This window comes from Kosakonia sp. WA-90 (assembly GCF_039871955.1).
Lineage (GTDB): Bacteria > Pseudomonadota > Gammaproteobacteria > Enterobacterales > Enterobacteriaceae > Kosakonia > Kosakonia oryzendophytica.
In genome coordinates, this window is the sequence record NZ_JBDPLJ010000005.1 from 1 (window position 1) to 57,671 (window position 57,671).

Genomic DNA, 57,671 nt, shown 5'->3' on the forward strand with positions numbered 1-57,671 from the left:
GAATACTGATGATCTGTTCGTCAGAAAAACGCTTCTTCATGGGGATGTCCTCACGTTGCTGATGAAGACATTACTAACATCGTCGTGTGTTAATCAATGGGGAGCAGGTCATGGATACGAACTGGCATAAAGCAGACGTCGTCGCGGCCCTGCATAAGAAGGGAACATCTTTAGCCGCACTTTCCCGAGCGATGGGTTTAAGCTCTTCTACATTGGCTAACGCACTGGAAAGACCGTGGCCGAAAGGAGAAGCCATTATCGCGGAAGCGATCGGCGTTACGCCGGACGTGATCTGGCCTGAACGGTACTACAAAGACGGAGTATTGGTGGATCGGGGAAGGCTCATGCGGAAGCGGGATGGGAGGCAACAACCCTGAATTTTTTGATGCAGAAAACACTGACCACCATCAATTATCGCTATCCGTATCTGCCAAATAGTAGAGCGTTTTTTCATAGATACAGCCACCCGGGAAACAAGGCGATGATTGCTGGTGCTTTATTTCAGAGAACAAAGGTGGAAAGTGATAGAAGAGTCAGTATCTCGCATAGCCGGACTATTCACTTTCAGAGATCTTCCGAAATACTTATTATGTCTCAGTGAAGAGATCGCGATGTGTAAAGCCCGATTCTCTTAGCACCATATGATCGCTGTATTGAAGTCCCTAGATACCGGGTGTACAGCCATGGACGTCTGCCGTTAGGCCGGGATCTCCGAAGTTTTTCACTACAACTGGAAAGAGAAATCTAGGTTTTTATTCATGTCATTATAACAGTCAAATTATAATAACTCTATTAAAACTAAGAAAAGCGATATTTAACATCAGAAAGACAACATCATTTCAATGCTAACTATTTGTTAAAGTCGCACATTACTAAACAAACTAATTGCATATGCGAATTTTATTAAGAATAATAATGCTAAGCTCAACCCTGAATTAACATCAAAAAAAAACATTAACCCAAAATAAGATCAAGAGCGAAATGGGATTAGATTACAACCCATAAATTTATTTGGGATATTTACATTATGATTACAAAAAAGAAATTCAGTCCCTAACCTTTTTTTCGCTAAACTATAATTTAGAAAGAATTCATAGCCATTATATTTGCTATAAAGCTTTTTTATTTCTTCTGAATTATCGTACGTTAAAATCCATCGATTCTTTAAAGAAGAAATAGTATCTGCAATTTTCGCATGATCATTTTTATCGTAAAAGTTAGTATATAAGCTAGCTCCTTTCTCGTAATATGGTGGATCTATAAAGAAACAAACATCATTCATATCACGGCAATCTATTTCCTTAAGGAAATCAACAGCATCATTATTAAAGATATGAATGCGCTCCCTTTGCTCATTGATTCTTAATATTTTACCGATAAGGGCCTCTTTATTAAATCGACAATCCAGCTTATATTTTTCATTACTTTGCGAAAGTCCGCCGATAACTCCAGCTTTCAGAATAATACCGGACCGGTTTGTTCTATTAAGAAAAAAAGTTGAAAATCCGACATCGAGAATTGAGTAGTTACTCGTATTATTTTGTATATGTCGTTGCTTATGCCACTCATCCATAGAGACTTCTGTACTCTTTATTTTCTCAATAAATGAATCCACATCATTTAATATCGAGTACCAAAGAGACCAGATAGCTTTATCAAGATCATTTAAATATATATCTTTAGCTTTATTTGAGAATAATAAAGCTAAAGCTAACCCACCACCACCAGCATATGGCTCAACGTAGCTGCACGGTTGAGAAAAATTACTATCGATAATAGCCGCAATCATGGGGTAAATAGACGACTTTCCGCCAGGATAACGCAATGGTGAATATGTTTTACCCATTTTAACCTTAATGAATGAGCCGTGGACTTTTATAATCATTATACACTATCCACAGCATATTTTAAAGTCAGTGTTTTGAATTCCTCATAGCCATCTGATGAGCAGTACAAATATTCAACAAAGGCTTAATTATCATTCGAACTTGCACTAACATATCACGGTCAGGAAGTGTATATTCGCCATGTGCATAGCGGTTCAAAGAGTCCAGCGAATTCCAACTTGCGCTATCCTTAGATGTAAACCGGATTAAATCTTCAAGATATGCCTTATCGTCAAACCATACATCACGTTTTAATAAGGCGCCTAAGTTGTCCGATAAATTCTTAACCCTACCATTCCCATTCATACATTGGTCTCTCTTTCCGTGGATCTCAAAAATTCGAATAACCGACATTTCCAATATATTTCGAAGCAATAAAGCCGCAGCATTTTTATAGGTATCAACTAACATACCCTGAGCTTCCTGAATTAAAAGATCTAGCTTTTCGCTTCCTGTATGATAATTTTTATCTTTTAGGATTAGAGTATCACGTCGTTTTTTTTCTTTACCTTTAGGTTCATCAACAGGCTCATAAATATCACGATCACCCTGTCCAGGGTAGTAACAGACAGGCGTACCGGCATCATTATCTGGAATACCTTGGATTACACCATCAAGATACTTATCAATTTGATCAGTTGTGTTTAAGTTCCTGGAGTTAATCTTTTGCCTCACAATATCAATGACAAACTGCCTTAACAAGTGATTGAAGAATTGCTGTGAGCATGTTGTGACTAACTTATTTTCATTGATAAAATAACCCGTTAGTGTTCTGAATTTTTTGGCATTAACCAATCTAGATATCGTAGATATATTGAACTTTGACTTTAATGCCTTATCCTCAATATCTGTTGGTAAATCAATTTCAGTAAAATATTTTTCCAAAATGTATTCTTGAACCGAATCCAGAATTTCAGCAGGTTTAACATTAAATCGTTCAGCGATATCAGCTATGGACTCACCGCCATCAATTCCTATGCTAGCAATAAATTTGTTTTTTTGTTGACGATTCCATTGAAGTTTACCCTCAGCATGCAATTCGAATAGAACATTTTCAACCGCCTTCCTTGAGGGAGCCACATATACTTCTATTTTCTCTATTACATCTTCCCCAATTTTATTCCTGAGAATATTCATCTTCCTTCTTATAGAAACTGTGGGCGCTAAATCTGGCTCTAAAAGACATTTCAATGCTGATACACGTCTATTGCCCTCGACAACCACATAAGCGTCACCTTCTTTTATAACATATATTGGGTCATGCGATATAAATCCTTTATCAACAATTTTTCCTGCAAGTCTGTCAACCTTTTCGTTTTCGAATAGAAAACGCAAAATATCTCTTGTAGTCCGTGTTATCACGTAGCTAGGAATTCGCGGGTTATTTTTATCGAGTTTTAAATTAGTTACTGACAGAGACATTCTTGGCCAAGAGCTATAGTTTATTCTATCCATGATTTCATTTCTTAAATTATCACCAGATGCATCTTATTTACCATCATAGATTAACTAAGTCAAGCCAAGTTAATAACACAAATCAAAATATTGTTTAACTTACATCACATATAATTAAAGCCATACACTAAAAAAGACATTTCACAAAAAAATTTAACTTAAAAAACATCATTTTACTCATAACACCATATGACGCAGTTAATTATAAGTACATGTTTTATATACCATTTCAAAAAATATTTAGCTTGCATTTATTTCTAAAAACGAGCAGAATACATACCATAATATTGATATATCCATCTGTGCCACTAATCAAATGAATCATAAATTTCCGTAAAACGACATATAGCTCACATTTCAAAAGGCAGCCAACTATCGAAATAGGTAAGACGCTATTGCTTGTTGAATCGCCATGGATTAATTGATACCTGAGAGTCATTCAAAATGACCTAAAAGAGAGGTGTACATGAGCTGTAAACGTTATCCTGAAAAGCTCAAAATCGAATCGGTCAAACAGGCTGTTGATCGCATCCATCCCATTGTAAATGTTGCCAATCGTCTCAATATCACCACACACTCTCTATAATGCATGGGCAAAAAATACAAACCTGATTCATTGGTCAAAAAAACTTAGGCCGATGTCCAGTCAGAGACCCGCCGGTTTAAGAAAGAACTGAAGCGAGTTACCGACGAGATAGACATACTAATGTACTTCGCAAAGCTGTCCGACTGAGGTACGCCTTTATCCGCGACAACAGCCGCATTCACCACGACACTTAGGAGGCCAGATGTTGATTTGGCAGATCAAACAGTTATGGCTTGATTCAGGCTGCGTCTATGACTATCACAAGATCCACTTAGGCTTGCGTGAAATAGGGTAATCGTGCGACATGAACCATGTCTGGAGGCTGAAGAAGCGTGCTGGAATAAAGACTACGATCGGGTACCGACGAAATCCGCGGGCACGCAAAGGTGAAGCCAGTATCGTGACGCTCAACATGCTCCAGCTACAGTTTAATACGGACGTACCATATGATCATTAGGTAACGGACATAACCTAATTATCAACGGCTCGGAAGTATTTGGATTCTCCGAGGCAATTCAACAAGCCTTCTGCCCTATTCTCTTTTATGACGAACACCGGCTAAAGAGGTTTCAGAATAAATACCAAATGCCATCAGTTGCAGCTTGCCACCAAAGCGATAACGCACTCGACAGTATTTTGAGCAGTCAGGGTGAACCAAGAAAACCATGCCATCACCGTCAGTCAGTTTGTAGACTTTTGCTTCAGGCTTTGCCGAACGAACCTTCACATCACTCAGAGCCATGATGAGTATCCTTTCAAGGGTTCTGTGTGGGTACAAACATTATCGAACCGGGATATACCCGCAGTTGTACCCACATCAGTAAGTTGATGTAGATTGAATCAGGTTGACTTAGGTTGAGTGAAAAAGCGAGGAAAGCCTTGCGTATACTGGATTTCAGGCACAAAAAAAGACGTCCGTTGACGTCTATTGATGTTCCGATGGTGCCGAAGGCCGGACTCGAACCGGCACGTATTTCTACGGTTGATTTTGAATCAACTGCGTCTACCGATTTCGCCACTTCGGCACTGAAGGGGATGCGGAAACGTGTTGGATTATACCTGCCGCGGGCGGCTATGCAAGTCACGATCTTGTCATAAGCCGCTAAGTGCTGAAAAAAACAGCGCCATCTCAGGCTGTTGGCAACCGGCCGGGAAATCAATCGGCCTCATAAGGTGTATGAGGCCGCATAATGAACAATGCATATATGAGACGTCGTTCGCGTTCACGCTTTCAAAAACAGCGCCCGTTCTGCTTCGCGTCGCCGGGTCAGTCCGGCCAGCACTTTGCCGCCCGCTTTGTTCCAGCGCGGGAACTGATTGGCGGCCTGGGCATACTCTCCCTGGTTCAGCAGTTTGAGCAGCGTGGACGTCTGCAAATTCCCGGCGCCAAGGTTAAAGGTAAAGGCCACCAGCGCATCAAACTGGTTCTGATTTAAATCCACTGTCACCAGCCGGTGAATACTGCGTTCAGTGATCCCCAGATCGTCACGCAGCAACTCATCAGCCTCCGCCTCAGTTAGCGCCCTGGGGAAACTCTCGTTCGGCAGGATCAAATGACCATATCCGATGGTCCATTTACCCACAGCATCCCGGTATTTCTCAAGCCTGAGCCCTTCAAAAGACTTGATTAAAGCCACCCCGGCATCGCCGGTGCTTTGCGGTTGTTCAGCCATTTTTCGTTGCTCCTGTAGGGTGTGTACGGCATCTCTTTGAGGATGGTACGGACACATTCTGTTGCACAGCCGACAGGCCGAAATAGGCCTATGGAAAATCCGAAAAAGCGGGCGCTGGCGGTGCATCAGCGGGCATCGTTTTGGCGAAACGGGCTATCTGCGCGCGCACAGGCTGCCACGGGATCGCCAGATGCCCTACACTTCATGCGTCCCCCTCTAACTCGAAGGAATCCATGATGAGCATCATTAAAAGTTATGCCGCGCCACACGCCGGCGCTGCGCTGGAGTTACAGGAATACGACGCTGGCCCGCTGGCGGCGGAAGATGTGGAAGTGCAGGTGGATTATTGCGGGATCTGCCATTCCGATTTGTCGATGATCGACAACGAATGGGGCTTCTCCCAATACCCGCTGGTTGCCGGGCATGAAGTGATCGGCCGGGTCGTGGAACTGGGTAGCGCTGCGCAAAACAAAGGCTTAAAAGTCGGTCAGCGTGTAGGTATCGGCTGGACAGCCAGAAGCTGCGGGCACTGCGATGCCTGTATCAACGGCGATCACATCAACTGTAAAGAAGGCGCTGTGCCGACGATCCTCAATCGCGGCGGCTTTGCCGATAAGATCCGCGCCGACTGGCAATGGGTGATCCCTCTGCCGGACAGCATCGATATCGAAACCGCCGGGCCGCTGCTGTGCGGAGGTATCACCGTGTTTAAACCACTGCTGATGCATCACATCACCGCCACCAGCCGCGTCGGGGTGATCGGTATTGGCGGTCTGGGGCATATCGCCATCAAACTGCTGCACGCCATGGGCTGCGAGGTGACCGCGTTCAGCTCTAACCCGTCGAAAGAGGCGGAAGTGCGCATTATGGGTGCGGACAATGTGGTCAACAGCCGCGATCCGGACGCGCTGAAAGCGCTGGCGGGCCAGTTTGATTTGATCATCAACACCGTCAATGTGGATCTGAATTGGCAACCTTACTTTGAAGCGCTGACCCACGGCGGGCATTTTCACACCGTCGGTGCGGTGCTGAAGCCGCTGGAAGTCCCGGCGTTTACCCTGATCGCAGGCGATCGCAGCGTCTCCGGTTCTGCCACCGGCACACCCTTTGAGTTGCGTAAGCTGATGAAGTTTGCCGGGCGCGCCAAAGTGGCACCGACCACCGAACTGTTCCCGATGTCGCAAATTAATGACGCCTTGCAGCACGTGCGTGACGGCAAAGCCCGTTATCGCGTGGTATTAAAAGCGGATTTTTAACAGCGTAACAGGCCGAATGCACTCGCGTTATTCGGTGCATGGCCCGGTGGCGTTCACGCTTACCGGGCCTGCAACGCCATCTGGATGGGTTACTTCGCGATGGCGGCAAACACCTCGGCAATCGCAACCGCACCCGGATCGCTCACGCCGTCGAGATTTTCACGGTTGACGTACGACGAGCGTCCGGCACCCGCTTTTTGCATGGTGGCGGTGCTGGCAGCGCCGTTTTTCGCAGCCGTGACGGCGGCATCCAGCCCGCTGTCACGCAGCGCTTCTAATGCCGGTTGCAGCGCATCGATCAGCGTCCGATCGCCGAGATCCGCCCCGCCATAATGTTTCATCTGCTTCAGACCGAGCAATAATGCATCCGACAACGCTGTCCCGTTGTGCACCGCCTGGCCTGCGGCCGTGAAGAAAATCGACATCAGCACGCCGCTGGAGCCGCCCATCACCGTCGCCAGTCGTTCGCCAACCAGTTGCAGCAACTGCGCCGTATTGTTCAGCGGCAACGCATTGCTCTCCAGCAGGCGCACGATCTCCCGCGCCCCTTCGGCGAAGGTTGAGCCGGTATCGCCGTCTCCGACTTTCGCGTCCAGCGCGTTGAGGCGGTTCTCAAGGCCAATCAGCGTCTGCGCCGCGCTGCTGACCAGCGCTCTTACCTGCGGGTTCTCTGACGGTTCACTCTCCAGCCCGGTATAGACGGCGCTATGCGGCTGCGTTTTCATCGGTGCGAACGGTACCGGCTTCTGCCAGCCGACCGTCTGCACCTCGGCGCAAATCGCCTGTTCAAACTCGTCGTTCAGGCGCAGCAGCGACAGTGAAAAACCTTTCATATCCAGCGAGCTGACCAGCGGCGCGGGGCCGATCAGATAGGCAATCTGATCTTTCAGCGCAGAATGCGCCAGCTCTTTGGTCAGCAACGCCATCTCCAGCGGCGACACGCCGCCAAGGTTGTTGATCAACACCGCCACGCGATCGTCGCCCACCGCCGCTTTGAGCGGTTGCACCAGCGTCTCAATCAGCGCCTTGCTGTTATGCGTATCGACGACGCTGGCACCCGGTTCACCGTGAATGCCCAGCCCCAGTTCGACTTTACCGCGCTGAATGCGTCCCGCTTCTTCGCTGTCGCTTCCCGGCAGGTTGCAGGTCTCCATTGCCAGGCCAAGACTGTAGACACTGTCGCAAGCCTGGCGGGCGATATCGCGCACTTCGCTGAGCGACTTACCGTGCTCGGCGGCGTAACCCGCAATCTTATGCACCAGCGCTGTCCCGGCGATGCCGCGCGGCTGTTTATTGTCCGGCAGAGCGATGTCGTCCGCGACAATCACCATCTCCACTTTCAGGCCGTAGCGTTTGGCTTTTTCCGCCGCCAGACCGAAGTTCAGCCGATCGCCAGTGTAGTTCTTCACAATCAGCAGACAGCCGCGATCGCCGGTGACGGCGACAATCGCATTCAGTACAGCGTCGACGCTGGGCGAGGCAAACACATCGCCGCAAACGGCGGCCGTCAGCATCCCTTTGCCGACAAATCCGGCATGCGCCGGTTCATGTCCGGAACCGCCGCCGGAAATCACCGCCACGCGGCTTTTATCCCAGTCGGCGCGGGCGACAATGCGAATGGCAGGATCGATATCAAGTCGGACGAGGTTGCCGTGCGGAGCTGAGATGACTAAACCTTCAATGGCGTCATTGACCAATTGTTTGCGGTCATTGAAAAAGAATCTGGACATAGTCTTCCACTAATGGGTAAACGGTATGCAAAAGCATAGCCTCTGGTGCGAAGAAGCGCGTTAAGAACAGATTTTACTGAGAAGCACTTACGGTACGGTACGCCCAAAGCCGGTGGTATAACCGCGTAATTGGCGTAGGTGCTCAAGACGGTGGCTCTGCCATAAGGCCCCGGCGATGGCCAGAATCAGCAGGCCGCCGTGCACATAGAGCGAAAGGCGTTCATCCAGCAGAATAAAACCGGCGATAGCGGGCGGGAGAAATATAAGACACTGGAATTCCTGCGCTTTTTCAGCGGTATCAAAGCGGGATAATACCCGGTCTGCCTGCACCTCTTCCGGCGAACCCGGCCGGACAGTCCCCACGGCACGCGCCAGCGCATCCGCGCGACGGGTCAGCCAACTGACCAGCCCCAATGCCAGCAGCGTGACCAGCACTTCCACTGCCAGCACCACACTGTCGCCAACCAGCGAAGCAAACCACTGCGCGCCAATCACCGCCACCGTAAGAACCGAACTCAGCATCCCGCAGAGGAAAATAGAAGAGAAACGAACAACCGTACGTGTAACCCACTGCAACATGCGCGACTCCTTGCACCCAAAAAAAGAGAGGCCGCAGCCTCTCTTGATGTACTGATTAACTTTTTCTCATCATCAGCCACAAGCTGATCAAGAAGAATGTGGCGCTGGGCAACAACGCACCCACCACAGGGGGAATGCCGTAAACCAGCGTCAGCGGGCCGAAAATCTTGTCCAGCACGTAGAAGACAAAGCCGAAACTGATGCCCGTCACCACACGCACGCCCATCGCCACGCTGCGCAGCGGGCCGAAGATGAACGACAGCGCCATCAACATCATCACCGCCACGGAAAGCGGCTGGAAGATTTTGCTCCACATATTAAGCTGGTAGCGCCCGGAGTCCTGACCACTCGACTTCAGGTACTTCACATAATTGTGCAGACCGCTTATAGACAGTGCATCCGGATCCAGCGCCACGACGCCCAGTTTGTCCGGCGTGAGGTTGGTTTTCCAGGTGCTGCTCACGGTCTGTGTACCGGTCACCTGCTTCGGATTGGTGAGGTTGGACTCATCCACCTGCGACAAACGCCAGATTTTCTGTTCTGTATCGAACTTCGCCGATGCCGCATAACGCACAGACTGTAAACGGCGCTGATTATTGAACACATAAATGCTCACGCCGCCCAGTTCATCGTCGCCTTTTACGCGCTCAATATACACAAAGTCATTACCGTCTTTTGCCCACAAGCCTTGCTGGGTAGAAAGCAGTGAGCCGCCATACATCGACTGTGCACGCTGGTTACGCGCCATTTGCTCACCCTGCGGCGCGACCCACTCGCCAATCGCCATTGTCAGCAACACCAGTGGGATGGCGGTTTTCATCACCGACAAGGCAACCTGCATACGGGTGAAGCCGGAGGCCTGCATCACCACCAGTTCACTGCGCTGGGCCAGCATGCCAAGCCCCAGCAGTGCGCCAAGCAACGCCGCCATCGGGAAGAAGACCTGAATATCTTTCGGTACGCTGAGGAGGGTATACAGCCCAGCGCCCAGCGCATCGTAACTGCCCTGCCCGGCTTTTTTGAGCTGGTCGACAAATTTGATGATGCCGGAGAGCGACACCAACATGAATAACGTCATCATGATGGTGGTAAAAATGGTTTTACCGATATAGCGGTCAAGTACGCCAAAAGCCTGCATTATACCGCTCCTCTACGGGCAAAACGGGCGCGAACCCGGCGCATCGGCACCGTATCCCACATGTTTAACGCCACCGCCAGCGCCAGATAAGCAAGGTTAACGCCCCACATCCAGATCATTGGATCCAGTTTGCCTTTCGCGCCATTCGAACGCAGCGAAGTTTGCAGCAGGAAGAAAACCAGGTACAGCAACATGGCGGGCAGCATGGAGAGCACGCGCCCCTGACGCGGGTTGACCACGCTAAGCGGGACCACCATCAGCGCCATCATAAAGACCGTAAACACCAGCGTTAAACGCCAGTGCAGCTCCGCGCTGGCGCGGGGGTTATCCGTGCTCAACAGCGTGCGCATATCCATCTGTTCGGTATCGGAAGGATCCAGCGTAACGGTCTGGTGGCCGATAATCGCCTGATAGTTCTGGAAATCGGTAATGCGGAAGTCGCGCAGCATCGCCGTGCCTTCAAAGCGCGTCCCCGTATTCAGCGTGACGACCTGCGAACCGTCTTTATGCTGTGTAATGTGGCCGGAGTCCGCCACCACAACCGACGGGCGAGCGTTGCCTTTCGGGCGGATTTGCGCAAGGAACACGTTATGGAACGTACTGCCTTCCACGCCTTCAATAAACAGCACCGAGTTGCCGTCCGTCGCTTGCTGGAACTGCCCCTGCGCCAGCGCGGCCATACCGGGGTTGGCTTTGGCATCCGCCAGCACCTGATCCTGATGGCGGGATGACCACGGGCCAGCCCACATCACGTTCACCGCAGCCATAGCGCCGGTAAACAGCGCCAGAATCATCGCCGCTTTTATCAGCACGCCACGGCTCAGGCCACAGGCGTGCATGACCGTGATTTCACTTTCAGTATAAAGTTTGCCCAGCGTCATGAGCAGGCCGAGGAACAGGCTCAATGGCAGGATAAGCTGCGCCATCTCAGGCACGCCCAAACCCAGCAGCGAGAGCACGAGGTTGGTGGGGATCTCACCGTCTGCCGCTGCGCCTAATATCTTGACCAGTTTTTGACAAAAGAAAATCAAAAGCAGGATGAATAGGATCGCAAGCTGGCTTTTTAGCGTCTCCCGCGCCAGATATCTTATGATTATCACTTTAATTACGCCCGTAAAAACCAGTCTTTTTCCTGGAAAATCGCTTGTTTCATGGCTTAAACGTCATTTATTCTCTTGAGTCGTCGAAATGATCGCTAAGATTAATATACTCAGCGGATACGTGCGTAAGACCCGATTCTGACGTGCCGAAACCGAAGTAACATTAAGATTAACACGAAGTCACCGCAACAGCGGACATGAGTTACGAAAGCTTGCAATTCTATCCGTAGCCGCCGCTGTTGTCTTTAAGATTCAGGAGCGTAGTGCATGGAGTTCAGTGTAAAAAGCGGTAGCCCGGAGAAACAGCGGAGTGCCTGCATCGTTGTTGGTGTCTTTGAACCGCGCCGACTCTCTCCGATTGCCGAACAACTCGATAAGATCAGCGACGGCTATATCAGCGCGCTGCTGCGTCGCGGCGAGCTGGAAGGCAAGCCGGGCCAAACGTTGTTGCTTCATCACGTGCCGAATGTCCTCTCTGAGCGGATTTTGCTGATTGGCTGCGGTAAAGAGCGTGAACTGGATGAGCGTCAGTACAAGCAGGTGATCCAGAAAACCATCAACACCCTGAATGATACAGGTTCCATGGAGGCGGTCTGTTTTCTGACCGAACTGCATGTTAAAGGCCGCAATACCTACTGGAAAGTCCGCCAGGCGGTAGAGACAGCAAAAGAAACGCTGTACAGCTTCGACCAACTGAAAACCAACAAAAGCGAACCGCGTCGCCCGCTGCGTAAAATGGTGTTCAACGTGCCAACCCGCCGTGAGCTGACCAGCGGCGAGCGCGCTATCCAGCACGGTCTGGCGATTGCTGCTGGCATTAAAGCCGCGAAAGATCTGGGCAATATGCCGCCCAATATCTGTAATGCCGGTTATCTGGCTTCTCAGGCACGCCAACTGGCGGACACCTACAGTAAAAATGTGGTCACCCGCGTGATTGGCGAGCAGCAGATGCGCGAGCTGGGCATGCACTCTTACCTGGCGGTGGGCCAGGGCTCACAGAATGAATCGCTGATGTCGGTGATCGAATACAAAGGCAACCCGTCTGAAGAGGCACGCCCGATTGTGCTGGTCGGCAAGGGCCTGACCTTCGACTCCGGCGGTATTTCGATCAAGCCTGCCGAAGGCATGGACGAAATGAAATACGACATGTGCGGCGCGGCGGCAGTCTATGGCGTGATGCGCATGGTGGCCGAATTGCAACTGCCGATCAACGTGATTGGCGTACTGGCGGGCTGTGAAAATATGCCTGGCGGGCGCGCGTACCGTCCTGGCGATGTGCTGACCACCATGTCCGGCCAGACCGTAGAAGTATTGAACACTGACGCGGAAGGCCGCCTGGTGCTGTGCGACGTGCTGACCTACGTGGAACGCTTCGAACCGGAAGCGGTGATTGACGTCGCTACGCTGACCGGCGCATGCGTGATTGCGCTGGGTCACCACATCACGGGTCTGTTGTCGAACCACAACCCGCTGGCTCATGAGCTGATCGGCGCCTCTGAACAAGCTGGCGACCGTGCATGGCGTTTACCGCTGGGTGATGAATACCAGGAGCAACTGGAGTCTAACTTTGCGGATATGGCGAACATTGGCGGCCGTCCTGGCGGTGCAATCACTGCCGGGTGCTTCCTGTCGCGCTTTACCCGCAAGTATAACTGGGCGCATCTGGACATCGCCGGTACCGCATGGCGCTCCGGTAAAGCCAAAGGTGCGACCGGTCGCCCGGTGGCAATGCTGTCGCAGTTCCTGCTGAACCGCGCCGGGTTTAACGGCGAAGAGTAATGTAAAGTCCCCCTCACCCTAACCCTCTCCCCAAAGGGGCGAGGGAATCACCGCTCCCTCTCTCTTAAGGAGAGGGCCGGGGTGAGGGTATGAGATTTAAATCCACCACAAGAAACCCCATATATTATGAAGACTGCAACGTTCTATCTTCTGGACAACGACAACACCGTTGATGGCTTAAACGCCGTGGAACAACTGGTGTGTGAGATTGCCGCAGAACGTTGGCGCAATGGCAAACGCGTGTTGATCGCCTGTGCCGATGAGCAACAGGCTATCCGGCTGGATGAAGCCCTGTGGGCGCGCCCGCCGGAAAGCTTCGTGCCGCACAACCTGTCGGGCGAAGGTCCGCGCGGTGGTGCACCGGTTGAGCTGGCCTGGCCGCAAAAGCGCAGCAGCAGCCCACGCGATGTACTGATCAGCCTGAGGGTGGAATTTGCAGATTTTGCCACCGCTTTCACAGAAGTGATAGACTTCGTCCCTTACGAAGACTCTCTGAAACAACTGGCGCGCGAACGCTATAAAGCTTACCGCGTGGCCGGTTTCAACCTGAACACGGCAACCTGGAAATAATGGAAAAGACATACAACCCCAAAGATATCGAACAGCCGCTGTACGAGCAGTGGGAAAAGCAGGGCTATTTCAAACCCAACGGTGATGAAAGCCAGGAAAGCTTCTGCATCATGATCCCGCCGCCGAACGTCACCGGCAGTTTGCATATGGGCCACGCCTTCCAGCAAACCATTATGGATACCATGATCCGTTACCAGCGCATGCAGGGCAAAAACACCCTGTGGCAGGCGGGGACTGACCATGCCGGTATCGCCACCCAGATGGTGGTTGAACGTAAAATTGCCGCGGAAGAAGGGAAAACCCGCCACGACTACGGCCGCGACGCCTTTATCGACAAGATCTGGCAGTGGAAAGCCGAATCTGGCGGTACCATTACTCGCCAGATGCGCCGTCTCGGTAACTCTGTGGACTGGGATCGCGAACGTTTCACCATGGATGAAGGCCTCTCCAATGCAGTGAAAGAGGTGTTCGTCCGCCTGTATAAAGAAGATCTGATCTACCGTGGCAAACGCCTGGTGAACTGGGATCCGAAACTGCGCACGGCGATCTCCGATCTGGAAGTGGAAAACCGCGAGTCGAAAGGCTCCATGTGGCATATCCGTTACCCGCTGGCCGATGGCGCGAAAACCGCCGACGGTAAAGATTACCTGGTGGTCGCCACCACCCGTCCGGAAACGCTGCTCGGCGATACCGGCGTAGCGGTAAACCCGGAAGATCCGCGTTATAAAGATCTGATCGGCAAATTTGTGGTGCTCCCGCTGGTGAACCGCCGTATTCCGATCGTTGGCGATGAACACGCCGACATGGAAAAAGGCACCGGCTGCGTGAAAATCACCCCGGCGCACGACTTTAACGACTACGAAGTTGGTCGTCGTCACAAGCTGCCGATGATCAATATCCTGACCTTTGACGGCGATATCCGTGAAAGCGCGCAGGTGTACGACACCAACGGCAACGAATCCGACGTTTACCCGGCAGACATCCCGGCGGAGTTCCAGAAACTGGAGCGTTTTGCCGCGCGTAAAGCGGTGGTCGCCGCGGTAGACGCGCTCGGTCTGCTGGAAGAGATTAAACCGCACGATCTGACCGTACCGTACGGCGATCGCGGCGGCGTGGTTATTGAACCGATGCTGACCGATCAGTGGTACGTGCGTGCCGACGTACTGGCGAAACCGGCGGTAGAAGCGGTGGAAAACGGCGATATCCAGTTTGTGCCGAAGCAGTACGAGAATATGTACTTCTCCTGGATGCGCGACATTCAGGACTGGTGTATCTCCCGCCAGTTGTGGTGGGGCCACCGTATTCCGGCCTGGTACGACAACGAGGGCAACGTCTTCGTCGGCCGCAGCGAAGAGGAAGTGCGTCAGGAAAACAACCTGTCCGCCGATGTCGCCCTGCGCCAGGACGAAGACGTGCTGGACACCTGGTTCTCCTCCGCGCTGTGGACTTTCTCCACCCTCGGCTGGCCGGAAAACACCGACGCACTGCGTCAGTTCCACCCGACCAGCGTGATGGTCAGCGGCTTCGACATTATCTTCTTCTGGATCGCGCGCATGATCATGATGACCATGCACTTTATCAAAGACGAAGATGGCAAACCGCAGGTCCCGTTTAAGACCGTCTATATGACCGGTCTGATTCGTGATGACGAAGGCCAGAAGATGTCCAAATCCAAGGGTAACGTGATTGACCCGCTGGATATGGTAGACGGGATTTCGCTGGCGGATCTGCTGGAAAAACGCACCGGCAACATGATGCAGCCGCAGCTGGCGGAAAAAATCCGTAAACGCACCGAGAAACAGTTCCCGGACGGCATTGAGCCGCACGGTACCGACGCCCTGCGCTTTACCCTGGCGGCGTTGGCCTCTACCGGCCGCGACATCAACTGGGATATGAAGCGCCTGGAGGGTTATCGTAACTTCTGTAACAAGCTGTGGAATGCCAGCCGCTTTGTGCTGATGAACACCGAAGATCAGGATTGCGGCTTCAACGGCGGCGAAAAAGTACTCTCGCTGGCGGATCGCTGGATCCTCGCCGAGTTCAACCAGACCATCAAGGCTTATCGCGACGCGCTGGATAACTTCCGCTTTGATATTGCGGCAGGCATCCTGTACGAGTTCACCTGGAACCAGTTCTGCGACTGGTATCTGGAGCTGACCAAGCCGGTCATGAACGGTGGCTCTGAAGCGGAATTGCGCGGCACCCGTAATACGCTGGTCACCGTGCTGGAAGGTCTTCTGCGTCTTGCGCACCCGATCATTCCGTTTATCACCGAGACCATCTGGCAGCGTGTGAAAGTGCTGAAAGGCATCACCGCCGAGACCATCATGCTGCAACCGTTCCCGGCATATGACGCCTCTCAGGTAGATGAGAACGCGCTGGCGGACACCGAATGGCTGAAGCAGGCGATCATTGCCGTGCGTAACATCCGTGCGGAAATGAACATCTCTCCGGGTAAACCGCTGGAGCTGTTGCTGCGTAGCGCAAGCGAAGATGCAAAACGTCGTGTAAACGATAACCAGAGCTTCCTGCAAACGCTGGCGCGCCTGGATAGCATTACGATCCTGTCTGCTGACGAGAAAGGCCCGGTTTCGGTCACCAAGATTGTTGACGGCGCAGAGTTGCTGATCCCGATGGCGGGGCTTATCGACAAAGACGCCGAACTGGCGCGTCTGGCGAAAGAAGTCGCTAAAGTGGATCAGGAAATTGGGCGTATCGAAAGCAAACTCGGTAACGAAGGCTTTGTCGCGCGCGCACCGGAAGCGGTGATTGCGAAAGAGCGTGAGAAGCTGAAAGGTTATGCGGAAGCGAAAGCGAAGCTGATTGAACAGCAGGCCGTTATCGCCGCGCTGTAATCACGTTGCATAAAAAAAGCCGGGCTCTGATGCCCGGCTTTTTTATTGGCTGGCCGGATAAAACATTGAGCGTCATCCGGCAAAAGCGGTCAGATTAAAAGACTACCGGATAGAAAGACAAACCACGCGCCAGCAGATTCGCTGGATCTTTTGCCGGTTGCACGTCGTGTTTTTCCAACGGCAGCGCTTCCAGATCACCGTGTACGTGCGTATTTTCCAGTAAATAGCGGGTAAAGCGCACTTTCGCCCACGGCCACGCCAGGAACAGCGTCACGCAGCACACCAGCAGGTTGGTCACGGAAATCACGAACACGCGCCCGATGGTCACCGTAGAAGAAAAACGAATATCCCCTTCCAGCGACAGTTGGCTGTAGAGGTAATTACGCAGCTTCACAAAGGCGAAAATATAGCAAACCACCGCACCGACAATATACAGCAGATAGCTGAACAGTAATTTTCCGTAGAACGGTCCCATCAGCAGTGCTAACTGTTCCGGGTCATCGCCAGCCGCATAGGCATACTGCGTCATCATAAAGAACGCCGGAATAATGATATACAATACAACGGCGATAAACGGCACAAACAACAGCATCGACAATACAATAATCGTGATGCATTTTTTCGCGGAAAATTCACCGGCGAATTTCAGTTTGCCGTATTGCAGATTATTAACCAGCATGCCAAACCATTGTGCAGTATATACACCCTGCATAATGGCGATCCCCAGCATTAATACCAGCGTACCGATACCAATCATAGTGAAAATAGCGCCGTACGAACCGCTACTGACAGCAGAAGAGGCAAAAAGGGAGAAGATCACCACTGAAGCGATAATAATCAGCAATGGGCATCCCATCATCACCCACCAGGCGCGCAGTGGGCTGGCGTAGAAATTGAAGCGTACACCGTTAATTTCCGTCATCAGCAGTTGATAGCGCAGCCCCTGAGTAATCAGCCACGGGAAGAAAATCAGGAATAAGCCAATCATGCACAGTTGCAGGCCAACATTCTGGTGCACCACGTTTATCAGGAAAATCACATACAGCACCAACAGACAGAGCCAGCCAACAAAAATCGAACGCCCGGTGGCATGATAAGAAAAACGCGCACCGCCAAGTTCAGTATTCTCGTAGAAATAACGGCGTGCACGCACTAATGCCCAGGGTAAATATAACCCTGCGGTTATCAGGGTAAGAAGAATATTCACCAGCCATACCGCAAAATAGCCTTTGCCACTGCCCTGAAAGAGAAAATGGCGAACGGGAGCCGTTACGGAACCATGAGTTTCGGAAGTCATAACAATCCTTATCGTAAAAAAACAAGACAAACAGAGTCAACCATAACAATATTGCGGTTGAGTTAAGTCCATTCTTAAGTCTAAATAGTTTAAAGTCGAAATAATAGCGACCAATATTCCTGGTCTTGCCAGAACGCCGTTGTGGTGGTATTAAGCAGGATCACGTCATAACCCCAAAACAGAGTGCAGAAATGAATGTGACCGCTCCGGTAGAGGTGAAAATGCGCCGGATTGCTGCTACAGATAACGCAGCAATCGCATCGGTGATCCGCCAGGTTTCGGCGGAGTATGGCCTCACCGCCGATAAAGGCTACACCGTCGCCGACCCCGAACTGGACGAGCTTTATCAGCTCTACAGTCGCCCGGGTTGTGCATATTGGGTAGTGGAACAAAACGGCGACGTCGTCGGCGGTGGCGGCGTTGCGCCGCTAAAATGCAGTGAACCGGATATCTGCGAACTGCAAAAAATGTATTTCCTGCCCAGGGCTCGCGGCCAGGGTCTGGCGAAAAAGCTGGCGCAAATGGCGCTCGACCACGCCCGCGCGCAGGGTTTTACCCGCTGTTATCTGGAAACCACCGCTTTCCTTACCGATGCCATTGGTCTGTATGAGCACCTGGGCTTTGAGCACATTGACGGGCCGCTGGGCTGCACCGGCCATGTAGACTGTGAAGTGCGCATGCTAAAAGCGCTGTAATATTACAGCGCGTTTTTACGCCGGCACGCCGCTGTGAAAACGAAACTCCGTATCCGGCGTTGAGATCAGCGCCGCTTCCACCTCGCCAAAATGGCGAACGCGCGGCGTGATATCCACGGGTGATACCTGCTGTGCCAGTGTCAGATAATCCTGGTAGTGGCGCGCCTCGGAGCGCAGCAGCGACAGATAGAACTTCTGTAAATCTTCTTCCAGCCATGGCGCCAGCGCAGCAAACCGCTCGCAGGAACGTGCTTCGATATAGGCACCGCAGATTAACTTATCAATCAGCGTCAGCGGCTCATGTGTGCGGACCTCTTTCAGCATCCCTTTGGCATAACGGCTGGCGGTGATTTTGACATAGGGGATGTTGCGCGCCAGCATCGCTTCCCTCACCTGCCAGAAATGGTGCAGTTCCTCTTTAATCAACAACACCATGCTATTAATCAGCGCCTGCCCCCAGCTATCGTCCGTTTGCGGCATTGCGCTTTTGCCAATCTGCTTATGCAGCGCAACAAAATCCGGCTCCGGTCCTTCACGAAAGGTGAATTCTTCATAGGGTTTGAGCCACGCCAGCAGCGCATCAGAACCGCGTTTATCCGCTACGTATTTGCGCACCAGCAGCATTGCGGTTTGCGCCGCTTTCAGCTCACAGACCATATGATCGGTCAGCAGGAGCGGCAACATCACCGGGTCGCGGGCTTTCTCTATCCAGGATGGTGGGGTCGGGCAGTGGAGAAAATCGCGAACCGGGGAGAGTATTTGCGGGTAATCCATAGCTGTTCCTTGCTTGCGGCAGCTGGCGCTGCCGCAACGGTCACTCAGTGACGTACACCGTCATCGTCTTCGTCGATGTAGTCTTCATCTTCATCATCGTCACCCTCTTCGCCGTTCGGATCTTCGTAGTAGGTGCCCCAGCCGTCGTATTCAACCTCAAATTTTTCCGCCAGGTTCAGCAGTTGCTCAACCTGCGCGTCAATCAGATCGGCATTCAGCGCGCTTTCACTCAGCACGTCGCAGCAGATCACTACATCGCCTTCTTCCAGCTCCAGCTCTTCCGGCTCGGTCACTTCGTAACCCAGTTTGAAGGCTTCCACAGCGACCTTTTCCAGCGTTTCGAAATCATCTGCCGACAGGTGATGCTCAATGGTGTACAGCGCGTCAGGATCGCTACCATCTTCCAGCAATTCTTCAATAATCAAACGCGTCTCTTCGCGCTGTTCTTCCAGGTGTTCCGGGTTCGCCATGGCTCGTTCCTCATAATGTGGCAGATACACTTATTGTCACACACCGCCGCCAATGCCTCCACTCTCTGCCGAAAAGATTTCTCCTTCGGGGTTGCAAATGAATATTCATCCATATAAATTGAATTTTAATTCAATAAGTGGCCTTAGCCATGTGAGGAAATTATGTCTACGTTTTATCAGAAACATTTCTTGAAGTTGCTCGACTTTACATCCGCTGAAATCCATTCCCTGCTGCAGCTCGCCTCGCAACTGAAGGCCGACAAGAAAAAAGGCCACGAAGTCCAGAAGCTTACCGGCAAAAACATCGCGCTCATCTTCGAAAAAGACTCTACCCGCACACGATGCTCTTTCGAAGTTGCCGCATTTGACCAGGGCGCTCGCGTCACTTACCTCGGCTCCAGCGGCAGCCAAATCGGGCATAAAGAATCAATTAAAGACACCGCGCGCGTGCTCGGCCGGATGTACGACGGGATCCAGTATCGCGGCTACGGTCAGGAGATTGTAGAAACGCTGGCGCAATACGCAGGTGTACCGGTGTGGAACGGTTTAACCGACGAATTCCACCCCACACAATTGCTGGCGGACCTGCTGACCATGCATGAGCATCTGCCGGGCAAAGCTTTTAGCCAGATGACGCTGGTGTATGCAGGTGATGCGCGCAACAACATGGGCAACTCGATGCTGGAAGCTGCCGCGTTGATGGGCCTCGATCTGCGTCTGGTTGCGCCGAAAGCCTGCTGGCCAAACGCCAGCCTGGTGACGGAATGCCGTGCGCTGGCGGTGAAAAACGGCGGAAACATTACGCTGACGGAAGATATTGCCGCAGGCGTAAAAGATGCTGATTTCATCTATACCGATGTCTGGTTGTCGATGGGTGAAGCCAAAGAGAAGTGGGCCGAACGTATCGCTCTGTTGCGCCCGTATCAGGTTAACAGCAAAATGCTGTCGCTGACCGGCAACCCACAGGTGAAATTCCTGCACTGCCTGCCTGCATTCCATGACGATCAGACCACGCTTGGCAAAAAAATGGCGGAAGAGTTTGGTTTACACGGCGGAATGGAAGTGACTGACGAGGTGTTTGAATCTCCGGCGAGCATTGTGTTTGATCAGGCGGAAAACCGCATGCACACCATCAAAGCGGTGATGGTAGCGACACTGAGTCAATAACGCGATACAGCCCGGTCAGCACTGTGCGACCGGGCGCCTTTTCTTATTCCACCCGCAGTTTAACCACCACTTTACGCACCGGTGCCGGGGCATTTACCGCGCACAGCGGCTTATGCACTTCGCCAGGGTAGAACACCACAAAATCCCCTTCGTTCAGCACTACCGTCTTCTCCTGCACGCCTTCCGGTAAAAAGGCGATGTCTTTATCCGCCAGCCAGTCGGTATCCGGCGCGCCCGCAGGTTGCGTACTGAAGGTCATGCCTTCCTGGCCTTTGAGAACGATCTGAATATCCAGATAACGTGCGTGATACTCCGCACGACGCTCGGCAAAAGGCTGAGTCATATCTTCCGATACCAGGTAAAACAGGCGACTGCCGTCGATCTCATGTTTGCCGATCGGCGTGGCATCGGTGACATGCTGCTTAATCAGTTCAATAGCCTGGCGCAACGTTTCCGGCAGCCAGGCTTGTACATTGTGAATATTGCCAACGATCATGATTACATCCTCGATATAAAACAGCGTTTCATTTCACATGGTTATACGAGAATTCCCACTGCCATACCACCCTTTTTTGCAGGAGATTTGCGACAGCGCATAGTTATCGGAACGGGTGTTAAACGGCTGTTAAGGCGCTGACGGCATTTATGCAGAGATCATGCATAAAGCCAGCGAGAGACGTTATCCGGCAGGCGCTGTGTGACTGATTAAGCATGGTTTATTAAAAAAAAGGGGGGAGCTTCACACTTTATTCCTCCCACTCTGCGCGCCTGAATTCACGCATTATTTTTAAATTGAATCGCCTCAGGAAATATTTCCCTCTTTTTTATGCATACCCATTCGGAATTGAAAAGTAAAAGCATTGAATTCAATGCGTTACAAAAAAGAGAAAATCAATCATTCCACACAAATCTATAACAACCATGAATAATTACAGCCATTAACGCGTAGACATTCACCCTGATAATAAGGCTGATTAACAGTTCTCTGATGCGAATCATGCATTTGAACACTCTCCAGACAATATCAATTTCGACGTGAACCAGCTCACATTTTTAATTCCACCGACACCTACTATGAGCCATGAAAATTAATTGAGCTTATCGCACCATGAAATTAAATCGCGTTCATGGCACGCCCCTTTTTATTCTTAAAAAACCGTTAAAGGAATAATTATGGAAAAGCATTACGTCGGTTCTGAAATTGGTCAATTGCGTAGCGTTATGCTGCACCGCCCAAATTTAAGTCTGAAACGCTTAACCCCTTCAAATTGTCAGGAGTTGTTATTTGATGATGTGTTATCGGTTGAACGTGCGGGCGCGGAGCATGATGTGTTCGCAAACACGCTGCGTGAACAGGGTGTGGAAGTCCTGCTGTTGACCGACCTTTTGACTCAAACACTTGATATTGCAGAAGCAAAAGCCTGGTTGCTGGAGATGCAAATCTCCGATTACCGCCTCGGGCCCACCTTTGCCAGCGATGTGCGAGGCTGGCTGGCGGATATGCCGCACCGCGAACTGGCGCGCCGGTTGAGCGGTGGACTCACCTACGGTGAAATCCCGGCATTTATTAAAAATATGGTTGTGGATACCCATACAGCCAATGATTTTATTATGAAGCCGTTACCCAACCACTTATTTACCCGCGACACATCGTGCTGGATTTATAACGGTGTTTCGATTAATCCGATGGCTAAACCAGCCCGCCAGCGTGAGACCAATAATCTGCGAGCAATATATCGCTGGCACCCGGCCTTTGCCGACGGGGAATTTATTAAATACTTCGGCGACGAGAATATTAATTATGATCACGCCACCCTCGAAGGCGGCGACGTATTAGTGATTGGCCGCGGTGCGGTATTAATTGGTATGTCAGAACGCACCACTCCGCAGGGTGTCGAGTTCCTTGCCAACAGCCTGTTTAAACACCGCCAGGCAGAGCGCGTGATCGCCGTGGAATTGCCGAAACACCGCTCCTGCATGCACCTCGATACCGTGATGACGCACATTGATGTCGACACCTTCTCTGTCTATCCCGAAGTCGTCCGCAAAGACGCCCAGTGTTGGACGCTGACGCCGGACGGGCGCGGCGGGCTGCAACGAACCCAGGAAGAGGATCTGTTGCATGCCATTGAAAAAGCGCTCGGCATTGATCAGGTGCGCCTCATCACCACCGGTGGCGACGCCTTTGAAGCCGAACGCGAGCAATGGAACGACGCCAATAACGTGCTGACCCTGCGTCCCGGCGTCGTGGTGGGTTACGAACGCAACACCTGGACCAACGAAAAATATGACAAGGCCGGTATCACTGTGCTGCCGATCCCCGGTGATGAACTGGGACGCGGACGCGGCGGTGCACGCTGCATGAGCTGTCCGCTGGAACGAGATGGCATTTAAAGGAGCCAACATGAAAAGGAAACCCACACTGGTTGTCGCTCTTGGCGGCAATGCCCTGCTCAAACGCGGCGAACCGCTGGAAGCCGATATCCAGCGCCAGAATATCGATCTGGCTGCGCGTACCATTGCCGCGCTCACGGAACAGTGGAACGTGGTGCTGGTCCACGGCAACGGGCCGCAGGTCGGCCTGCTGGCGTTGCAGAACAGCGCCTACGACAAAGTGACTCCCTACCCACTCGACATCCTCGGCGCGGAAAGTCAGGGGATGATCGGTTACATGCTGCAACAGGCGCTGAAAAACCGCTTACCCCAGCGCGAAGTCAGCGTCCTGCTCACGCAGGTAGAAGTGGACGCAGCCGATCCCGCGTTCCGCCATCCGACCAAGTATATCGGTCCGGTCTACAACAACGAGCAGGCTGCCGCCCTGCAACAGGAAAAAGGCTGGACCTTTAAGGCTGACGGCCATTACGTCCGCCGCGTTGTCCCGTCCCCGCAGCCCAAACGCATTGTTGAAAGCGACGCGATTGCCGCATTGATCCAGCGCGAACATCTGGTGATTTGCAATGGCGGCGGCGGTGTACCGGTAGTGGAAAACGCCAACGGCTATCACGGCGTTGAAGCCGTCATCGATAAAGATCTCTCTGCCGCCCTGCTGGCCCGCCAGATAGAAGCCGATGCCCTGCTGATCCTCACCGATGCAGACGCCGTTTACCTCGACTGGGGTAAACCGACCCAGCGGCCATTGGCACAGATATCGCCGGAAGTCCTGCAAGGGCTGTCGTTTGACGCGGGTTCTATGGGGCCGAAAGTCGCCGCCTGCAGCCAGTTTGTTGAAGCCTGTAACGGCATTGCCGGGATCGGCGCGCTGGCAGATGGGTTGTCCATCCTCAGTGGAGACAAGGGCACGCTGATTCGTCACTGATTTTTCCCCTCACCCCGACCCTCTCCCCTGAGGGGAGAGGGGGAAAACAGAGCTAGTCTCACCTCGCCAAAAGGAAGGGGAAAACAGGGCTCGCCTCACCTCCCTATGGAGAAGAGGAAACAGGACCGGTCCCCCTCCCTCCGGGGAGAAGGGGAAAACAGAGCTCGCCTTACCTCCCTATGGAGAAGAGGAAACGGGACCGGTCCCCTCTCCCTCCGGGGAGAAGGGGAAAACAGAGATCGCCTTACCTCCCTATGGAGAAGAGGAAACGGGACCGGTCCCCTCTCCCTCCGGGGAGAAGGGGAAAACAGAACTCGCCTCACCTCCCTATGGAGAAGAGGAAACGGGACCAGTCCCCCTCCCTCCGGAGAGAAGGGGAAAACAGAGTTCTCCTTACCTCCCTATGGAGAAGAGGAAACGGGACCAGTCCCCCTCCCTCCGGGGAGAAGGGGAAAACAGAGTTCTCCTTACCTCCCTATGGAGAAGAGGAAACGGAACCAGTCCCCTCTCCCCTCAGGGGAGAGGGTTAGGGTGAGGGGCTACAACGCTTTCATTTAAAAAGGATTACCCAATGACTATCAACCTGAAAAACCGCAATTTTCTCAAACTGCTGGACTACACCCCGGCGGAAATCCAGTACCTGATCGATCTGGCAATCACCCTGAAAGCCGACAAAAAAGCCGGGCGCGAGAAGAAAACGCTGGTGGGTAAAAACATCGCACTGATTTTTGAAAAAACCTCCACCCGCACCCGCTGCGCATTTGAAGTCGGCGCGTTCGACCAGGGGGCGCAGGTAACATACCTCGGGCCAAGCGGTTCGCAAATTGGTCACAAAGAGTCGATGAAAGACACCGCGCGCGTGCTGGGCCGTATGTATGACGGTATCGAATACCGTGGTTATGGGCAGGATATCGTCGAGGAGCTGGGCCAGTACGCTGGCGTGCCGGTCTGGAACGGGCTGACCAACGAGTTTCACCCCACGCAGATCCTCGCGGATTTAATGACCATGCTGGAGCATGCGCCAGGGAAAACCCTGCCGGACCTGAGCTTTGCCTATCTGGGTGATGCACGCAATAACATGGGCAACTCATTGATGGTGGGTGCAGCGAAAATGGGGATGGATATCCGTCTGGTCGCACCAAAATCATTCTGGCCGGAAGAAACACTGGTTGCCCGCTGTCGCGACATTGCTAAACAAACCGGAGCACGCATCACGCTCACCGATGATGTAGACGAAGGTGTACACGGTGTCGATTTCCTCTACACAGACGTGTGGGTATCAATGGGCGAGCCGAAAGAAGCCTGGTCAGAACGCGTCAGCCTGATGAAACCCTATCAGGTTAACGCTGCGGTCGTGAAAGCCACGGGCAACCCGCATGTCAAATTCATGCACTGTCTGCCCGCCTTCCATAACGAGCACACCAAAGTCGGTAGCGAAATCGAGATGGCCTATGGCCTGAAAGGATTGGAAGTCACGGAAGAGGTCTTCGAATCCGCCAACTCTATCGTCTTTGACGAAGCAGAAAACCGGATGCACACCATTAAGGCGGTTATGGTGGCGACACTCGGCGACTAACGACTCCCCCGGCGTGCCGAGGGTGCGCCGGGGTAACGGAGAACATCATGGGCAAGTTCAAATTTCCTTCCGCTTACACCATTCTCTTTTTCCTGATCGCCGTGGTTGCCGCCCTGAGCTGGGTGATCCCCGCCGGTCAATACCAAATGACACTCAATCCGGCTCTGGGCAAAGAGGTGCCGATAGCCGGTACCTATGCCCACGTCGCCTCCCACCCGCAGGGGCTTATTTCGGTGATTATGGCCCCTATCAGCGGCCTGTACGATCCGGTGAGCGGCCAGGCGGGTGCTATTGATGTGGCGCTGTTTATTCTGATCATCGGTGGCTTTCTTGGCATCGTCACCAAAACCGGCGCGATCGACGCGGGTATTGAACGCGTCACTACGCGACTACGCGGGCGAGAAGAGTGGATGATCCCGATCCTGATGGCGCTGTTTGCCGCGGGCGGCACCATTTATGGCATGGCGGAAGAGTCCCTGCCGTTCTACACCTTGCTGGTGCCGGTAATGCTGGCCGCCGGGTTCGATCCACTGGTCGCCGCATCAACGATCCTGCTCGGCGCGGGGATCGGTACGCTCGGTTCCACCATCAACCCTTTCGCCACGGTGATCGCCGCCAACGCCGCCGGGATCCCCTTTACCCACGGAATGATGCTGCGCGCGGTGATTCTGGTCGTGGGCTGGATGATTTGCGTGGCGTGGGTGATGCATTACGCCCGCAAAGTGCGAGCCAATCCGGCGCTCTCGATTCTCGCAGATAAGCAGCAGGAGGATCGCGCGTATTTTCTCGGCAATAAATCGGCGGAAACGCTGGCGTTTACCCCGGTGCGCAAAGTGATCCTGCTTATCTTCGTGGTGGCCTTTGCGGTCATGATTTATGGCGTGTCGGTGCGTGGTTGGTGGATGGCGGAAATCTCCGCGGTGTTTCTCGCCAGTGCCATTATCATCGGGCTTATCGCCAGAATGAGCGAAGAGGAACTGACGTCTACCTTTATCAACGGCGCACGGGATCTGCTGGGTGTCGCACTGATTATCGGCATCGCGCGCGGTATTGTGGTGATCATGGATAAGGGGATGATTACCCACACTATTTTACACAGTGCCGAGGGTATGGTCAGTGGGTTATCCACCATCGCGTTTATCAACGTGATGTACTGGCTGGAAGTGGTGCTGTCGTTCCTTGTGCCTTCTTCATCCGGGCTGGCGGTTCTGACGATGCCGATCATGGCGCCTCTCGCTGATTTCGCTAACGTCAACCGCGACCTGGTGGTGACGGCCTATCAATCCGCATCCGGCATCGTCAACCTGGTCACGCCCACCTCCGCGGTGGTGATGGGCGGTCTGGCGATTGCGCATGTTCCATATGTGCGTTACCTGAAATGGGTGGCGCCGCTGCTGGCGATCCTGACTGTTCTGATCATGGCGGCGTTGAGCCTTGGAGCCCTGCTGTAAGGGTGAATGAATGCCGGATAACGCGTCGCTTATCCGGCTTACGGCAGGTTTGGCAACATCAATGGGAAAAATAACATGAACGAATATGGAGATTATTCTGCGAAAGAGCAGCTACAGCTGGAGGTATGCCAGCGTCTGATTAGCGAGAAAAGCTACCTTTCCCAGGAGGAAATTCGCCGTGACCTTCAGTATCACGGCTTTGACAGTATCAGCCAGTCTACCGTTTCCCGCCTGCTGAAGTTGCTCGGCGTCATCAAAATTCGCAACGCCAAAGGACAAAAAATTTATTCGGTAAATCCGCAATCGCGCCCCGCGCCCGACGCCGCCCGTTCCATTTCGGAAATGGTGGTCAGCGTGGAGCATAACAGCGAATTTATCCTTATCCACACCGCTGCCGGGTACGGCCGCGCGGTGGCGCGTATTCTGGATTATCACCAGTTATCCGGGGTGCTTGGCGTGGTGGCGGGAAGCAGTATTGTCTGGGTGGCTCCGCGTGAGGTCGCACGCACTGCGCTGGTGCATAAACAGATTAAATACCTGCTTAAATCGCATGATTATTCATATAGAACCGTTTGCCATGGGTAAAATGTGCATCAATCGCTTGATTCGCAAAAACAGCTGCGTATAATCCGGGACAATTTGCCGGGAGGAAGTATGGTCCAGTGTGTACGACAGACTGTCTTACCGCGTCTGAAAAAGGGCGCAGGCCTGCCGTTTTCCTTTCCCGTTGCTTATCCTATTCACAGCCCCTCTATTGAGGGGCTTTTTTTTGCGCAGTCGTCAGGAGATAACCATGGCTAATCCGCTATATCAGAAACATATCATTTCCATAAACGATCTCAGCCGGGAAGAACTTGAACTGGTGCTCGCCACCGCCGCGCGACTGAAGGCAACCCCTCAGCCGGAGCTGCTGAAACACAAGGTGATCGCCAGTTGCTTCTTTGAAGCCTCCACCCGCACGCGTCTCTCGTTTGAAACGTCCATGCATCGCCTCGGCGCGAGCGTGGTGGGCTTTTCAGACAGCAGCAACACATCGCTGGGTAAAAAAGGCGAAACGCTGGCCGACACCATTTCGGTTATCAGCACCTATGTTGATGCGATTGTGATGCGCCACCCGCAGGAAGGCGCCGCGCGGCTGGCCACGGAGTTCTCCGGTGGCGTGCCGGTGCTGAATGCCGGCGACGGCGCTAACCAACATCCGACGCAAACGTTGCTCGATCTGTTCACCATTCAGGAAACCCAGGGCCGGCTGGAAAATATCAATATCGCGATGGTCGGCGACCTGAAATATGGCCGCACGGTGCACTCGCTGGCGCAGGCGTTGGCGAAGTTTAGCGGCAACCGTTTCTTCTTTATCGCCCCGGACGCGCTGGCCATGCCGCAGTACATCCTCGATATGCTCGATGAAAAAGGCATGGCCTGGAGCGTACACGCCAGCATTGAGGAGGTGATGGCGGAAGTCGATATTCTGTATATGACCCGCGTACAGAAAGAGCGCCTCGATCCGTCGGAATACGCCAACGTTAAAGCGCAATTCGTTCTGCGCGCCAGCGACTTGACCAGTGCGCGCAGCAATATGAAAGTGCTGCACCCGCTGCCGCGCGTTGATGAGATCACCACCGACGTGGATAAAACGCCGCATGCCAGGTATTTCCAGCAGGCTGGTAACGGCATTTTCGCCCGCCAGGCGCTGCTGGCGCTGGTACTTAATCGCGATTTGGCTCTGTAAGGGGAACACGACAATGACACACGATAATAAACTGCAGGTCGAAGCGATCAAATGCGGCACCGTGATTGACCATATTCCGGCGCGCATCGGGTTTAAACTGCTGACGCTGTTCAAGCTGACGGAAACCGATCAGCGCATCACTATCGGTCTGAATCTGCCCTCCGGCGAGATGGGGCGTAAAGATTTGATCAAGATCGAGAACACGTTTCTGACCGATGAGCAGGTCAACCAACTGGCATTGTATGCCCCGCAGGCCACGGTAAACCGCATTGACGACTATGAAGTGGTGGGTAAATCGCGCCCCAGTTTGCCTGAGCACATTGTGGGCGTGCTGGTCTGCCCGAACAGCAACTGCATCAGCCATGCCGAGCCGGTGTCATCCAGCTTTGCGGTGAAACAGCGCGCTGACGATATTGCCCTGAAGTGCAAATATTGTGAGAAAGAGTTCTCGCACCATGTGGTGCTGGCGAACTAATTGCGGTTGGTAAAGCCCCTTCCCCTCCCTATAATGTGGGGGAACCTTATCACCGTAGTCATTCAGGAACTATTATGACCAAAGTTATCGCGACGGAAAATGCACCAGCAGCTATCGGCCCTTACGTACAGGCTGTTGATCTTGGCAATATGCTCCTTACTTCCGGTCAGATCCCGGTCGACCCGAAAACTGGCAGCGTTCCGGACGACATTGCCGCGCAAGCGCGTCAGTCGCTGGACAACGTGAAAGCTATCGTGGAAGCGGCAGGTCTGAAAGTAGGCGACATCGTCAAAACCACCGTGTTTGTGAAAGATCTTAATGATTTCGCGACGGTAAACGCGACGTACGAAGCGTTCTTTACCGAGCACAACGCAACCTTCCCGGCCCGTTCCTGCGTGGAAGTGGCGCGTCTGCCGAAAGATGTAAAAATCGAGATCGAAGCGATCGCGGTACGTCGCTAAGCGACCCGCGCTTACCCGGTAAAACGCCTGCGTCTGGCCGGGTAAGCGCAGCAAAGGTGCCTGATGGCCGTTCGCCACCAGGCTCACCACGTTTGATTACTGCCAACCGTAGCGACGGTTGTAGAACCCTTTCACCCACTGTGTCAGCGTCATGTAACCTGCCAGAATCGCCACCAGCCACGGGAAGTAAGAGAGCGGCAGCGGCTGCAATTGCAGGTAACCCGCCAGCGGCGAAAATGGCAGCACAATCCCCACACAAATCACCATCAACGTCATCGCAATTAACGGCCAGGCCGCACGGCTCTGAATAAACGGCACGCGGCGGGTGCGGATCATATGCACAATCAGCGTTTGCGACAGCAAGCCCTCCACGAACCAGCCAGACTGGAACAGGGTTTGCGCTTCCGGCACATTGGCTTTAAAGACCCACCACATCAGACAAAACGTCAGAATGTCAAAAATGGAGCTGATCGGGCCAAAGAAGATCATGAAACGCCCAAGATCGGCGGGATTCCAGCGCTGGGGTTTTTCGATCTGTTCGTCGTCAACGTTATCAAACGGGATCGCCACCTGTGACACATCGTACAGCAGGTTCTGGATCAGCAAGTGCAACGGCAGCATGGGCAGAAACGGCAGGAACGCGCTCGCTACCAGCACGCTGAAGACGTTGCCGAAGTTAGAACTGGCCGTCATTTTGATGTATTTCAGCATATTGGCGAAGGTGCGACGCCCTTCAATGACCCCCTCTTCCAGTACCATCAGGCTCTTTTCCAGCAAGATGATATCGGCCGCTTCACGGGCAATATCCACCGCACCATCTACGGAAATACCAATATCCGCCGCGCGCAGTGCTGGGGCGTCGTTAATGCCATCGCCCATAAAGCCCACCACATGCCCTTCACGCTTCAGCAGGGTGACAATGCGCTCTTTGTGCATCGGCGTCAGGCGTGCGAACAGCGTCGTGCGTTTTGCCAGTTGTGCCAGCGCATCATCGTCCAGGTGCTCAATCTCACTGCCGGTCACTGCATCGCCGACCTCCAACCCGACTTCGTGGCACACTTTCGCCGCCACCAGCTCACTGTCGCCGGTGAGGATTTTGACGGTGATGCCGCTGGCTTTCAGCGCTTTTAGCGCGGGTGCCGTGGTCTCTTTCGGCGGATCAAGGAAAGCGATGTACCCTTCGAGGATCAGATCCGACTCATCCGCACGCTGGTAATCACCACTGCGCGCCGGAAGGTATTTCGTCGCCACGGCCACCACGCGCAATCCCTGGCGATTCAGGGTGCTGGTCACACGTTCAATACGCCGCAGCATGGTCTCATCCAGCGGGAAAATCTCGCCGTTAAAACGCACCTGGGAGCAGACGCTGAGGATTTCCGCCAGCGCACCTTTGCAAATCAGCTGATGCACATCGGCCTGCTGCGCCACCACCACCGACATACGGCGACGTTCGAAATCAAAGGGGATTTCGTCCACCTTGCGCCAGCCGGCGGCCAGCGTTTGTGCGGCATCCGCATCCACGCCTTCCAGTACGGCGGTATCCAGCAGATTTTTCAGCCCGGTCTGGTAATGGCTGTTCAGCCAGGCGCTATGCAGTACCCGTTCACTGCTTTTGCCGCTGATATCCGTATGATTTTCCAGCACGATTTTATCCTGCGTCAGCGTGCCGGTTTTATCGGTGCAGAGGATGTCCATCGCGCCGAAGTTCTGGATCGCATCCAGATGTTTGACGATCACTTTCTGTTTCGACAGTTTCACCGCACCGCGCGCCAGCGTTGAGGTGACGATCATCGGCAACATTTCCGGTGTCAGACCCACAGCAACGGACAAGGCAAACAGCGCAGCTTCCCACCAGTCGCCTTTCGTAAAACCATTGATCAGCAACACAATCGGCGTCATCACCATCATAAAGCGAATCAGCAGCATGCTGACGCGGCCAATGCCTTTCTGGAAAGCGTTCGGCTCACTCTCCTGCTCGCTCACCCGTCCGGCCAGTTGGCCGAACCAGGTGTGACCGCCAGTGGCGATCACCATCGCCTGCGCCGTCCCGCTTACGACGTTAGTCCCCATAAAGCACAGTGTGTCGCATTCCAGCGGGTTCTGTTGCCCTTGCTGACGCGTCGTGGCCACTTTCTCAACCGGCAGAGATTCGCCGGTCAGCGAGGCCTGTGCGACAAACAGATCCCGCGCCTGCATCACACGCAGATCGGCGGGGATCATGTCGCCTGCTGCCAGTTTTACGATATCGCCGGGCACCAGTTGATCGATTGGGATCTCGCACCAGCCGTTTTCGCCTTTCTCATTAACCACCCGTAATACCGTTGCGGTATTGCTCACCATCGCTTTCAACGCATCCGCGGCTTTGGTGGAGCGCGCCTCTTGCAGGAAATTCAGCAGCGTCGATATCGCCACCATCAAGGCAATCACACTGGCGGCAAACAGATCCTCCGAGGCATAGGAGATCCCCCCCAGGCAGGTGAGCAGCAGGTTAAACGGGTTGCGATAGCAGACCCACAGGTGCATCCACCAGGGCGACGGTTTCTGCGCCGGAATGAGGTTTTCACCGTGCGTTTGACGGGCCAGTTCAACGTCCTGCGGGTTCAGCCCTTCCGGGTGGCTGGCGAACGTTTGCCACAGCAGCGTAGGCTCCATGTTGGCAACGTTCAGACAGCGTTCGCTTAATGAGGCGGGGATGTCGCCATGCGCAATATGTTGTGCGCCAGGCAGCGGATCGCGCTGTACCAGGCGGCGGGGTAAATGGCGGTTCAGGCGAGCGAAAAGCTGCCGGGTAATGTTTTTCAGCATAACAGTGTCCTTGCCCCCGCATCACGCGGGTGCTTATGTTGCAGGCACGGAAAGCCACGCCTGCAGGCGTCATCTGGTTGGCAGGGACAAAAAAAATGTCGCTGCCTTACGCATCCGGTAAGGCAGCAAAAGCAGGCTTACCGGTTGTTTCTCCGTCGCGGGAGAGGGGTGGGATCGGGATCCATCTGACCTCCGGTAAGGTAGTGAAGAGTGAATGATTACAGTGCGGTATCATAGCGCAGTCGAATTAAACGAAACGTATACATACAACAATCCATATAGCTGAAAGGCAGCAACGCAGCGTGTAAACCAGACTTTGCTCATTGCCGATCGGTTGGAACCAGGACGAAACTCCTTTATTCTGCAAACCGCCTGAGAACGGAGAGGGATTCACGCATGCAAAACCGGCTGACCATTAAAGATATCGCGCGCTTAAGCGGGGTGGGTAAATCCACCGTCTCCCGCGTGCTGAATAATGAAAGCGGCGTAAGCCAGCGTACGCGCGAGCGGGTTGAGGCCGTCGTCAATCAGCATGGTTTTTCCCCTTCCCGTTCGGCGCGCGCCATGCGCGGACAGAGCGATAAAGTGGTGGCAATTATCGTCTCCCGTCTGGATTCCTTGTCAGAAAACCTTGCCGTGCAGACCATGCTGCCAGCGTTCTACGAGCAGGGGTACGATCCGATCATGATGGAGAGCCAGTTCTCCCCGGAACTGGTAGAAGAGCATTTGCAGATGCTCAGCCGCCGCAATATCGACGGTGTGGTGCTGTTCGGTTTTACCGGCGTCACAGAGTCCCTGCTCGCCTCCTGGCAATCCTCGCTGGTGTTGCTGGCGCGCGATGCCGATGGTTTTTCCTCCGTCTGTTATGACGATGAAGGCGCTATTCAGCTCTTGATGGAGAACCTCTACGCGCAGGGGCATCGCCATATCAGCTTTATCGGTGTACCGCACAGCGACATCACCACCGGCAAACGCCGCCACGACGCGTACCTGGCGTTTTGTAAAACGCATCAGCTGGAGCCGCTGTCCGTGCTGCCAGGCCTCGCCATGAAGCAGGGTTACGAACATGTGGCGCACGTGCTGACCGCACAGACCACCGCCCTGCTCTGCGCGACAGACACCCTTGCACTCGGTGCCAGCAAATATCTGCAGGAGCAGCGCATCGACAACCTGCAACTCGCCAGCGTCGGTAACACACCGTTAATGAAATTCCTGCACCCGGAGATTATCACCGTCGATCCCGGCTATGCCGAAGCCGGTCGTAAGGCCGCCGCACAGTTGATCGATCAGGTAAATGGTCGCGTTGATCCGCGACAGATTGTGATCCCCGCCCACCTGGTGTGATCCCCCCTCCCAACGGTTTATTGTGATCCTCGCCCAATTTCGGGAACGTTCCCATTTTCAATTTTTTTGCCCGCGGTTACGCTTTGCTCCGGTCATTACGCATCATTTCTCCCCCAGAGGCACCATGATGAGCAAAGTAAATCAAACAGACATCGAGCAACTGATCGCGCGGGTCGGCGGACGGGAAAACATCGCCACCGTCAGCCACTGCATTACGCGGTTGCGCTTTGTATTGAACAACCCGGCAGCTGCCGATCCGAAGGCTATTGAGCAGTTACCCATGGTCAAAGGCTGTTTCACCAACGCCGGGCAATTCCAGGTGGTGATCGGCACCGACGTTGGCGACTACTATCAGGCGCTGCGTGTCGCCACCGGGCTGGCCCACGCCGATAAAGAGCAGGCTAAACTGGCGGCACGGCAGAATATGAAGTGGCACGAACGCCTGATCTCGCACTTCGCGGAGATCTTCTTTCCGCTGCTGCCTGCGCTGATCAGCGGCGGTTTGATCCTTGGCTTTCGCAACGTGATTGGCGATGTGCCCATGAGCAACGGGCAGACACTGGCGCAGATGTCACCCGCGCTGAAGACGATTTATGACTTCCTGTGGTTAATTGGCGAAGCCATCTTCTTCTATCTGCCTGTGGGTATTTGCTGGTCTGCGGTACGCAAAATGGGCGGCACGCCGATCCTCGGTATCGTTCTGGGCGTAACGCTGGTTTCCCCGCAGTTAATGAACGCCTACCTGCTGGGCTCACAAACGCCGGAAGTGTGGAACTTCGGCCTGTTTACCATCGCCAAAGTGGGTTATCAGGCGCAGGTAATCCCGGCATTGCTGGCCGGGCTGGCGCTGGGCGTGATCGAAACCCGTTTAAAACGTCTGGTGCCGGATTACCTCTATCTGGTGGTGGTGCCGGTCTGTTCGCTGATCCTGGCCGTCTTCCTTGCACACGCCTTGATTGGCCCGTTTGGTCGCCTGATTGGTGATGGCGTGGCCTTTGCCGTGCGTCATCTGATGACCGGCAGTTTTGCGCCTATCGGCGCGGCACTGTTTGGCTTCCTCTATGCGCCGCTGGTGATCACGGGTGTGCACCAGACCACACTGGCAATCGATATGCAGATGATCCAGAGCATGGGCGGAACGCCAGTCTGGCCGCTGATTGCCCTCTCCAATATTGCGCAAGCCTCGGCGGTGGTCGGCATCATTATTTCCAGCCGTAAACAGAATGAACGCGAGATCTCCGTTCCTGCCGCCATCTCCGCCTATCTGGGGGTCACGGAACCGGCAATGTACGGTATCAACCTGAAATACCGCTTCCCGATGCTGTGCGCGATGATCGGTTCCGGCCTCGCCGGGCTGCTGTGCGGCCTGAATGGCGTGATGGCGAATGGCATCGGCGTCGGCGGTTTACCAGGGATCCTCTCTATTCAGCCGACATTCTGGCAAGTCTTCGCCCTGGCGATGGCTATCGCAGTGATGATCCCCATGGCGCTGACCTCCTTTATTTATCAGCGTAAGTTCCGTCACGGCACATTGCAGATTGTGTAATTTTTGGGGCGCCGTTGCGCCCCTTCCTTTTCGCAGGACATTGTTATGAATACCCTTCCCCACTGGTGGCAAAACGGCGTTATTTATCAGATCTACCCCAAAAGCTTTCAGGACACGACCGGCAACGGCACCGGTGATTTGCGCGGCGTCATCACCCGACTCGACTATCTGCAAACCCTCGGTGTAGACGCCATCTGGCTGACGCCGTTTTATATTTCGCCGCAGGTGGATAATGGTTATGACGTGGCGAATTACACCGCCATTGACCCTCTGTACGGCACGCTGGACGATTTTGACGAACTGGTGGCGCAGGCTCATCAACGCGGGATTCGTCTGGTGCTGGATATGGTGTTTAACCACACCTCAACGCAGCACCCCTGGTTCCAGGCAGCGCAGGATCCCACGAGCCCTTACCGCTCTTTTTATATCTGGCGTGATGGCGTCCCCCAAACGCCGCCCAATAACTGGCGCTCAAAATTCGGCGGCGGCGCGTGGCGCTGGCACAGTCAAAGCAGTCAGTACTACCTGCATCTTTTTGCCCCGGAACAGGCGGATCTCAACTGGGAAAACCCGGCGGTACGCAATGAACTGAAAAAAGTCTGCACGTTCTGGGCAGATCGCGGTGTTGACGGTTTACGTCTGGATGTGGTGAATCTGATCTCCAAAGCGCAGGATTTCCCCGACGATGAGCAGGGCGATGGCCGCCGTTTTTATACCGATGGCCCGCGCGCTCACGCTTTTTTGCAGGAGATGAGCCGGGAAGTCTTTCAGCCGCGCGCGCTGATGACGGTCGGAGAAATGTCCTCCACATCACTGGATCATTGCCAGCGTTATGCGGCGCTGGATGGCCGCGAACTGTCGATGACCTTTAACTTTCATCATCTGAAAGTGGACTACCCCAACGGGGAAAAATGGACGCTGGCGCGCCCCGATTATGGTGCGCTGAAAGCCCTGTTCCGCCACTGGCAACAAGGGATGCACAACGTTGCGTGGAACGCGCTGTTCTGGTGTAACCACGATCAGCCGCGCATTGTGTCGCGCTTTGGCGATGAGGGGGCCTTGCGCGTGCCATCGGCTAAAATGCTGGCCATGGTGCTGCACGGTATGCAAGGCACGCCGTATATCTACCAGGGTGAAGAGATTGGCATGACCAATCCGCACTTTTCCCGCATTACCGATTACCGCGATGTGGAAAGCCTCAATATGTTTGCCGGGTTACGCACTGCCGGGCGTGAACCCGATGAATTGCTGGCGATACTTGCCAGTAAATCTCGCGACAACAGCCGCACACCGATGCAGTGGACGGCCCGCAAAAATGCCGGTTTCACCACCGGCGATCCGTGGATCGGGCTTTGTGATAACTATCGGGAAATCAATGCGGAAAATGCCGTCAGCGATGCAGATTCGGTATTTTATACCTATCAGACTTTGATCCGTCTGCGTAAAACCCTGCCGTTGTTAACGTGGGGGGATTACCAGGATCTCCTGCCTGCACACGCGCATTTATGGTGTTATCGCCGCCAGTGGCAAGGACAGACGCTACTGGTTATCGCCAATCTCAGCGATGAATGCCAGTCATGGCGGCCCGGTGCCTTGCCAGGCGACTGGCGGGTACTGATAAGTAACTATGCCGAAACCGCTTCCCGTCCCGTCGACATGACGTTACGGCCATTTGAAGCCGTATGGTGGCTGCAAGAGTAATTTTTTGTCCCTTCGCACAGAAAAACAGCAGGCATAAACCTGCTGTTTTTGTTGAATTTTTAGTCAAAATGAGAATTGAAAAATTTACACTCCGCCAGGTCGCCCGTCCTCTGTGCTATCAGATTTTTACTTTGTTCTGAGTCAATAAAAACGTAAACATGTTTGATGCAAATCACTATATATAGAAATTAGAATGCACGCCGGCCCTATATGTTGTATTAATCGACTACGATCTACACAAGCATACCGCCTGGACAGCAATGCATGCTGTGGATAACGCGGGCCGAAACGGGACGAACCCATTGGTTTTAGTAATGAATAATCAGCCAGTCAGCGCGTCCTTTATTGTGGATAACCTGTTTTCTAAAATGGAGTGATCATGACACCGCATGTGATGAAACGAGATGGCTGTAAAGTCCCTTTCAAATCAGAGCGCATCAAAGAAGCGATTTTGCGTGCAGCTAAAGCAGCGGGAGTCGATGACGCAGACTATTGCGCCACCGTCGCAGAAGTTATCAGCAACCAGATGCAGGGCCGCTCGCAGGTTGATATCAGCGAGATTCAGACCGCCGTCGAAAACCAGCTTATGTCCGGGCCGCATAAACAACTGGCGCGCGCCTATATTGAATACCGCCATGACCGCGATATCGCGCGGGAAAAACGCGGCCGCCTGAACCAGGATATTCGCGGGCTGGTTGAGCAGACCAACTCAGCACTGCTCAACGAGAACGCCAACAAAGACAGTAAAGTGATCCCCACCCAACGCGATCTGCTGGCGGGTATCGTGGCCAAACACTATGCCCGTCAGCATCTGCTGCCACGAGATGTGGTACTGGCACACGAGCGCGGCGAGATCCACTATCACGATCTCGATTACTCCCCGTTCTTCCCGATGTTCAACTGTATGCTGATCGATCTGAAAGGCATGTTGACGCACGGGTTTAAAATGGGCAATGCCGAAATCGAGCCGCCAAAATCGATTTCTACCGCCACCGCCGTTACTGCGCAGATCATCGCGCAGGTCGCCAGCCACATCTATGGCGGCACGACAATTAACCGTATTGATGAAGTCCTGGCACCGTTCGTGACCGCCAGCTTCGAAAAACATCGCAAAGTGGCGACCGAATGGAATATTCCGGATGCCGATGGTTATGCCCACAGCCGCACCGAAAAAGAGTGTTACGATGCCTTCCAGTCGCTGGAATATGAAGTCAACACGCTGCATACCGCCAACGGCCAGACCCCGTTCGTCACCTTCGGTTTTGGCCTGGGCACCAGTTGGGAGTCACGCCTGATCCAGCAATCAATCCTCCGCAATCGTATTGCCGGTCTGGGTAAAAACCGCAAAACCGCCGTGTTCCCGAAACTGGTTTTCGCGATTCGCGATGGTCTGAACCACAAGTTCGACGATCCGAACTACGACATCAAACAGCTTGCGCTGGAGTGCGCCAGCAAACGTATGTACCCGGACATCCTGAACTACGATCAGGTGGTCAAAGTCACTGGCTCGTTCAAAACCCCGATGGGCTGCCGCAGCTTCCTGGGCGTGTATGAAGAGAACGGTGAGCAGATCCACGATGGGCGTAACAACCTGGGCGTGATCAGCCTTAACCTGCCGCGCATTGCGCTGGAAGCGAAAGGCAATGAAGACGTGTTCTGGAAACTGCTGGACAGCCGTCTGCAATTGGCGCGCAAAGCGCTGATGACGCGTATTGCCCGCCTGGAAGGCGTGAAAGCGCGCGTGGCCCCCATTCTGTATATGGAAGGTGCCTGCGGCGTGCGCCTGAAAGCGGACGACGATATCGCACCGATCTTCAAAAACGGTCGCGCCTCTATTTCGCTGGGTTATATCGGGATTCACGAAACCATTAACGCGCTGTTCGGCAATAAACATATTTATGACAGCGAAGCCCTGCGTGCCAAAGGCGTGGCAATTGTTGAACGCTTGCGTAAAGCGGTGGATGAGTGGAAAGAAGAGACGGGTTACGGCTTTAGCCTGTACAGCACGCCAAGCGAAAACCTGTGCGACCGTTTCTGCCGTATCGATACCGCCGAATTTGGCGTGGTGGAAGGCGTAACAGACAAAGGTTACTACACCAACAGCTTCCATCTCGACGTTGAGAAAAAGGTTAACCCGTACGACAAAATCGATTTCGAAGCGCCGTACCCGCCGTTAGCCAGCGGGGGCTTCATTTGTTATGGCGAATACCCGAATATTCAGCACAACCTGCGTGCACTGGAAGATGTCTGGGATTACAGCTACCAGCATGTGCCGTATTACGGCACCAACACGCCTATTGATGAGTGTTACGAGTGCGGTTTTACCGGTGAGTTTGAGTGCACCAGTAAAGGCTTCACCTGCCCGAAATGCGGCAACCACGATGCCACCCGCGTGTCGGTGACCCGTCGGGTATGCGGTTATCTTGGCAGCCCGGACGCACGTCCGTTTAACGCCGGGAAGCAGGAAGAAGTGAAACGCCGCGTCAAACACCTCGGCAACGGGCAGATGGGTTAACGTCTATTTGCCCGATGGCACTGCGCTATCAATCTGCTATATATCCGCAACGCAATTGACGTCAGAACAAGGCGACAATTGCGTGTGTCCCGGGGAGTTTACATCAGTAAGTGACCCGGGCGCGCGCAAGCAGCCAACGCAGCGATGGCGTCAATTGATAAGCGGATGAGATGCGAAAATGAATTATCACCAATATTACCCAGTCGACATTGTCAACGGTCCCGGCACCCGCTGCACACTGTTCGTCGCCGGCTGCGTGCATGAATGCCCCGGCTGTTACAACAAAAGCACCTGGCGGCTGAACTCCGGCGTGCCGTTCACGGTCGAAATGGAAGAGCGCATAATCGCGGATCTCAACGACACCCGCATTAAACGGCAGGGGATTTCACTCTCCGGCGGCGATCCACTGCACCCGCAAAACGTGCCGGATATTTTAAAACTGGTCACCCGCATTCGCGCCGAATGCCCCGGTAAGGATATCTGGGTCTGGACGGGCTACAAGATGGACGAACTCGACGCCGCACAGCGTGAAGTAGTCGCACAGATCAACGTGTTGGTGGACGGAAAATTTGTCCAGGATTTGAAAGACCCGATGCTGATCTGGCGAGGCAGCAGCAACCAGGTCGTCCATCACTTGCGCTAAACAGCGCGGCAGCCGCTTGCTGGCATTCCGGTAAGCGGCCGCGTTTTCTCGTTTGCCCACCGCTACAGCAAAAACCAAACCGTCACGCCAGTTGCGTGTACACCTTTAAATACCCCCTCGCCACGGTATAAGCGTGTTGCGGTATCGTTCATCCCCAACAGGTTCTAAAAACGGCTGAGCGATTCCATTGCTACGCGTTTGAACGTGGCAAAGTCTGCACAGGCACAAAGCCTGGCGGTGGCGCGTTCGCGCAAGAAAGTGACGAAAATATCGTAGATCGCCATCGCCTCTTCGTACTCGCTTTTGCTGATCGCCAGTAAAAAAATGACATGCGCGGTGTCGTCTCCCCAGCGGATCCCCTGCGGGGCCAGCACGGTATAGACCACGGTTTTTTTCGCCAGCAACCCAAGGGCGTGCGGTAAAGCAATGCCTTCCCCCAGCAGGGTGCTGACAATCGCTTCACGTTCAATGACCGAGTCGAGAAATTCTGCGTCGACAAAACCTTCATCACGCAATTGGTCACAGAGGGTGGTAAACAGCGTTTGCTGATCCATCTCACCGTCGATAATGCGGAAATGGAGCGCATCAAAATACTTTTCCAGCATCCACGGGCGCGTTCTGTCCACCAGCACCAGTTTGCCGATCTGCTCCAGTTGATACTCACTGGGGAACGGCGCAATGGTGACCACCGGTTTATCTTTTTCACTGACCCGCGCAGTGGAAATCACAAAATCTTCGGCAATAGTGGCGCACTGCTCGTAATCACGCAGCGTCACGGTGCGGGTAACCACAATTTGCGGGTATTTCCGCCCCAGCACGGCTTCAATCATGCGCGCCATCGCATTTCCGGCATCACACACCAGCAACACCTGCGGTTGCCGCTGGTAACCAATGTTGTAGTGACGCTCCAGCCCCACGCCAATGTGCAGCACCAGAAAACCGATCTCGTTTTCGCTGATCACATACGGTGTGTATTTCCCCCAACTGGAGACCGCCGCCAGCGTCATGTCCCAGGCCATGGGGTAGTGCTGCTTGATGTTATCCAACAGCGGGTTGGGGATCATGATTTGGTAGCGCACGCGGGTGATCATGGTTTTGATATGCGTCAGCAGGTCCGCATGCAGTTGTGTGTCGTTTTGCAGGTTGTAGTTATAGTGGCTATTGATATAGCCAAGAATGTAATTCACCAGTGTTTCATCATCATCGGCGCTGATGGCGCTGGGTACCAGTTCCTGCACGCGACGCCCGGCGATATGCACTCGCAGCCAGTGCTCTTCCGCCGCCGCCAGCGGTTTCCCCGCCAGTTGTTGCAATGCGGCTGAGATATCCCGTGCGGCGTCGCGCACGTTCTCATCCCCATCATCGGCGGTAAATTCCGACAGCGGATAGCCCTCGCTGATACGGCGTACTGCAACCGCGCAATACAAGCGGATAAACAGATCGCCTTCGTCAGTCAGGCAAATGTGATAACGACTAAAACAATCGTGTAGAACAGACGCCAGTGCTTCCGGCACGCCTGGATTGAGCGCATCTTCGGTGATCAGCGGGTTCTGTGCATTCTGTTGCGCCAGCTCCCACAGTAAATCCGTCAGGCAGGCGCGCAGTGCCATTTCACTGCCAAACAGTTTCATACCATGACGCGGGCGGGTTTCCAGCGTCAGGCGATAGCGGGAAAACCACTCGCGCACTTCCGTCATGTCGTTTTGCAGCGTGGCGCGGCTGACAAACCATTCGTCCGCCAGATCTTCCAGTTTGAGGGAAAACGCGGAGGTGAGAAAACGCACCACCAGATAGTGCACCCGCTCCGGAGCACTGCGCGGAATACGCAACGCACGCGGGCGGGTGGCCTGCAAGCTCTGATAGCGGGCAGCGTCATCGATTTTTAGTTGATAACCGCTGCCGCGCGTCAGCACAAATTGCGCACCGTGCTGCAACAGCAACGCGTTGAGAGCAGTGATATCGGCCCGAACGGTACGCGTTGACACAGACAAGCGCTGTGCCAGCTCATCCTGCGGTAGCGTTTCGTTTTGCAGCATAGTAAACAGTTGCGCTAAACGTTGGTTCGGGAATCGCACATCGCTCTCCAGGCTTTAAGGGTGAGATGAAATGACCATCTGAGATGGACTGCCCACCGGGGTGTAATCCGGCTCAAATTGCAGTTTTCCGTTGGGTTCCACGCGAAAGCGGGTGATGTTATCGCTGCGCTGATTCAGCACATAGAGCCAGCGCCCATTCGCCGCCAACGTCAGCGTGCGCGGATAATCACCGCGTGTCCACACATCGTCCTGATGCGTGAGCGAACCATCGGCTTTCACCGTAAAGTGCCCAATGCTGTTATGCAACCGGTTGGCAACATACAGCTGTTTGCCATCGGCGCTTAACACCAGACCCGCGGCAAAACTGGTGCCTTTGTAGTCTTTCGGCAGCGCAGAAATGGTTTCCCCCTGCTGTAATGTGCCGGTGGTTTTATTCAGCGCGTAGTGCGTCAGCGTCGACGACTCTTCATTAATCAGCCACAGGCCGTCGCCTTGCAGCGTGAAAACAAAGTGACGTGGACCGGCTCCTTTGGAAGAGGCACTGATAAAAGGTGGATCATTAGGTGTTAACGCGCCTGTTTTGCCATCAAACTTATACTGGTAAATGCGATCCAGCCCCAGATCGGTGGAAAAGACAAATTTCCCGCTCGGATCGGCGGCAATCATATGCGCATGGGGACCATTGTGATCGCTTATCGCAAAACTACCTTCCACCGCCGCTTGCGGTTTTGCCGTGCCAGGTTCCCCCTGATCCTGCCGCTTGTCCACCGCTTCCCCGAGGCTGCCATCATCGTTAACCGGCAACACGGCAATCGAACCGCTGACGTAATTCGCCACCAGCAAGAAACGGCCATCCGGCGTTAGTGACAGATAGACCGGCCCGGCCCCGCCAGACGCCACTTGATTGAGCACGCTCAGCTCGCCATTGTTGCCAATACGCAGCGCCTGAACCGCGCCCTGCTCCACTTCGCTGGCGAGATAGAGCGTCTTGCCATCGCGCGCCACGGTCAGTTGCGCCGCGTTCGGCAATGTGCTGACCAGCGTTTTATTCCCAAGCACTCCCGATTGCGGATCGACGGTGAAACGGTACAACCCTTCACCATTCGGGTTGTACGTTCCCACCCAGGCGTATTCGGTTTGTGCCATGACGTGGGTCGCCAGCAGAGAGAGTGAAGCGGCAAGTAGATAACGAACAGTCGTCATAATGGCTCCTGACACAACGGTTGAGTTGCTCCCTCACAGCAGGGAGAGGGAGTGCGTTTACTGCACCAGTTTTTGGGTTATCGCCATCAGTTGACAAACGTCCGCCGGACGCGTGTCGCCGCTCACCTTATCGATGATTGAGCTGTAAACATGCGGGATAATTTTACGCACTCCCGCCTCCAGTGCGATTTGCAGGATCTCACCAAAATTGTCCAAATCGATACCGCCAGTCGGCTCCAGCCAGAAATCGTAACGCGCACAAGCTTCAGCCACCGCCAGATACTCGTCACGGCACGTCAGACCGCCCATTGGGAAGTATTTAACCGAGCTGCCGCCCATATCTTTTAACAGTGCAATTGCCGTCTCAATCGGTACAACGCCGTCCGCAGCCTGGCTGCTTAGCGGCCCGGTGGAGATTTTCACCAGCCCTGGCGTTCCCGTTGGCGAGACCAGGCCGTTTACCACCGTCTCACTCTGCCCCAGCAGCGCCCGGCTGGTTGCCACGCCGGTAAAGACCTGATTCACATGCTGCGGTTGCACCTCACGGGCGATGGCGCTGACCATGGCGGACTGGTTCGGATCACCCGCACCCAGGCCGACAGAGAGCGCGTTATCAATACGCGCTGCATAGTCGCGCATATCGGCGACCGCCGTGGCAACGTCCGGGTAGTTTTTCGACAGGACGCCCACCAGCACATGGCCTTCTGCAGCCTCGTAAATGGCGCTGGCGTTCTCTTTACTGCCTGCCAGCACATTCAGGCACACACGGTCACGGTAAAAATTGGGGGTCAGTTTCATGGGTGTTGCTCCTTGTTCAGTTCTTCGGCGATGCGGCGATACACCACCGCCAGTTGGTCGGCAGTTACGCTACGGACATCGGCCTCGATAATGCCTTCATTGGCTTTATAGCCACGGAAGTAAATGGCGTATTCCCCCTGTTTCAGGGCGCTGACTAAATCACCTGTGGCGATACCCGTTATCGCTTCGTCGAACTTGATTTCGCTACGGGCAATATCTCGCCCGGCGCTGTCCCACACGACGCGCGCGCTGACGCCCGGCAGCGTATTAAGCTGGTCGATAAACGGCGTCATTTTGGCGACCATTTCCGCACCGCTCTCTTTCCGGGCGCTAAGGTAGTGTTCAATGGCGCAGGTCAGTCCGAGAATGCCCTCTTTGCCCACTTTCATCGCCCGACCAATGCCCGCCGTCTGGCGTTTGACCCACTCGACGTACTGCGTTTTGCCGATCACCAGCCCGCTAGTTGGCCCCTCGATCGCCTTCGCGCCGCTGTAGATAACCAGATCGGCGCCAGCGCGGTAGTAGCACTGCAAATCTTCTTCCGCTGCCGCATCGACAATCAGCGGCAGATCGTGTTTACGCGCCACCACGACAGCCTGCTCAACGCTGAGCATGCTTTTCTGTACGCAGTGGTGGGACTTGATATAGAGGATCGCCGCCGTGCGCGGGGAGATCGCCGCCGCCAGTTGATCGGCGGAACATTCGTTGGCGTAGCCGGCTTCCACAACCTTACCGCCGCCCAACGCCACCATTGTGCCGACCGGTGCGCCAAAGTTAACGTTATGGCCGCGCGGCAGCACGATTTCGTTGTTCTCAATCACCGTGCTGTGCAGGTTTTCCAGCAACCAGTCACTCTCTTTCACCAGTACAGCGGCCACCGACTGTGCAATACCGGCAGAAGCACAAGAGACCACCGTCGCGCCCTCAACCTCCAGCAAATTCGCGATGTACTCCCCGGTCTTGTTCACCAGATCTTTCATTTCGAAGTAGTGATTCATGCCGCTAAGGACCGCCTCAACCACTTCCGGGCGCGGGGTGGAGACGCCGAGCGCCGTCATGCGCCCGGAGGCATTAATCACCTGTTTTAATTGGTACTTATCATAAATCGAAGGCATGTTCCGCACTCCCCTGTTCGGTCATATAGCCATGGCCTGCACGAATGGCGGCCAACGGCGTGATTAACTGTTCAGCCTGTAAGCTTTCGTGTTCCGCATCGGTAAACAGCACTGGCTGGCGCTTCAGGTCGAAAATGGTCAGATCGGCGTCATAACCGACCGCCAGTCGCCCTTTCTGTTTCAGGCGCAGGCCCTCGGCGGCGTGGTCGGTCACACAGGCAATCACCTGCGGCAGCGACAGGCCAATGGCGAGAAATTTGGACATCACGTTCGCCAGTGAGCGCACCGGGCCGTCAATGCGGTTGCGGCAGTAGATGTCGGAACTGATGGTCTGCGGCAAAATGCCCAACGCTATCGCACGTTTTGCCACCGTAAAGCTAAAACTGGCGCTGCCGTGTCCGACATCCAGCCGCACACCGCGGCGAAGCGCGCGGGCAACGGACGCGCGCAACTCCCCGCCGGGGGTCAGAATGCGGTTCGGTTTACCGTTATAGCAGTGGGTGATGATGTCGCCGGAGGTGAGCAGATCGGCAATCTCGTCGAGGTTCGGCGGGTTGTTACCGATATGCACCATCAGCGGTAAATCACCGTTCTCTTTTTGTATCGCTTTCGCGCGTTCAAGCGGTGTAATGCCGTTGTCACCCACCACGCTGCTGCTCATCCGCGCTTTCAGGCCAACGATAAAATCCGGGTGGCGTTGCACCGCATCACGTACGGCGCTGGCATCGATATTATTCAGGTTCGCCAGCTCATTTTGTGCAATCAGTCCCACGCGGGAGATATTCAACAGCGCATAGACTTCCGTGGTTGCCTGGCGGGTGAGGGTATAAAAATCGTCAATATCGTCCGCACCGGTGCTGCCTGCATCGATCACCGTGGTGACCCCGGTTGCGATCCCGACACTGTCGGGCTGATCGTGATAGATCGGCGAGTTTGGATAGCAATGGACGTGGGAGTCGATCCACCCGGCGCTGACATAATGTTCACCGTGTAAATCAATAGATTTCACCGCCGGGCCGCTGATATCACCCAACGCGGCGATTTTACCCGCACTGATGGCGATATCCGTCACCGTATCGTCAACCAGACGTGCCCGGCGCAGGAGTAAATCAAACATGCGTATCTCCAGAAGTAACGGGCGCCGTAGCGCCCGCGGGTATCAGAGGGCCACCGGGAAGATGGCACCCAGCAACATCGCACCCAGGATCGCGCCCCCGGTGATCGGCTTTTGCCAGAGGTAAAACAGCAGTGCGCCCACCAATGAACCGATGCCAATAGGAATCGAGGCCGTCATGGCGCTGAGAATAATCAACGGGCCAAGGAAGCGACCCGACGCATTACCTGCCCCCATCATCACGTCTGCGCCGTAAGTGGAGTCGCTCTGGTTAATGGTGAACTTACGCGCCAGGATAATCAGGTAACCAATCAACACCCCAATCACCAGACCGGTTGCCAGCGAGGCAACAAAGTTCGCCACCGGGAAGACAAAGCCCGCGCCGAGCAGCAGTGCCGGAACGCCAAGCCCGACACCGGTCTGGATCGCGCCGCCGATATCCAGAATCCCCACCAGCGAACCTTCAATAATGCGGGCAAACAGGAAGCTGGCGCCAAACGCCGCCACCGCTCCGTATACGCCAGTGTCCATACCGGAGCGCAGCATCGAGACAAACGCCACTTCGTTGAACGCGCCGATGCCGTACAGGTAGTACATATGTGTCCCGGCAAAGACGCCGGAAGAGAGCAGGCCGACGAAAATCGGGAATGACCAGTCGGCGTACCAAAAGCCTTTATTCTGTTCCATCGTCTTTCCTTATTTGCCGCTGAGCGAGTTGTGGATGAGCTCAAGCCAGTTCGGCGCGCTCAGGTGGAAGGACTCAATCATTTTCAGATCGAAGCCGCGGAAGAAACCGCTCAGGACAAACAGGGCGACAATCGCGGTCATCATTACTTTGGTAACGCGGTTCCAGCCACTCTCTTCCACGCCTTTACCGATCAGAATACCCAGCACCAACCCCGGAACGGCGTTACCCATGATTAACTGCGCCGCGCCGCCAAAAACAGTGGCCCAGAAACCGGATTTTTTACCGGCGTCGATGGCCGCCAGCCAGAAGATCACCGGCATCACGGTATTCACCAGTAAGTTTGCTGCCGGTACCAACACTTTCACCGCCGTGACTTGCAGCGCCGCCGGTACGGAAGAGGCCGTCAGGTTGAGGAAGGTGACCACCACCATGCCGATCAGCCCACAGGCGATGGCCATCTTTTTCGGATCGTGCAGGGTTTCGCCGACGTTACGGTTTTTCACCATCAGCGCCGCCGCGCCCCAGTTGGGGATAATGCGGTGGTCAACGTCCTGGGTAAAGGAACCCGCAGCTACGGATGACGCCCAGGCGTTAAAGAAGAACCCTAAGCCAAAGGAGAAGTGCGATGCCGGATCCCCTTCGCAAGAGTTCAGTTCCCCCAAAGTACGAAATGCGCCCATACCCTGAGTGGTCGGCGCGTGGAACATGCGTGCAGCCCCGGCACCCACGCCGACGCCAACCAGGCCGCCGATGATGAGTGATTTTATTAGTATGATTAAGAACATCAGTCTGCCCTCTTCTACCCGATGGAACGGACTCACGGGTATGCATTGAGTTATTTCGTGACGAAATCCACTTTATCGAGATTGATGGCGGTCACGTTGACGGTCACATCCAGCTCCACGCTGTAAGTGCGTCTTTCCCGACGCAGGAAGAGGAACAAAAAGGCCTCTTTCCGCGTCGTTTCCTGCGCATGAACAACCTGCACATCCTGTGGCTCGATACGCAGTAAAATATGCGGCGACGCTTTCATCACCGCGGCCTGAACGTGGCTCAGCGCATCGGCGAAGGCGCGGTTTTTCGCATCGCCCTTGCCGTTAACCCTGACCGTGGTGGTGAACTGTTCTTTCATGGTTATGCGCCGTATTTTTTCAGCCACGCCTGCACCAGGCGCTCGCCCAATTCTTCTTTGTCCATAAAACCGAATCCCAGCACGTTGCAGCCTTCGTTGATGGCGGTGACGCCCTCTTCCACGGAGCGCATGCCGTATTTCGCTTTGTAACCATGTTTGTTTTGCGCGGTGATGGCACCTGCGCCACCGCTGCCGCAAAATGAAATGCCGAAGGTGGCGTTTTCCGCTTTCATCACGTCGCCAAGTTTCATATCCGCCGCCACGCCCGGTACAACCACCGCGCGGCCGCCTGCTTTTTCGACGCCTGCGGCCACTTTCTGGCCTTTACCCAGACGATCGCCAATCACTACGGTAATGTGTTCCATCTTTCGCTCCTTACAGGTTGTCTTTCGCCACTTCGAAGTGCACCGACAGCAGCCAGGCTTCTTCTTCCGGTAAATTGCCGAATGCCGCCACCACCTCGCGGGCAAGGTCCATCGACCCGGCTGAAATTTCATCAAACAGGCTGGCGTCCACTTCCGGCAGCGGTTCGCCCGTCACGGAACGGTGCGCCATTGCCCGGACATGCGAGGTCAGCATCTGCTGCTGTACTGCATTCGGCGTGATGCCTTGATCGCTTAACAAGGTAAACACCTTCGTCAGCATGCGCTGTGCGAGGGTTGCCGTTTGCGCTGCCTGCTCCGCGTCGTTCATTACCGCTCCGTTATTCACTCGTCTTACCCCACTCATGGCTTCGGAATAAAGCTAACGTTGCAGGTTAAGAGTTTGTAGCGAGGAGTTTTCCACTTCGAAGTGGAAAGGCGGAAGGTCTTAGTGATCTGCGCCACAGAAATCGGGTCACTGAAGATTTTTGACTGGGCAACGGTCACAGGAATGCAGAAAAGTTGCGGAAATCGGTGTGGAAATGAGAATAAAAAAACGGCGAACCGAAGGGGAAAAGTGTGAGATGAATAAGGTTTACTTATTGGTAAAGCGGGGCCGCAGCCCCGCCGGGTATGCTTAGCGGAACTTCTTGTGATAGGTGTTGCGGGTGTTAGCCAGGCCTTCAGCAGCCGCCTTCGCCTCTTTCACTTTACCTTCATTAGCCAGTTTCAGCGCATCGTCAATCTGCCCAACCAGCACATCAAAGCCGTGACGATAATCTTTCATCTCGGCGCTATCCGGCGCTTTCCCTTCCAGCTTCGGCGGGGTAGCTTTTTGTGCATCCAGCGCGGCGGTGCGCATATTGGTTAATGCGCCTTTCAGCTCGGTGGCATCATTGGTTTTCTGCACCACTTTGAGGTTATCGCTCAGGGTGCCCATATCATCCTCAAGATCGGCGGCAAACACCGCCGAACCCATAAACAACGACGACACAGCCAGGATTGCTAACAGGTTTTTACGCATTGCTCACTTCCTTTTTTATTATCACGCTGAAGGCGCAGCTCTTAGCGCCACGGAGTTATTGTCCGGCGATTTTCATCTCCGGGAGTAACACTGAACCACACTGAATATTACTGCGTTGTTCAATATCGTCACCGACAGTAACAATATCGCGCCACATCTCTTTCAGGTTACCGGCAATAGTGATTTCGCTCACCGGATACTGGATTTCCCCGTTTTCCACCCAGAAACCGGCGGCGCCGCGCGAGTAATCGCCCGTGATGCCACTAACGCCCTGTCCCATCAATTCTGTTACCACCAGACCAGTGCCCATCTCTTTCAGCATCTGCTCAAAACTGAGACCGCGCCCGGCGATCCGCCAGTTATGAATGCCGCCCGCATGCCCGGTACTCTTCAGCCCCAGCTTACGCGCAGAGTAGTTGGTCAACAGCCACTGGGTCAGCACGCCGTCTTTAATAATATCGCGACGCTCGGTGCGCACCCCTTCGCTGTCGAACGGCGTGGAAGCCAGGCCTTTCAGCAGGTGCGGATGCTCTTCAATCGTCAGCCACTCTGGCAGGATCTGTTTGCCCAGGTAATCCAGCAGGAAGGTGGATTTACGGTACACCGCGCCGCCAGCGATCGCGCCCACCAGGTGGCCAAACAGCCCGGTCGCGACTTCGCTGGCAAAAATCACCGGTGCTTTCATGGTCGACAGCTTACGCGGAGACAGGCGAGACAGAGTACGGCGCGCACACTCTTCACCCACCCATTCCGGCGTGTGCAGATCGCGGATATCACGCCCGATGGTGTAGGCGTAATCGCGCTCCATATCGCCATTTTCTTCAGCAATCACGCAGCTCGACAGGGAGTGGCGGGTGGAACAGTAACTTTGCAGCATACCGTGGCTGTTGCCGAACACTTTGATGCCATAGTGGCTGTTAAAGCTCCCGCCTTCGGTATTGTTGATACGTTTGTCTGCTTTCAGCGCAGCTTGTTCCGCACGCGCAGCCCATTCGATGGCTTCATCCGGCGTCACTTCCGCCGGGTGGAACAGATCGAGATCCGGAGCATCGAAGGCCAGCAGCTCTTTATCTGCAACGCCCGCGTAAGGATCCGGCGAAGTGTAACGGGCGATATCGAGCGCCGCCTGCACCGTACGGGCAATGGCATCCGGGCTGAGATCGGTAGACGACGCGCTGCCTTTGCGGTTCTGGTGATAGACGGTAATGCCCAGTGCACCATCACTGTTAAATTCAACATTCTCCACTTCGCCGTAGCGTGTGCTGACACCGATGCCGGTGGTTTTACTGACAGCCACTTCCGCACCATCCGCCTTCCCGGAGGCCAGCTCCAGCGCCGTGGTAACTGCGTCTTCCAGTACTTTGCGTTGTTGTGCAACTTGTGTGATCACTTTCATCGCCAATGCCATAATTAAGGGAGAGAATCTTTGAAGTCTAACAGAGAACCGTTTTTCAGTGCGCGCCTTAACTGGTAACATTAGCCTCTTTTTTTAAGGAGCCTGAGATGACAAAGCAGCCCGACGACTGGCTCGACGACGTGCCCGGTGATGATATTGAAGACGAAGATGATGAGATCATCTGGGTCAGTAAGAGTGAAATTAAGCGCGATGCTGAAGAGTTAAAGCAGCTTGGTGCAGAAATGGTAGAACTGGGTAAAAACGCGCTGGATAAACTCCCGCTCGACCCGGATCTGCGCGATGCCATTGAACTGGCGCAGCGCATTAAGAAAGAGGGTCGTCGCCGTCAGTTGCAGTTGATTGGCAAAATGCTTCGTCAACGCGATGTGGATCCTATCCGCCAGGCGCTGGATAAGCTGAAAAACCGTCACAATCAGCAGGTCGCGTTCTTCCACAAGCTGGAGCATTTGCGCGATCGTCTGATTGAAGAAGGTGACGATGCTGTACCCGATGTACTGAATCTGTGGCCGGAGGCCGACCGTCAGCAATTGCGTTCACTTATCCGTAACGCCCAAAAAGAGAAAGAAGGCAACAAACCGCCCAAGTCCGCGCGGTTGATCTTCCAGTATCTGCGCGAACTGGCTGAGAATAACGAAGCCTGATAACCGCACATGTAGCCCTCCCTACCGGGAGGGTTTCTTTTATGTATCCCGTTATTTATCCCATGGTTTTACCGCCGCGCACTGCCACTATTTCGGCACTGAGTATTTAGCTGAATCGTTAAAGCTAAAATCAACGCATCTCACAAATTTTCCCTATCAATATTTTGCATTTCATAAATAAATGCGATCAATTCCTACTATTTAACCTCTTGTTGCTGCTCATTTTCATCAGATGAAACGGATCACATTTTCTTATCAGCGCAAAACGTAGATTTCAGCCGTGGTACACATAATCGATTCAGCATAAAAGGAATAAATGATGAAAAAAACCGTAATGCTTTCCGCGCTGGCGCTGCTTATTTCTGGCCCTGTGATGGCGAAAACCTGGGTGCTGACAAGTGCTGAAGGCGGCATTGAACAAGGAAACTGGCGGATCAGCAGCGATCAGCTGAACGTCAAAGGACAGCAGTTCAGCATTGAGCAAATCGTACTGCACGGCGGCAAACAGGAAGGCAGTAAAGTTATCAAGATCACCAGCAAAAACGGGCTCACCATTGCCCTGAGCCCCACTCGTGGCATGAACCTGCTGTATGCCGACGGCTTCGGGGTGCATATGGGGTGGAATTCTCCGGTTAAAGAGGTGGTGAACCCGGCGTTTATCAACCTCGAAAGCCGTAACGGCCTTGGCTGGCTGGAAGGTTTCAACGAGATGGTGGTGCGCTGCGGTTACGAATGGACCGGCCACCCGGTCACCGCAGACGGACAGATTTACACACTGCATGGCAAAGTGGGCAATACACCAGCATCACAGGTATCGGTGGACGTCAGCGATACCGCACCGTATGAGATCCGCATTCGTGGGCTGGTGAAAGAGAGCACCTTCAAAAAAGCCGATCTGCAAACCGAAATGGAACTGCGCTATATTCCGGGCAGCAACAGCTTCAGCCTGCATGATGTGCTGACCAACCACGCGGATTACCCCCACGACTACCAGATCATCTATCACAGTAACTTCGGCAAACCGATCCTTGAGCAAGGCGCTCGCTTTATCACGCCGTACGAAAACGTCAGCCCGTTCAACGATTATGCTAAAGGGGGTCTGAAAGAGTGGCAAACCTACGCCGGGCCAACCAAGGGCTTCGACGAAATGGTGTTTAACATCAAACCGCTGGCCGACGCCAATAAACAAACTGTCGCCGCCCTGCTGAATAAAGCGGGCGATAAAGGCGTCTCCATCAGTTACAACACCGAACAACTGCCGGTGCTGACGATGTGGAAAAACACCGATACGGAAAAACAGGGCTACGTCACTGGCATCGAACCCGGCACCAGCTACGCCTACCCGGTCACCATTGAACGCCAGCAAAAACGTGTGAAACAGTTACAACCGGGCCAGAGCACACGCTTTGATCTGACCTATACCTTACTGCATAACAGCAGCCAGGTGGCGGATGTGGAAAAACGCGTGAAAGAGATTCAGGGCAGCAAAGCCCCACAAGCCATTGAAACGCCTATGGCAAAAGAGTAAACCGCAGCCATAAAAAAACCGCGCCGGGATACCGGGCGCGGTTTTTCTTTGCATTGACGGGGTCAGGCGTTTTCGGCTGCGATTTCCGCTTTTTTCGCCAGCCCATCCAGCAGTTTCTGGTGAATGCCGCCGAATCCGCCGTTACTCATGACCAGAATGTGATCGCCCGGCTGTGCGCTTTTGACAATCATGTCTGCCAGCGCGTCGACATCCGCGCTCCAGTGCGCAGGCTGTACGCACGCATCGGCCACTTCTGCAACCTGCCATGGAATATGCTGCGGTTGCAGCAGGTAAACTTCATCTGCGCGGCCTAAAGAGGGTGCCAGGTCGTCTTTGCAGATCCCCATTTTCATGGTGTTCGAACGCGGTTCCAGCACGGCAATGATCTTCGCGGTGCCGCCGACTTTACTGCGCAATGCCGCCAGCGTCGCGAGAATGGCCGTCGGGTGGTGAGCAAAGTCGTCATACACCGTTACGCCGTTAGCTTCGCCACGCAGTTCGAGGCGGCGACGGGCGTTAATAAAGGAACCCAGCGCATTGGCCGCATCCGCCGGGGCGACGCCGACATGGCGCGCCGCTGCGATCGCCATCAGGCCATTGTGCATGTTGTGCTCGCCAACCAGCCCCCAGTTCACCTGGCCAACGCATGCATTATCCAGCCACACTTCCCAACTGGATGCATCGGTGTTCAGTTTTTTCGCCTGCCAGTGGCCCTGCTCGCCCACCAGTTCCTGTTCGCTCCAGCAGCCCATTGCCATCGTCTGTTTCAGGTTGATGTCATTTTCCGGCCAGATGATTTTCCCCTGCCCCGGCACAATACGCACCAGGTGATGGAACTGCTTCTGGATCGCTTTCAGGTCGTCGAAGATATCCGCATGGTCAAACTCAAGGTTATTGAGCACCAGCGTACGCGGGCAATAATGAACAAATTTGGAACGCTTGTCGAAGAAGGCGCAGTCATACTCGTCAGCTTCGATCACGAAGAACGGGCTGTCGCCCAAACGCGCGGAGACGTCGAAGTTACCCGGTACGCCGCCAATCACAAAGCCGGGTTTGTAACCGCAGGCTTCGAGGATCCAGGTCGCCATGCCCGCGGTGGTGGTTTTACCGTGCGTTCCGGCAATCGCCACAACCCAGCGGTCACGCAGGACAAAATCGTGCAGCCACTGCGGGCCGGACATATAGGGAATGTTTTTTTCCAGCACCGCTTCCACACACGGGTTTCCGCGCTTCATCACGTTGCCAACAATCACCAAATCCGGCGCGGGATCGAGCTGACTTGCGTCATAGCCCTGAATGAGATCAATACCTTCCTTTTCCAGCAAGGTGCTCATCGGCGGATAAATATTGGTATCCGAACCCGTAACCTGATGACCCAGCGAGCGCGCCAGCATGGCCAGCCCGCCCATAAAAGTGCCGCAAATCCCCAAAATATGAATGCGCATACGTCGTTATCCTTTCTTAAACTGGCGCACATTTTACTCATATGTTTAACGTCAGAGAAATGCATTTCAGGATAATCCGTATAGAGCTGGCGCGATTCACCTGTGCGCGAAGTTTTTAATCTTTGTTAGTATAGTTGTACGTATCCTGCGTTTTCGTTTGCGAAAGCTCTGGCTGTTACGGTGCGAGCTGTTTAATATCCGGAACTTGCTGTGCCAGGCAACCTGAAAACCACAGGCTACAATCGCTTTACTCCATATTAAAAATGCAGGGAAAGTGTTATGAAAACGTTAGGTGAATTTATTGTCGAAAAGCAGCATGAGTTCTCGCATGCAACGGGTGAACTGACTGCTTTGCTGTCGGCAATAAAACTGGGCGCCAAGATCATTCATCGCGATATCAATAAGGCCGGTCTGGTCGATATCCTGGGTGCCAGCGGTGCTGAAAACGTACAGGGTGAGGAGCAACAAAAACTCGACCTGTTCGCCAATGAAAAACTGAAAGCTGCACTCCGCGCCCGCGATATCGTGGCAGGCATCGCCTCTGAAGAAGAAGACGAAATTGTCGTTTTCGAAGGTTGCGAGCACGCCAAATACGTGGTGCTGATGGATCCTCTGGATGGCTCTTCCAACATCGACGTTAACGTCTCTGTCGGGACCATTTTCTCTATCTACCGCCGTATTACGCCGGTAGGCACGCCGGTCACCATGGAAGACTTCCTGCAGCCGGGCAACAAACAGGTTGCCGCCGGTTACGTGGTGTATGGATCTTCAACCATGCTGGTTTACACCACGGGCTGCGGCGTTCACGCTTTCACATACGATCCGTCACTGGGCGTCTTCTGCCTGTGCCAGGAACGTATGCGCTTCCCGGAGCGTGGCAACACGTACTCCATCAACGAAGGCAACTACATCAAATTCCCGCTGGGCGTGAAAAAATACCTGAAGTTCTGTCAGGAAGAAGATAAGGCGACAAACCGCCCTTATACCACGCGCTATATCGGTTCTCTGGTGGCAGATTTCCACCGTAACTTGCTGAAGGGTGGGATTTACCTCTACCCAAGCACCGCCAGCCACCCGGAAGGGAAACTGCGTCTGCTGTACGAATGCAACCCGATGGCCTTCCTCGCCGAGCAGGCGGGCGGTAAAGCCAGCGACGGTAAAGTACGTATTCTGGACATTCAGCCGGAAAGCCTGCACCAGCGCCGTCCGTTCTTCGTCGGCAATGAGCATATGGTGGACGATGTTGAACGCTATATGCGTGAATTCCCGGACGCGTAATGCCGGAAAGAAGAGAAAACGCCACGTTATGTGGCGTTTTTTTTAGCGCACAAATGTGCGTTTTTCTTTGCTGATCTATCCCTGAGGTTGCAGGCGGAACGACGCCATCGCCTGCAACAATTCACGTGATTGTTCTTCAAGCGAACGCGTGGCTGCAGAAGATTGTTGTACTAACGCCGCATTTTGTTGTGCCGTTTCATCCATCTGGCTGACGGCAATATTGACCTGCTCAATACCGCGGCTCTGTTCCTGCGATGCATTAGCGATTTCGCGCATCAGTTTGGTCATTCGCAACACTTCTTCTGCGATTTCGTCCATTGTTTCGCCAGCCTGCATCGCCAGATCGCTGCCTTCAGACACGTGCGCCTGCGAACTGCTGATCAGCGCGCGGATCTCCTTCGCCGATTCGGCGCTGCGGCTGGCAAGGTTACGCACTTCACCCGCGACCACGGCGAAACCGCGGCCTTGCTCCCCGGCACGAGCAGCTTCAACAGCGGCGTTCAGCGCAAGAATATTGGTCTGGAAAGCGATGGCGTCGATAACGCTAAGAATATCGGCGATACGATCGGAGCTTCCGGAAATGTCACGCATTTTTTCAATGACATAGCAAACCATTTCGCTGCCGCGATCGGCGGTATCGGAGACGGTCTGTGCCAGTTTATGCGCCTGCTCCGCGTTGTCGGCATTCAGTTTCACCGTGGCGGTGATTTGCTCCATGCTGGCGGCGGTCTGCTCAAGCGATGTCGCGGTGGACTCGGTTCGCTGGGAGAGATCGACGTTGCCAGCGGCCAGTTCACGACTGCCGGTATCAATTTGCGAACTGGCGTCGCGCACACGCGTCACCGAATCGACCAGTGACTGGCGCATCTCTTCAATTGCGGCATTAAGCCGGTTGAACTCGACGCTGGCAGCCCCGGTGGTCGTCGACGTCAAATCACCAGCGGCCACATGCTCAAGCTGCTGTATAGAGGTTTCCAGGGGTTTGAGCAGCATATGACGCAGCGCCAGCCAGGCCAGCACGATAATGCCCGCTACCAACAGCGCCACGACCATAATCAGCATCATAACCACGTTTTTGCTGCTCTGAACGGCGGTCACTTCCGCTTTGCCGCGCGCTTCGCCCCAGACCTGGAAAGCCTGCATATCCGTGTCGAACTGACGGGAGATAGGGATCAGCTTGCTTTCCAGCAGCTCATAATAGGTGTCGGCGCTCTGTTTGTTCAGCGCATCCTGCATCGGCGTAATACCCTGACTGACGTAGTCGCCGTAGCTTTTCGCTACCTGCGCCAACAGCGCTGCGCCTTTTTCATCCTCGACG

Annotated in this window: 52 protein-coding genes, 1 tRNA gene and 3 pseudogenes (1 of these 56 running past the window's edge); 26 read left to right on the forward strand and 30 right to left on the reverse strand. The window is 54.0% G+C overall.

What is annotated here, in order from left to right; translation table 11 throughout:
* The first annotated feature begins 110 nt into the window (after positions 1-110).
* The gene (locus ABGA49_RS10360) at positions 111-377 is read left to right on the forward strand and encodes a helix-turn-helix transcriptional regulator (protein WP_347665518.1); all 267 of its coding nucleotides are present in this window, start codon (positions 111-113) and stop codon (positions 375-377) included.
* A 593-nt stretch (positions 378-970) separates the two neighbouring features.
* On the opposite strand, the gene ABGA49_RS10365 is transcribed toward ABGA49_RS10360, so the two are convergent.
* Positions 971-1,885 carry a DNA adenine methylase gene (locus ABGA49_RS10365; protein ID WP_347665519.1) on the reverse strand — a complete coding sequence of 305 codons (915 nt, stop codon included), beginning with the start codon at positions 1,883-1,885 and terminating at the stop codon, positions 971-973.
* 28 nt (positions 1,886-1,913) lie between these two features.
* On the reverse strand, positions 1,914-3,341 hold the full coding sequence (locus ABGA49_RS10370; protein ID WP_347665520.1) for a ParB N-terminal domain-containing protein: 1,428 nt from the start codon (positions 3,339-3,341) through the stop codon (positions 1,914-1,916).
* A gap of 460 nt (positions 3,342-3,801) precedes the next feature.
* On the opposite strand from ABGA49_RS10370, the pseudogene ABGA49_RS10375 reads away from it, so the two are divergent.
* Positions 3,802-4,381: pseudogene (locus ABGA49_RS10375) on the forward strand (IS3 family transposase); the annotation flags it as partial.
* Between the two features lie 81 nt (positions 4,382-4,462).
* On the opposite strand, the pseudogene ABGA49_RS10380 reads toward ABGA49_RS10375, so the two are convergent.
* The 3 genes and pseudogenes from ABGA49_RS10380 to ABGA49_RS10390 form a co-directional block, all read right to left on the reverse strand.
* Positions 4,463-4,669: pseudogene (locus ABGA49_RS10380) on the reverse strand (Arm DNA-binding domain-containing protein); the annotation flags it as partial.
* A gap of 198 nt (positions 4,670-4,867) precedes the next feature.
* A tRNA-Leu gene (locus ABGA49_RS10385) sits at positions 4,868-4,952 on the reverse strand.
* Positions 4,953-5,150: 198 nt separating this feature from the next.
* Entirely contained in the window at positions 5,151-5,600 is a 450-nt protein-coding gene (locus ABGA49_RS10390) for a lysozyme (protein WP_347665521.1), read from the reverse strand.
* Positions 5,601-5,836: 236 nt separating this feature from the next.
* Here ABGA49_RS10390 and ABGA49_RS10395 point away from each other — a divergent pair, with 236 nt between their 5' ends.
* Complete coding sequence (locus ABGA49_RS10395) at positions 5,837-6,856, forward strand: NAD(P)-dependent alcohol dehydrogenase (protein WP_061498152.1); 1,020 nt, start codon at positions 5,837-5,839, stop codon at positions 6,854-6,856.
* A gap of 89 nt (positions 6,857-6,945) precedes the next feature.
* Here the strand turns inward: ABGA49_RS10395 and ABGA49_RS10400 are convergent, their stop codons facing one another.
* The 5 genes from ABGA49_RS10400 to ABGA49_RS10420 form a co-directional block, all read right to left on the reverse strand.
* Entirely contained in the window at positions 6,946-8,586 is a 1,641-nt protein-coding gene (locus tag ABGA49_RS10400; protein ID WP_347665522.1) for a dihydroxyacetone kinase subunit DhaK, read from the reverse strand.
* Positions 8,587-8,673: 87 nt separating this feature from the next.
* On the reverse strand, positions 8,674-9,165 hold the full coding sequence (locus tag ABGA49_RS10405) for a hypothetical protein (RefSeq protein WP_061498160.1): 492 nt from the start codon (positions 9,163-9,165) through the stop codon (positions 8,674-8,676).
* Positions 9,166-9,220: 55 nt separating this feature from the next.
* The gene (lptG, locus tag ABGA49_RS10410; protein WP_061498162.1) at positions 9,221-10,303 is read right to left on the reverse strand and encodes an LPS export ABC transporter permease LptG; all 1,083 of its coding nucleotides are present in this window, start codon (positions 10,301-10,303) and stop codon (positions 9,221-9,223) included.
* Positions 10,303-11,403, reverse strand: a complete 1,101-nt coding sequence (gene lptF / locus ABGA49_RS10415) for an LPS export ABC transporter permease LptF (protein WP_061498164.1) — start codon at positions 11,401-11,403, stop codon at positions 10,303-10,305. Before lptF ends, lptG begins: the two co-directional genes overlap by 1 nt.
* Positions 11,404-11,466: 63 nt before the next feature.
* Positions 11,467-11,517 carry a hypothetical protein gene (locus tag ABGA49_RS10420; RefSeq protein ID WP_216848985.1) on the reverse strand — a complete coding sequence of 17 codons (51 nt, stop codon included), beginning with the start codon at positions 11,515-11,517 and terminating at the stop codon, positions 11,467-11,469.
* 153 nt (positions 11,518-11,670) lie between these two features.
* Between ABGA49_RS10420 and pepA the strand changes: the two genes are divergently transcribed.
* The 3 genes from pepA to ABGA49_RS10435 all read left to right on the forward strand — a co-directional run bounded on the left by pepA (position 11,671) and on the right by ABGA49_RS10435 (position 16,607).
* Complete coding sequence (gene pepA, locus ABGA49_RS10425; protein ID WP_061498167.1) at positions 11,671-13,182, forward strand: leucyl aminopeptidase; 1,512 nt, start codon at positions 11,671-11,673, stop codon at positions 13,180-13,182.
* 126 nt (positions 13,183-13,308) lie between these two features.
* Positions 13,309-13,752: a DNA polymerase III subunit chi gene (gene holC / locus ABGA49_RS10430; RefSeq protein WP_061498170.1), complete on the forward strand. Its 444-nt coding sequence runs from the start codon at positions 13,309-13,311 to the stop codon at positions 13,750-13,752.
* Positions 13,752-16,607, forward strand: a complete 2,856-nt coding sequence (locus ABGA49_RS10435) for a valine--tRNA ligase (protein ID WP_347665523.1) — start codon at positions 13,752-13,754, stop codon at positions 16,605-16,607. Before holC ends, ABGA49_RS10435 begins: the two co-directional genes overlap by 1 nt.
* Before the next feature lie 94 nt (positions 16,608-16,701).
* Here ABGA49_RS10435 and ABGA49_RS10440 read toward each other — a convergent pair whose 3' ends face one another.
* Positions 16,702-17,904, reverse strand: a complete 1,203-nt coding sequence (locus tag ABGA49_RS10440) for a DUF898 family protein (RefSeq protein ID WP_347665524.1) — start codon at positions 17,902-17,904, stop codon at positions 16,702-16,704.
* Positions 17,905-18,095: 191 nt separating this feature from the next.
* On the opposite strand from ABGA49_RS10440, the gene ABGA49_RS10445 reads away from it, so the two are divergent.
* Positions 18,096-18,599, forward strand: coding sequence for a GNAT family N-acetyltransferase (locus ABGA49_RS10445; RefSeq protein WP_061498183.1), 504 nt, complete (start codon positions 18,096-18,098; stop codon positions 18,597-18,599).
* A gap of 15 nt (positions 18,600-18,614) precedes the next feature.
* Here the strand turns inward: ABGA49_RS10445 and miaE are convergent, their stop codons facing one another.
* The gene (gene miaE, locus ABGA49_RS10450; RefSeq protein ID WP_347665525.1) at positions 18,615-19,373 is read right to left on the reverse strand and encodes a tRNA isopentenyl-2-thiomethyl-A-37 hydroxylase MiaE; all 759 of its coding nucleotides are present in this window, start codon (positions 19,371-19,373) and stop codon (positions 18,615-18,617) included.
* A 44-nt stretch (positions 19,374-19,417) separates the two neighbouring features.
* Complete coding sequence (gene rraB / locus ABGA49_RS10455) at positions 19,418-19,843, reverse strand: ribonuclease E inhibitor RraB (protein WP_061498191.1); 426 nt, start codon at positions 19,841-19,843, stop codon at positions 19,418-19,420.
* A 162-nt stretch (positions 19,844-20,005) separates the two neighbouring features.
* Here rraB and argF (ABGA49_RS10460) point away from each other — a divergent pair, with 162 nt between their 5' ends.
* Positions 20,006-21,010 (forward strand): ornithine carbamoyltransferase, encoded by a 1,005-nt coding sequence (gene argF, locus ABGA49_RS10460; RefSeq protein ID WP_347665526.1) that lies wholly within the window; start codon positions 20,006-20,008, stop codon positions 21,008-21,010.
* A 43-nt stretch (positions 21,011-21,053) separates the two neighbouring features.
* On the opposite strand, the gene ABGA49_RS10465 is transcribed toward argF (ABGA49_RS10460), so the two are convergent.
* Complete coding sequence (locus ABGA49_RS10465) at positions 21,054-21,506, reverse strand: YhcH/YjgK/YiaL family protein (RefSeq protein ID WP_061498197.1); 453 nt, start codon at positions 21,504-21,506, stop codon at positions 21,054-21,056.
* A 677-nt stretch (positions 21,507-22,183) separates the two neighbouring features.
* On the opposite strand from ABGA49_RS10465, the gene arcA reads away from it, so the two are divergent.
* From arcA to ABGA49_RS10490, 5 genes are all read left to right on the forward strand, one after another.
* Positions 22,184-23,404 (forward strand): arginine deiminase, encoded by a 1,221-nt coding sequence (gene arcA / locus ABGA49_RS10470; RefSeq protein WP_061498200.1) that lies wholly within the window; start codon positions 22,184-22,186, stop codon positions 23,402-23,404.
* Between the two features lie 10 nt (positions 23,405-23,414).
* Positions 23,415-24,326, forward strand: coding sequence for a carbamate kinase (gene arcC, locus ABGA49_RS10475; RefSeq protein WP_061498203.1), 912 nt, complete (start codon positions 23,415-23,417; stop codon positions 24,324-24,326).
* Between the two features lie 571 nt (positions 24,327-24,897).
* On the forward strand, positions 24,898-25,902 hold the full coding sequence (gene argF / locus ABGA49_RS10480; RefSeq protein ID WP_061498209.1) for an ornithine carbamoyltransferase: 1,005 nt from the start codon (positions 24,898-24,900) through the stop codon (positions 25,900-25,902).
* A 47-nt stretch (positions 25,903-25,949) separates the two neighbouring features.
* Entirely contained in the window at positions 25,950-27,353 is a 1,404-nt protein-coding gene (locus ABGA49_RS10485; RefSeq protein ID WP_088237293.1) for a YfcC family protein, read from the forward strand.
* 75 nt (positions 27,354-27,428) lie between these two features.
* Positions 27,429-27,938 (forward strand): arginine repressor, encoded by a 510-nt coding sequence (locus ABGA49_RS10490; RefSeq protein WP_061498215.1) that lies wholly within the window; start codon positions 27,429-27,431, stop codon positions 27,936-27,938.
* Here ABGA49_RS10490 and ABGA49_RS10495 read toward each other — a convergent pair.
* The gene (locus ABGA49_RS10495; RefSeq protein WP_088237430.1) at positions 27,912-28,028 is read right to left on the reverse strand and encodes a hypothetical protein; all 117 of its coding nucleotides are present in this window, start codon (positions 28,026-28,028) and stop codon (positions 27,912-27,914) included. The genes ABGA49_RS10490 and ABGA49_RS10495 overlap by 27 nt on opposite strands.
* Between ABGA49_RS10495 and pyrL the strand changes: the two are divergent.
* From pyrL to ridA, 4 genes and pseudogenes are all read left to right on the forward strand, one after another.
* Positions 28,008-28,111 (forward strand): annotated as a pseudogene (gene pyrL / locus ABGA49_RS10500) (pyr operon leader peptide). The gene ABGA49_RS10495 and the pseudogene pyrL sit on opposite strands and share 21 nt — an antisense overlap.
* A gap of 35 nt (positions 28,112-28,146) precedes the next feature.
* A complete protein-coding gene (pyrB, locus tag ABGA49_RS10505; protein ID WP_347665527.1) occupies positions 28,147-29,082 on the forward strand; it encodes an aspartate carbamoyltransferase in 936 nt (311 codons plus the stop codon).
* A 13-nt stretch (positions 29,083-29,095) separates the two neighbouring features.
* Positions 29,096-29,557 (forward strand): aspartate carbamoyltransferase regulatory subunit, encoded by a 462-nt coding sequence (pyrI, locus tag ABGA49_RS10510; RefSeq protein ID WP_061498221.1) that lies wholly within the window; start codon positions 29,096-29,098, stop codon positions 29,555-29,557.
* Positions 29,558-29,631: 74 nt separating this feature from the next.
* Positions 29,632-30,018 (forward strand): 2-iminobutanoate/2-iminopropanoate deaminase, encoded by a 387-nt coding sequence (gene ridA, locus ABGA49_RS10515; RefSeq protein WP_061498224.1) that lies wholly within the window; start codon positions 29,632-29,634, stop codon positions 30,016-30,018.
* A gap of 96 nt (positions 30,019-30,114) precedes the next feature.
* On the opposite strand, the gene mgtA is transcribed toward ridA, so the two are convergent.
* Positions 30,115-32,823 (reverse strand): magnesium-translocating P-type ATPase, encoded by a 2,709-nt coding sequence (gene mgtA, locus ABGA49_RS10520; RefSeq protein ID WP_347665528.1) that lies wholly within the window; start codon positions 32,821-32,823, stop codon positions 30,115-30,117.
* A gap of 35 nt (positions 32,824-32,858) precedes the next feature.
* Between mgtA and ABGA49_RS10525 the strand changes: the two genes are divergently transcribed.
* The 6 genes from ABGA49_RS10525 to nrdG all read left to right on the forward strand — a co-directional run bounded on the left by ABGA49_RS10525 (position 32,859) and on the right by nrdG (position 40,572).
* Complete coding sequence (locus ABGA49_RS10525) at positions 32,859-33,041, forward strand: hypothetical protein (RefSeq protein ID WP_347665529.1); 183 nt, start codon at positions 32,859-32,861, stop codon at positions 33,039-33,041.
* Positions 33,042-33,219: 178 nt separating this feature from the next.
* On the forward strand, positions 33,220-34,167 hold the full coding sequence (gene treR / locus ABGA49_RS10530; protein ID WP_134318951.1) for a trehalose operon repressor TreR: 948 nt from the start codon (positions 33,220-33,222) through the stop codon (positions 34,165-34,167).
* 127 nt (positions 34,168-34,294) lie between these two features.
* Positions 34,295-35,713, forward strand: coding sequence for a PTS trehalose transporter subunit IIBC (gene treB, locus ABGA49_RS10535; RefSeq protein WP_061498232.1), 1,419 nt, complete (start codon positions 34,295-34,297; stop codon positions 35,711-35,713).
* 45 nt (positions 35,714-35,758) lie between these two features.
* Positions 35,759-37,414 carry an alpha,alpha-phosphotrehalase gene (gene treC, locus ABGA49_RS10540; protein WP_347665530.1) on the forward strand — a complete coding sequence of 552 codons (1,656 nt, stop codon included), beginning with the start codon at positions 35,759-35,761 and terminating at the stop codon, positions 37,412-37,414.
* A gap of 379 nt (positions 37,415-37,793) precedes the next feature.
* On the forward strand, positions 37,794-39,929 hold the full coding sequence (gene nrdD, locus ABGA49_RS10545; protein WP_061498251.1) for an anaerobic ribonucleoside-triphosphate reductase: 2,136 nt from the start codon (positions 37,794-37,796) through the stop codon (positions 39,927-39,929).
* A 178-nt stretch (positions 39,930-40,107) separates the two neighbouring features.
* Entirely contained in the window at positions 40,108-40,572 is a 465-nt protein-coding gene (nrdG, locus tag ABGA49_RS10550; RefSeq protein ID WP_347665531.1) for an anaerobic ribonucleoside-triphosphate reductase-activating protein, read from the forward strand.
* 164 nt (positions 40,573-40,736) lie between these two features.
* On the opposite strand, the gene ABGA49_RS10555 is transcribed toward nrdG, so the two are convergent.
* The 12 genes from ABGA49_RS10555 to pmbA form a co-directional block, all read right to left on the reverse strand.
* Entirely contained in the window at positions 40,737-42,647 is a 1,911-nt protein-coding gene (locus ABGA49_RS10555; protein WP_347665532.1) for a PRD domain-containing protein, read from the reverse strand.
* A 15-nt stretch (positions 42,648-42,662) separates the two neighbouring features.
* A complete protein-coding gene (locus ABGA49_RS10560; RefSeq protein WP_347665533.1) occupies positions 42,663-43,811 on the reverse strand; it encodes a lactonase family protein in 1,149 nt (382 codons plus the stop codon).
* Positions 43,812-43,868: 57 nt separating this feature from the next.
* Positions 43,869-44,609 carry a KDGP aldolase family protein gene (locus ABGA49_RS10565; protein ID WP_347665534.1) on the reverse strand — a complete coding sequence of 247 codons (741 nt, stop codon included), beginning with the start codon at positions 44,607-44,609 and terminating at the stop codon, positions 43,869-43,871.
* The gene (locus ABGA49_RS10570; protein ID WP_347665535.1) at positions 44,606-45,724 is read right to left on the reverse strand and encodes a DgaE family pyridoxal phosphate-dependent ammonia lyase; all 1,119 of its coding nucleotides are present in this window, start codon (positions 45,722-45,724) and stop codon (positions 44,606-44,608) included. Before ABGA49_RS10570 ends, ABGA49_RS10565 begins: the two co-directional genes overlap by 4 nt.
* On the reverse strand, positions 45,708-46,841 hold the full coding sequence (locus tag ABGA49_RS10575) for an amidohydrolase/deacetylase family metallohydrolase (RefSeq protein ID WP_347665536.1): 1,134 nt from the start codon (positions 46,839-46,841) through the stop codon (positions 45,708-45,710). Before ABGA49_RS10575 ends, ABGA49_RS10570 begins: the two co-directional genes overlap by 17 nt.
* Before the next feature lie 42 nt (positions 46,842-46,883).
* Complete coding sequence (locus ABGA49_RS10580; protein WP_061498282.1) at positions 46,884-47,525, reverse strand: DUF4310 family protein; 642 nt, start codon at positions 47,523-47,525, stop codon at positions 46,884-46,886.
* A 9-nt stretch (positions 47,526-47,534) separates the two neighbouring features.
* Positions 47,535-48,311, reverse strand: a complete 777-nt coding sequence (locus ABGA49_RS10585; RefSeq protein ID WP_061498284.1) for a DUF4311 domain-containing protein — start codon at positions 48,309-48,311, stop codon at positions 47,535-47,537.
* Positions 48,312-48,361: 50 nt separating this feature from the next.
* Positions 48,362-48,658: a DUF4312 family protein gene (locus ABGA49_RS10590; RefSeq protein ID WP_061498287.1), complete on the reverse strand. Its 297-nt coding sequence runs from the start codon at positions 48,656-48,658 to the stop codon at positions 48,362-48,364.
* Positions 48,659-48,660: 2 nt separating this feature from the next.
* Positions 48,661-49,023 (reverse strand): SFCGS family glycine-rich protein, encoded by a 363-nt coding sequence (locus ABGA49_RS10595; RefSeq protein ID WP_347665537.1) that lies wholly within the window; start codon positions 49,021-49,023, stop codon positions 48,661-48,663.
* Between the two features lie 10 nt (positions 49,024-49,033).
* Entirely contained in the window at positions 49,034-49,369 is a 336-nt protein-coding gene (locus ABGA49_RS10600; RefSeq protein WP_071890630.1) for a glycine dehydrogenase, read from the reverse strand.
* 288 nt (positions 49,370-49,657) lie between these two features.
* A complete protein-coding gene (cybC, locus tag ABGA49_RS10605; RefSeq protein WP_061498298.1) occupies positions 49,658-50,044 on the reverse strand; it encodes a cytochrome b562 in 387 nt (128 codons plus the stop codon).
* A 55-nt stretch (positions 50,045-50,099) separates the two neighbouring features.
* Positions 50,100-51,452, reverse strand: a complete 1,353-nt coding sequence (gene pmbA, locus ABGA49_RS10610) for a metalloprotease PmbA (protein ID WP_061498303.1) — start codon at positions 51,450-51,452, stop codon at positions 50,100-50,102.
* Positions 51,453-51,547: 95 nt separating this feature from the next.
* On the opposite strand from pmbA, the gene yjgA reads away from it, so the two are divergent.
* Positions 51,548-52,102: a ribosome biogenesis factor YjgA gene (gene yjgA / locus ABGA49_RS10615; RefSeq protein ID WP_061498306.1), complete on the forward strand. Its 555-nt coding sequence runs from the start codon at positions 51,548-51,550 to the stop codon at positions 52,100-52,102.
* A 319-nt stretch (positions 52,103-52,421) separates the two neighbouring features.
* A complete protein-coding gene (locus tag ABGA49_RS10620) occupies positions 52,422-53,630 on the forward strand; it encodes an aldose 1-epimerase family protein (protein ID WP_061498310.1) in 1,209 nt (402 codons plus the stop codon).
* A 62-nt stretch (positions 53,631-53,692) separates the two neighbouring features.
* Here ABGA49_RS10620 and mpl read toward each other — a convergent pair whose 3' ends face one another.
* Positions 53,693-55,075, reverse strand: coding sequence for a UDP-N-acetylmuramate:L-alanyl-gamma-D-glutamyl-meso-diaminopimelate ligase (gene mpl, locus ABGA49_RS10625; RefSeq protein ID WP_061498312.1), 1,383 nt, complete (start codon positions 55,073-55,075; stop codon positions 53,693-53,695).
* A 279-nt stretch (positions 55,076-55,354) separates the two neighbouring features.
* On the opposite strand from mpl, the gene fbp reads away from it, so the two are divergent.
* A complete protein-coding gene (fbp, locus tag ABGA49_RS10630; RefSeq protein ID WP_061498315.1) occupies positions 55,355-56,353 on the forward strand; it encodes a class 1 fructose-bisphosphatase in 999 nt (332 codons plus the stop codon).
* Positions 56,354-56,428: 75 nt separating this feature from the next.
* On the opposite strand, the gene ABGA49_RS10635 is transcribed toward fbp, so the two are convergent.
* A protein-coding gene (locus tag ABGA49_RS10635) for a methyl-accepting chemotaxis protein (protein WP_088237286.1) crosses the window boundary here: on the reverse strand, positions 56,429-57,671 show its 3' portion. 323 nt of this gene lie beyond the right edge of the window; 1,243 of the gene's 1,566 nt are visible here — the last part of the coding sequence; its start codon lies beyond the right edge, outside the window; it ends in the stop codon at positions 56,429-56,431.

Excerpts from the sequence above, each read along its gene's own strand:
- ABGA49_RS10360 (WP_347665518.1), top strand. The coding sequence starts at position 111 with ATGGATACGAACTGGCATAAAGCAGACGTCGTCGCGGCCCTGCATAAG.
- ABGA49_RS10365 (WP_347665519.1), bottom strand. The coding sequence starts at position 1,885 with ATGATTATAAAAGTCCACGGCTCATTCATTAAGGTTAAAATGGGTAAA.
- ABGA49_RS10370 (WP_347665520.1), bottom strand. The coding sequence starts at position 3,341 with ATGGATAGAATAAACTATAGCTCTTGGCCAAGAATGTCTCTGTCAGTA.
- ABGA49_RS10390 (WP_347665521.1), bottom strand. The coding sequence starts at position 5,600 with ATGGCTGAACAACCGCAAAGCACCGGCGATGCCGGGGTGGCTTTAATC.
- ABGA49_RS10395 (WP_061498152.1), top strand. The coding sequence starts at position 5,837 with ATGAGCATCATTAAAAGTTATGCCGCGCCACACGCCGGCGCTGCGCTG.
- ABGA49_RS10400 (WP_347665522.1), bottom strand. The coding sequence starts at position 8,586 with ATGTCCAGATTCTTTTTCAATGACCGCAAACAATTGGTCAATGACGCC.
- ABGA49_RS10405 (WP_061498160.1), bottom strand. The coding sequence starts at position 9,165 with ATGTTGCAGTGGGTTACACGTACGGTTGTTCGTTTCTCTTCTATTTTC.
- lptG (WP_061498162.1), bottom strand. The coding sequence starts at position 10,303 with ATGCAGGCTTTTGGCGTACTTGACCGCTATATCGGTAAAACCATTTTT.
- pepA (WP_061498167.1), top strand. The coding sequence starts at position 11,671 with ATGGAGTTCAGTGTAAAAAGCGGTAGCCCGGAGAAACAGCGGAGTGCC.
- holC (WP_061498170.1), top strand. The coding sequence starts at position 13,309 with ATGAAGACTGCAACGTTCTATCTTCTGGACAACGACAACACCGTTGAT.
- ABGA49_RS10435 (WP_347665523.1), top strand. The coding sequence starts at position 13,752 with ATGGAAAAGACATACAACCCCAAAGATATCGAACAGCCGCTGTACGAG.
- ABGA49_RS10440 (WP_347665524.1), bottom strand. The coding sequence starts at position 17,904 with ATGACTTCCGAAACTCATGGTTCCGTAACGGCTCCCGTTCGCCATTTT.
- ABGA49_RS10445 (WP_061498183.1), top strand. The coding sequence starts at position 18,096 with ATGAATGTGACCGCTCCGGTAGAGGTGAAAATGCGCCGGATTGCTGCT.
- miaE (WP_347665525.1), bottom strand. The coding sequence starts at position 19,373 with ATGGATTACCCGCAAATACTCTCCCCGGTTCGCGATTTTCTCCACTGC.
- rraB (WP_061498191.1), bottom strand. The coding sequence starts at position 19,843 with ATGGCGAACCCGGAACACCTGGAAGAACAGCGCGAAGAGACGCGTTTG.
- argF (WP_347665526.1), top strand. The coding sequence starts at position 20,006 with ATGTCTACGTTTTATCAGAAACATTTCTTGAAGTTGCTCGACTTTACA.
- ABGA49_RS10465 (WP_061498197.1), bottom strand. The coding sequence starts at position 21,506 with ATGATCGTTGGCAATATTCACAATGTACAAGCCTGGCTGCCGGAAACG.
- arcA (WP_061498200.1), top strand. The coding sequence starts at position 22,184 with ATGGAAAAGCATTACGTCGGTTCTGAAATTGGTCAATTGCGTAGCGTT.
- arcC (WP_061498203.1), top strand. The coding sequence starts at position 23,415 with ATGAAAAGGAAACCCACACTGGTTGTCGCTCTTGGCGGCAATGCCCTG.
- argF (WP_061498209.1), top strand. The coding sequence starts at position 24,898 with ATGACTATCAACCTGAAAAACCGCAATTTTCTCAAACTGCTGGACTAC.
- ABGA49_RS10485 (WP_088237293.1), top strand. The coding sequence starts at position 25,950 with ATGGGCAAGTTCAAATTTCCTTCCGCTTACACCATTCTCTTTTTCCTG.
- ABGA49_RS10490 (WP_061498215.1), top strand. The coding sequence starts at position 27,429 with ATGAACGAATATGGAGATTATTCTGCGAAAGAGCAGCTACAGCTGGAG.
- pyrB (WP_347665527.1), top strand. The coding sequence starts at position 28,147 with ATGGCTAATCCGCTATATCAGAAACATATCATTTCCATAAACGATCTC.
- pyrI (WP_061498221.1), top strand. The coding sequence starts at position 29,096 with ATGACACACGATAATAAACTGCAGGTCGAAGCGATCAAATGCGGCACC.
- ridA (WP_061498224.1), top strand. The coding sequence starts at position 29,632 with ATGACCAAAGTTATCGCGACGGAAAATGCACCAGCAGCTATCGGCCCT.
- mgtA (WP_347665528.1), bottom strand. The coding sequence starts at position 32,823 with ATGCTGAAAAACATTACCCGGCAGCTTTTCGCTCGCCTGAACCGCCAT.
- ABGA49_RS10525 (WP_347665529.1), top strand. The coding sequence starts at position 32,859 with ATGTTGCAGGCACGGAAAGCCACGCCTGCAGGCGTCATCTGGTTGGCA.
- treR (WP_134318951.1), top strand. The coding sequence starts at position 33,220 with ATGCAAAACCGGCTGACCATTAAAGATATCGCGCGCTTAAGCGGGGTG.
- treB (WP_061498232.1), top strand. The coding sequence starts at position 34,295 with ATGAGCAAAGTAAATCAAACAGACATCGAGCAACTGATCGCGCGGGTC.
- treC (WP_347665530.1), top strand. The coding sequence starts at position 35,759 with ATGAATACCCTTCCCCACTGGTGGCAAAACGGCGTTATTTATCAGATC.
- nrdD (WP_061498251.1), top strand. The coding sequence starts at position 37,794 with ATGACACCGCATGTGATGAAACGAGATGGCTGTAAAGTCCCTTTCAAA.
- nrdG (WP_347665531.1), top strand. The coding sequence starts at position 40,108 with ATGAATTATCACCAATATTACCCAGTCGACATTGTCAACGGTCCCGGC.
- ABGA49_RS10560 (WP_347665533.1), bottom strand. The coding sequence starts at position 43,811 with ATGACGACTGTTCGTTATCTACTTGCCGCTTCACTCTCTCTGCTGGCG.
- ABGA49_RS10565 (WP_347665534.1), bottom strand. The coding sequence starts at position 44,609 with ATGAAACTGACCCCCAATTTTTACCGTGACCGTGTGTGCCTGAATGTG.
- ABGA49_RS10570 (WP_347665535.1), bottom strand. The coding sequence starts at position 45,724 with ATGCCTTCGATTTATGATAAGTACCAATTAAAACAGGTGATTAATGCC.
- ABGA49_RS10575 (WP_347665536.1), bottom strand. The coding sequence starts at position 46,841 with ATGTTTGATTTACTCCTGCGCCGGGCACGTCTGGTTGACGATACGGTG.
- ABGA49_RS10580 (WP_061498282.1), bottom strand. The coding sequence starts at position 47,525 with ATGGAACAGAATAAAGGCTTTTGGTACGCCGACTGGTCATTCCCGATT.
- ABGA49_RS10585 (WP_061498284.1), bottom strand. The coding sequence starts at position 48,311 with ATGTTCTTAATCATACTAATAAAATCACTCATCATCGGCGGCCTGGTT.
- ABGA49_RS10590 (WP_061498287.1), bottom strand. The coding sequence starts at position 48,658 with ATGAAAGAACAGTTCACCACCACGGTCAGGGTTAACGGCAAGGGCGAT.
- ABGA49_RS10595 (WP_347665537.1), bottom strand. The coding sequence starts at position 49,023 with ATGGAACACATTACCGTAGTGATTGGCGATCGTCTGGGTAAAGGCCAG.
- cybC (WP_061498298.1), bottom strand. The coding sequence starts at position 50,044 with ATGCGTAAAAACCTGTTAGCAATCCTGGCTGTGTCGTCGTTGTTTATG.
- pmbA (WP_061498303.1), bottom strand. The coding sequence starts at position 51,452 with ATGGCATTGGCGATGAAAGTGATCACACAAGTTGCACAACAACGCAAA.
- yjgA (WP_061498306.1), top strand. The coding sequence starts at position 51,548 with ATGACAAAGCAGCCCGACGACTGGCTCGACGACGTGCCCGGTGATGAT.
- ABGA49_RS10620 (WP_061498310.1), top strand. The coding sequence starts at position 52,422 with ATGAAAAAAACCGTAATGCTTTCCGCGCTGGCGCTGCTTATTTCTGGC.
- mpl (WP_061498312.1), bottom strand. The coding sequence starts at position 55,075 with ATGCGCATTCATATTTTGGGGATTTGCGGCACTTTTATGGGCGGGCTG.
- fbp (WP_061498315.1), top strand. The coding sequence starts at position 55,355 with ATGAAAACGTTAGGTGAATTTATTGTCGAAAAGCAGCATGAGTTCTCG.